Source organism: Caproiciproducens faecalis, from assembly GCF_019448085.1.
GTDB classification, from domain to species: Bacteria; Bacillota; Clostridia; order Oscillospirales; family Acutalibacteraceae; genus Caproiciproducens; species Caproiciproducens faecalis.
The window spans coordinates 57672-115342 of the sequence record NZ_JAGFNZ010000002.1; the positions used below are offsets into that span (position 1 = coordinate 57672).

General features: G+C 49.8%; 56 protein-coding genes and 1 riboswitch (2 of these 57 cut by a window edge). Of the genes, 16 read left to right on the forward strand and 40 right to left on the reverse strand.

The features are described from left to right. Nucleotides 1-645, reverse strand: the 5' portion of a protein-coding gene (locus J5W02_RS04625) for a cytochrome c biogenesis CcdA family protein (RefSeq protein ID WP_219964515.1). It extends 27 nt beyond the left edge of the window; only the first 645 of its 672 coding nucleotides appear in the window; its start codon is at nucleotides 643-645; its stop codon lies beyond the left edge, outside the window. Between the two features lie 302 nt (nucleotides 646-947). Here J5W02_RS04625 and J5W02_RS04630 point away from each other — a divergent pair, with 302 nt between their 5' ends. Continuing rightward, nucleotides 948-1217 (forward strand): hypothetical protein, encoded by a 270-nt coding sequence (locus J5W02_RS04630; RefSeq protein WP_219964516.1) that lies wholly within the window; start codon nucleotides 948-950, stop codon nucleotides 1215-1217. Between the two features lie 89 nt (nucleotides 1218-1306). Here the strand turns inward: J5W02_RS04630 and J5W02_RS04635 are convergent, their stop codons facing one another. The 22 genes from J5W02_RS04635 to J5W02_RS04740 all read right to left on the reverse strand — a co-directional run bounded on the left by J5W02_RS04635 (nucleotide 1307) and on the right by J5W02_RS04740 (nucleotide 21552). Further along, nucleotides 1307-1558, reverse strand: a complete 252-nt coding sequence (locus tag J5W02_RS04635) for a kinase to dihydroxyacetone kinase (protein WP_219964517.1) — start codon at nucleotides 1556-1558, stop codon at nucleotides 1307-1309. A gap of 148 nt (nucleotides 1559-1706) precedes the next feature. Further along, a complete protein-coding gene (locus tag J5W02_RS04640) occupies nucleotides 1707-2528 on the reverse strand; it encodes a metal ABC transporter permease (RefSeq protein ID WP_255575570.1) in 822 nt (273 codons plus the stop codon). Further along, nucleotides 2518-3186 (reverse strand): metal ABC transporter ATP-binding protein, encoded by a 669-nt coding sequence (locus J5W02_RS04645; RefSeq protein ID WP_407928355.1) that lies wholly within the window; start codon nucleotides 3184-3186, stop codon nucleotides 2518-2520. The genes J5W02_RS04640 and J5W02_RS04645 overlap by 11 nt, the downstream gene beginning before the upstream one ends. Before the next feature lie 11 nt (nucleotides 3187-3197). Continuing rightward, nucleotides 3198-4157, reverse strand: a complete 960-nt coding sequence (locus J5W02_RS04650; RefSeq protein WP_456237059.1) for a metal ABC transporter solute-binding protein, Zn/Mn family — start codon at nucleotides 4155-4157, stop codon at nucleotides 3198-3200. A gap of 125 nt (nucleotides 4158-4282) precedes the next feature. Next, nucleotides 4283-4576 carry a YibE/F family protein gene (locus tag J5W02_RS04655; RefSeq protein ID WP_219964519.1) on the reverse strand — a complete coding sequence of 98 codons (294 nt, stop codon included), beginning with the start codon at nucleotides 4574-4576 and terminating at the stop codon, nucleotides 4283-4285. Nucleotides 4577-4604: 28 nt separating this feature from the next. Further along, a complete protein-coding gene (locus J5W02_RS04660; RefSeq protein WP_219964520.1) occupies nucleotides 4605-5498 on the reverse strand; it encodes a YibE/F family protein in 894 nt (297 codons plus the stop codon). 146 nt (nucleotides 5499-5644) lie between these two features. Next, nucleotides 5645-6364, reverse strand: a complete 720-nt coding sequence (locus J5W02_RS04665) for a nitroreductase family protein (protein ID WP_219964521.1) — start codon at nucleotides 6362-6364, stop codon at nucleotides 5645-5647. 87 nt (nucleotides 6365-6451) lie between these two features. Then, nucleotides 6452-7621 carry an MFS transporter gene (locus J5W02_RS04670; RefSeq protein WP_255575571.1) on the reverse strand — a complete coding sequence of 390 codons (1170 nt, stop codon included), beginning with the start codon at nucleotides 7619-7621 and terminating at the stop codon, nucleotides 6452-6454. Between the two features lie 41 nt (nucleotides 7622-7662). After that, on the reverse strand, nucleotides 7663-8679 hold the full coding sequence (locus J5W02_RS04675) for an ROK family transcriptional regulator (protein WP_219964523.1): 1017 nt from the start codon (nucleotides 8677-8679) through the stop codon (nucleotides 7663-7665). Nucleotides 8680-8899: 220 nt separating this feature from the next. Beyond that, nucleotides 8900-9562: a V-type ATP synthase subunit D gene (locus tag J5W02_RS04680; RefSeq protein WP_219964524.1), complete on the reverse strand. Its 663-nt coding sequence runs from the start codon at nucleotides 9560-9562 to the stop codon at nucleotides 8900-8902. Between the two features lie 35 nt (nucleotides 9563-9597). Next, entirely contained in the window at nucleotides 9598-10968 is a 1371-nt protein-coding gene (locus J5W02_RS04685; RefSeq protein ID WP_219964525.1) for a V-type ATP synthase subunit B, read from the reverse strand. After that, on the reverse strand, nucleotides 10968-12737 hold the full coding sequence (locus tag J5W02_RS04690; RefSeq protein ID WP_219964526.1) for a V-type ATP synthase subunit A: 1770 nt from the start codon (nucleotides 12735-12737) through the stop codon (nucleotides 10968-10970). The genes J5W02_RS04685 and J5W02_RS04690 overlap by 1 nt, the downstream gene beginning before the upstream one ends. Nucleotides 12738-12741: 4 nt before the next feature. Beyond that, the gene (locus tag J5W02_RS04695; RefSeq protein ID WP_219964527.1) at nucleotides 12742-13077 is read right to left on the reverse strand and encodes a V-type ATP synthase subunit F; all 336 of its coding nucleotides are present in this window, start codon (nucleotides 13075-13077) and stop codon (nucleotides 12742-12744) included. Beyond that, complete coding sequence (locus tag J5W02_RS04700) at nucleotides 13070-14041, reverse strand: V-type ATPase subunit (protein WP_219964528.1); 972 nt, start codon at nucleotides 14039-14041, stop codon at nucleotides 13070-13072. The genes J5W02_RS04695 and J5W02_RS04700 overlap by 8 nt, the downstream gene beginning before the upstream one ends. A 21-nt stretch (nucleotides 14042-14062) precedes the next feature. Next, nucleotides 14063-14656 carry a V-type ATP synthase subunit E gene (locus tag J5W02_RS04705; RefSeq protein ID WP_219964529.1) on the reverse strand — a complete coding sequence of 198 codons (594 nt, stop codon included), beginning with the start codon at nucleotides 14654-14656 and terminating at the stop codon, nucleotides 14063-14065. A 15-nt stretch (nucleotides 14657-14671) separates the two neighbouring features. Beyond that, a complete protein-coding gene (locus J5W02_RS04710) occupies nucleotides 14672-15154 on the reverse strand; it encodes a V-type ATP synthase subunit K (RefSeq protein WP_219964530.1) in 483 nt (160 codons plus the stop codon). Next, nucleotides 15147-17165: a V-type ATP synthase subunit I gene (locus J5W02_RS04715; RefSeq protein ID WP_219964531.1), complete on the reverse strand. Its 2019-nt coding sequence runs from the start codon at nucleotides 17163-17165 to the stop codon at nucleotides 15147-15149. Before J5W02_RS04715 ends, J5W02_RS04710 begins: the two co-directional genes overlap by 8 nt. Nucleotides 17166-17195: 30 nt before the next feature. Continuing rightward, a complete protein-coding gene (locus tag J5W02_RS04720) occupies nucleotides 17196-17504 on the reverse strand; it encodes a hypothetical protein (RefSeq protein ID WP_219964532.1) in 309 nt (102 codons plus the stop codon). A gap of 310 nt (nucleotides 17505-17814) precedes the next feature. Then, nucleotides 17815-19017 carry a DUF438 domain-containing protein gene (locus J5W02_RS04725; RefSeq protein ID WP_219964533.1) on the reverse strand — a complete coding sequence of 401 codons (1203 nt, stop codon included), beginning with the start codon at nucleotides 19015-19017 and terminating at the stop codon, nucleotides 17815-17817. Next, nucleotides 19014-19253, reverse strand: coding sequence for a DUF1858 domain-containing protein (locus J5W02_RS04730; RefSeq protein WP_219964534.1), 240 nt, complete (start codon nucleotides 19251-19253; stop codon nucleotides 19014-19016). The genes J5W02_RS04725 and J5W02_RS04730 overlap by 4 nt, the downstream gene beginning before the upstream one ends. A gap of 92 nt (nucleotides 19254-19345) precedes the next feature. Further along, a complete protein-coding gene (locus tag J5W02_RS04735; RefSeq protein WP_219964535.1) occupies nucleotides 19346-20533 on the reverse strand; it encodes an anaerobic nitric oxide reductase flavorubredoxin in 1188 nt (395 codons plus the stop codon). A 152-nt stretch (nucleotides 20534-20685) separates the two neighbouring features. Then, on the reverse strand, nucleotides 20686-21552 hold the full coding sequence (locus tag J5W02_RS04740) for a LysR family transcriptional regulator (protein ID WP_219964536.1): 867 nt from the start codon (nucleotides 21550-21552) through the stop codon (nucleotides 20686-20688). A gap of 95 nt (nucleotides 21553-21647) precedes the next feature. On the opposite strand from J5W02_RS04740, the gene J5W02_RS04745 reads away from it, so the two are divergent. From J5W02_RS04745 to J5W02_RS04770, 6 genes are all read left to right on the forward strand, one after another. Next, nucleotides 21648-22640, forward strand: a complete 993-nt coding sequence (locus J5W02_RS04745) for a YeiH family protein (protein WP_219964537.1) — start codon at nucleotides 21648-21650, stop codon at nucleotides 22638-22640. 234 nt (nucleotides 22641-22874) lie between these two features. Further along, nucleotides 22875-24446 (forward strand): permease, encoded by a 1572-nt coding sequence (locus tag J5W02_RS04750; RefSeq protein WP_219964538.1) that lies wholly within the window; start codon nucleotides 22875-22877, stop codon nucleotides 24444-24446. Then, on the forward strand, nucleotides 24443-25261 hold the full coding sequence (locus tag J5W02_RS04755) for a TIGR03943 family putative permease subunit (RefSeq protein ID WP_219964539.1): 819 nt from the start codon (nucleotides 24443-24445) through the stop codon (nucleotides 25259-25261). Before J5W02_RS04750 ends, J5W02_RS04755 begins: the two co-directional genes overlap by 4 nt. Nucleotides 25262-25349: 88 nt before the next feature. Continuing rightward, the gene (locus J5W02_RS04760) at nucleotides 25350-26333 is read left to right on the forward strand and encodes a CobW family GTP-binding protein (protein ID WP_219964540.1); all 984 of its coding nucleotides are present in this window, start codon (nucleotides 25350-25352) and stop codon (nucleotides 26331-26333) included. A gap of 108 nt (nucleotides 26334-26441) precedes the next feature. After that, nucleotides 26442-26918 (forward strand): DUF134 domain-containing protein, encoded by a 477-nt coding sequence (locus J5W02_RS04765; protein ID WP_219965268.1) that lies wholly within the window; start codon nucleotides 26442-26444, stop codon nucleotides 26916-26918. 173 nt (nucleotides 26919-27091) lie between these two features. Beyond that, the gene (locus tag J5W02_RS04770) at nucleotides 27092-27454 is read left to right on the forward strand and encodes a NifB/NifX family molybdenum-iron cluster-binding protein (RefSeq protein ID WP_219964541.1); all 363 of its coding nucleotides are present in this window, start codon (nucleotides 27092-27094) and stop codon (nucleotides 27452-27454) included. 116 nt (nucleotides 27455-27570) lie between these two features. Here J5W02_RS04770 and J5W02_RS04775 read toward each other — a convergent pair whose 3' ends face one another. From J5W02_RS04775 to J5W02_RS04790, 4 genes are all read right to left on the reverse strand, one after another. After that, entirely contained in the window at nucleotides 27571-27798 is a 228-nt protein-coding gene (locus J5W02_RS04775) for an HPr family phosphocarrier protein (RefSeq protein ID WP_219964542.1), read from the reverse strand. An 18-nt stretch (nucleotides 27799-27816) separates the two neighbouring features. Then, the gene (locus J5W02_RS04780) at nucleotides 27817-28302 is read right to left on the reverse strand and encodes a methylglyoxal synthase (RefSeq protein ID WP_219964543.1); all 486 of its coding nucleotides are present in this window, start codon (nucleotides 28300-28302) and stop codon (nucleotides 27817-27819) included. A gap of 193 nt (nucleotides 28303-28495) precedes the next feature. Continuing rightward, entirely contained in the window at nucleotides 28496-31045 is a 2550-nt protein-coding gene (locus J5W02_RS04785; RefSeq protein ID WP_219964544.1) for a PEP/pyruvate-binding domain-containing protein, read from the reverse strand. A gap of 119 nt (nucleotides 31046-31164) precedes the next feature. Continuing rightward, on the reverse strand, nucleotides 31165-32160 hold the full coding sequence (locus tag J5W02_RS04790; RefSeq protein WP_219964545.1) for a LacI family DNA-binding transcriptional regulator: 996 nt from the start codon (nucleotides 32158-32160) through the stop codon (nucleotides 31165-31167). Between the two features lie 428 nt (nucleotides 32161-32588). On the opposite strand from J5W02_RS04790, the gene melA reads away from it, so the two are divergent. From melA to J5W02_RS04810, 4 genes are all read left to right on the forward strand, one after another. After that, on the forward strand, nucleotides 32589-33920 hold the full coding sequence (gene melA / locus J5W02_RS04795) for an alpha-galactosidase (RefSeq protein WP_219964546.1): 1332 nt from the start codon (nucleotides 32589-32591) through the stop codon (nucleotides 33918-33920). Between the two features lie 69 nt (nucleotides 33921-33989). Then, nucleotides 33990-35285, forward strand: coding sequence for an extracellular solute-binding protein (locus J5W02_RS04800; protein ID WP_219964547.1), 1296 nt, complete (start codon nucleotides 33990-33992; stop codon nucleotides 35283-35285). A gap of 70 nt (nucleotides 35286-35355) precedes the next feature. Continuing rightward, the gene (locus J5W02_RS04805; protein ID WP_219964548.1) at nucleotides 35356-36231 is read left to right on the forward strand and encodes a carbohydrate ABC transporter permease; all 876 of its coding nucleotides are present in this window, start codon (nucleotides 35356-35358) and stop codon (nucleotides 36229-36231) included. 1 nt (nucleotide 36232) lies between these two features. After that, the gene (locus J5W02_RS04810) at nucleotides 36233-37066 is read left to right on the forward strand and encodes a carbohydrate ABC transporter permease (RefSeq protein ID WP_219964549.1); all 834 of its coding nucleotides are present in this window, start codon (nucleotides 36233-36235) and stop codon (nucleotides 37064-37066) included. Nucleotides 37067-37172: 106 nt separating this feature from the next. On the opposite strand, the gene J5W02_RS04815 is transcribed toward J5W02_RS04810, so the two are convergent. Further along, nucleotides 37173-39608 (reverse strand): GH36-type glycosyl hydrolase domain-containing protein, encoded by a 2436-nt coding sequence (locus tag J5W02_RS04815; RefSeq protein WP_219964550.1) that lies wholly within the window; start codon nucleotides 39606-39608, stop codon nucleotides 37173-37175. Nucleotides 39609-40052: 444 nt separating this feature from the next. Here J5W02_RS04815 and J5W02_RS04820 point away from each other — a divergent pair, with 444 nt between their 5' ends. The 5 genes from J5W02_RS04820 to J5W02_RS04840 all read left to right on the forward strand — a co-directional run bounded on the left by J5W02_RS04820 (nucleotide 40053) and on the right by J5W02_RS04840 (nucleotide 45909). Beyond that, nucleotides 40053-41066 (forward strand): LacI family DNA-binding transcriptional regulator, encoded by a 1014-nt coding sequence (locus tag J5W02_RS04820; protein WP_219964551.1) that lies wholly within the window; start codon nucleotides 40053-40055, stop codon nucleotides 41064-41066. Between the two features lie 90 nt (nucleotides 41067-41156). Beyond that, nucleotides 41157-42605 carry a carbohydrate ABC transporter substrate-binding protein gene (locus J5W02_RS04825; RefSeq protein ID WP_219964552.1) on the forward strand — a complete coding sequence of 483 codons (1449 nt, stop codon included), beginning with the start codon at nucleotides 41157-41159 and terminating at the stop codon, nucleotides 42603-42605. A 94-nt stretch (nucleotides 42606-42699) separates the two neighbouring features. Then, nucleotides 42700-43653, forward strand: coding sequence for a carbohydrate ABC transporter permease (locus J5W02_RS04830; RefSeq protein WP_219964553.1), 954 nt, complete (start codon nucleotides 42700-42702; stop codon nucleotides 43651-43653). Then, the gene (locus J5W02_RS04835; protein ID WP_219964554.1) at nucleotides 43650-44510 is read left to right on the forward strand and encodes a carbohydrate ABC transporter permease; all 861 of its coding nucleotides are present in this window, start codon (nucleotides 43650-43652) and stop codon (nucleotides 44508-44510) included. The genes J5W02_RS04830 and J5W02_RS04835 overlap by 4 nt, the downstream gene beginning before the upstream one ends. A gap of 43 nt (nucleotides 44511-44553) precedes the next feature. Further along, entirely contained in the window at nucleotides 44554-45909 is a 1356-nt protein-coding gene (locus J5W02_RS04840; RefSeq protein WP_219964555.1) for a GH1 family beta-glucosidase, read from the forward strand. Nucleotides 45910-45929: 20 nt separating this feature from the next. On the opposite strand, the gene J5W02_RS04845 is transcribed toward J5W02_RS04840, so the two are convergent. The 12 genes from J5W02_RS04845 to J5W02_RS04900 all read right to left on the reverse strand — a co-directional run. Then, the gene (locus J5W02_RS04845; RefSeq protein WP_219964556.1) at nucleotides 45930-46580 is read right to left on the reverse strand and encodes an HAD family hydrolase; all 651 of its coding nucleotides are present in this window, start codon (nucleotides 46578-46580) and stop codon (nucleotides 45930-45932) included. Beyond that, on the reverse strand, nucleotides 46577-47212 hold the full coding sequence (gene thiE, locus J5W02_RS04850) for a thiamine phosphate synthase (RefSeq protein ID WP_219964557.1): 636 nt from the start codon (nucleotides 47210-47212) through the stop codon (nucleotides 46577-46579). Before thiE ends, J5W02_RS04845 begins: the two co-directional genes overlap by 4 nt. Then, a complete protein-coding gene (thiM, locus tag J5W02_RS04855; RefSeq protein WP_219964558.1) occupies nucleotides 47202-48020 on the reverse strand; it encodes a hydroxyethylthiazole kinase in 819 nt (272 codons plus the stop codon). Before thiM ends, thiE begins: the two co-directional genes overlap by 11 nt. Before the next feature lie 18 nt (nucleotides 48021-48038). Continuing rightward, nucleotides 48039-49352 carry a phosphomethylpyrimidine synthase ThiC gene (thiC, locus tag J5W02_RS04860; RefSeq protein ID WP_219964559.1) on the reverse strand — a complete coding sequence of 438 codons (1314 nt, stop codon included), beginning with the start codon at nucleotides 49350-49352 and terminating at the stop codon, nucleotides 48039-48041. Further along, the gene (gene thiD, locus J5W02_RS04865; RefSeq protein WP_219965269.1) at nucleotides 49349-50152 is read right to left on the reverse strand and encodes a bifunctional hydroxymethylpyrimidine kinase/phosphomethylpyrimidine kinase; all 804 of its coding nucleotides are present in this window, start codon (nucleotides 50150-50152) and stop codon (nucleotides 49349-49351) included. The genes thiC and thiD overlap by 4 nt, the downstream gene beginning before the upstream one ends. Nucleotides 50153-50344: 192 nt before the next feature. Further along, a riboswitch (TPP riboswitch) is annotated at nucleotides 50345-50442 on the reverse strand. 71 nt (nucleotides 50443-50513) lie between these two features. After that, on the reverse strand, nucleotides 50514-50855 hold the full coding sequence (locus tag J5W02_RS04870) for a P-II family nitrogen regulator (RefSeq protein ID WP_219964560.1): 342 nt from the start codon (nucleotides 50853-50855) through the stop codon (nucleotides 50514-50516). Nucleotides 50856-50874: 19 nt separating this feature from the next. After that, on the reverse strand, nucleotides 50875-52110 hold the full coding sequence (locus tag J5W02_RS04875) for an ammonium transporter (RefSeq protein ID WP_219964561.1): 1236 nt from the start codon (nucleotides 52108-52110) through the stop codon (nucleotides 50875-50877). 241 nt (nucleotides 52111-52351) lie between these two features. Beyond that, nucleotides 52352-53341 carry an ROK family protein gene (locus J5W02_RS04880; protein WP_219964562.1) on the reverse strand — a complete coding sequence of 330 codons (990 nt, stop codon included), beginning with the start codon at nucleotides 53339-53341 and terminating at the stop codon, nucleotides 52352-52354. Nucleotides 53342-53462: 121 nt separating this feature from the next. Continuing rightward, nucleotides 53463-54449: a substrate-binding domain-containing protein gene (locus tag J5W02_RS04885; protein WP_219964563.1), complete on the reverse strand. Its 987-nt coding sequence runs from the start codon at nucleotides 54447-54449 to the stop codon at nucleotides 53463-53465. Nucleotides 54450-54491: 42 nt separating this feature from the next. Beyond that, nucleotides 54492-55526, reverse strand: a complete 1035-nt coding sequence (locus tag J5W02_RS04890; RefSeq protein WP_219964564.1) for an ABC transporter permease — start codon at nucleotides 55524-55526, stop codon at nucleotides 54492-54494. Between the two features lie 27 nt (nucleotides 55527-55553). Further along, nucleotides 55554-57071 (reverse strand): sugar ABC transporter ATP-binding protein, encoded by a 1518-nt coding sequence (locus tag J5W02_RS04895; RefSeq protein ID WP_219964565.1) that lies wholly within the window; start codon nucleotides 57069-57071, stop codon nucleotides 55554-55556. A gap of 162 nt (nucleotides 57072-57233) precedes the next feature. After that, nucleotides 57234-57671, reverse strand: the 3' portion of a protein-coding gene (locus J5W02_RS04900) for an ATP-binding cassette domain-containing protein (RefSeq protein WP_219964566.1). 1044 nt of this gene lie beyond the right edge of the window; only the last 438 of its 1482 coding nucleotides appear in the window; its start codon lies beyond the right edge, outside the window — the gene reads right to left on this strand; the stop codon is at nucleotides 57234-57236.

The window sequence follows — 57671 nt, forward strand, 5'->3', positions numbered from 1 at the left end:
TCCCATCAGCCCCGTCAGCATCATTACGCCGATGATAATCAGCAGGCCGCCAGAAATCAGCCGGATATACCGGTAGTTCCTTTTCATAAAATCAAAGGCCGTACGCAGACGGTCAATTAAAACCGCGCTGGCAATAAATGGAATTCCAAGCCCGAGCGAAAAGCTCAGCAGCATGAAAACTCCTTTCAGGCTTTCCCCGCTGGAGGCCGCCAGCATTAAAGCAGAACCCAGGAAAGCCCCCACACACGGAGTCCAGCCTATGGAAAAAATGATTCCGAACAGCACTGAGGACAAAACCCCGGAATTGGCAACCTTTTTGTTCATTTGATGATTGGAACCCAAAAACGGCAAAGGAACCAGCTCCATGTAGCTCAGTCCGAACAAAATGACAATGACCCCGGAAAACACATTGACCGCCGTCCGGTATTCTTTCAATACTCCGCCCACAGAACCCGCAAACGCACCCATCAGAACGAAAACCACAGTAAACCCAAAGACAAACGCAGCAGCGTTAATCAGGGTAACTCTTTTATTCCTTTCCTTTTGCTGCCCGGCAAAATAAGATACATACACCGGCAGCATGGGCAGCAGACACGGTGATATAAAAGTGATGATTCCTTCCAGAAATGAAATGAGATAGTCCACTGAATATTCACCCCCCTACTCCTAAATAGCTGAACCAACTGAAAATACCCTGACTGAGGGACAAGGATCATTAAGAGATTTCATTAAGGTATCCCCGAAAGATTTGTAAAAGATGCATTCATTATAGCGCATAAAATTGCCGCGTTCGGTGATTTGGTCACAGTCGACTCGTCGCGTTTCCGCATTCCCCCGTTTTTCAGTCTGCCGAGAAATTTGCGGCTGGCAATCAAAAATTCAAACAATCGGCTTCTTTTCCATTGGTGTATAAACCTGTTTTTATTTGAATATAATTTAAACACAATATGGATATTACGAAGAAAAAGGAGCTGATTGTTTTGCCACGCGGAACGCAGAAAACAGATGAACAAAGACTTGAAAAACTGGATGAAAAAATTGCGGAACTGGAGCTGAGAAAATCTAAAATTGATGGAAAAATCAAAGAGGTAAAAGAGCAAAAGCAAGCTATTTTTGACCAGCAGCAGCAGAAAAAACTTGAAGAATTGCAAAATTTTATTTCTAAACTTGGAAAAACTCCCGACGAAATTTTGACCATTTTAAACAGCGCGGGATAGAGATAAAAAGGGAGCGGGTTCAGCCCGTTCCCTTTTTAAGTTGCTTACTCACTCGTGACTGATGAAATGCTAAAAAGTCAATTCTTTGTTTAGCCGTGAAGGCCATCGGACTGAAGTTCCATATTTTCTACCACAATATCATGGATTTCACCTAAGGAAGCGCAATACTCCAGCACTTTCCACGGAATATTGGTGTGAAAATGAATTTTAATCAGTTCTTCATCCCCCACCGCAAGCAGGCAGTCTCCCGGTATGTTTTTCACAATATAATCATGAATCTGATCTTCCGAAAGATTTTTTCCTTCAATTAACAGCTGCGTATCAAATTTATATTCCAGCATTTTTTCTCTCCTTTTTAGGGTTTTCGGATTGAATCTTTATTGCTTATTGATTATTTTACACCAAATCGGAAATGGATGCAAAATATTTCTCTGCAGTAAGTGCATTGCGGAGTTTCTCTCAGAAAACCGCTGTTTTCCACGCTTTTGTTTACTGCCGCAACCGAGGAATTCGCTTTCCCACCGATGAATTTTTGAAGATAAGAATTAAAACCAAAATCAAAACACCGCACAGTACAATGGTCCCTCCCGGTTTTAATCCGACATAATAGGAAATAAATAGGCCGGGCACCGTAAACACGAGCGCAAATCCGATTGCGCAGAGCACAGTTTTCTTGTAGCTTTTGGCGACCTGCATTGCGCAGGCAACCGGAACCACCATCATGGAGGAAACAATCAGCGCGCCAACTGTCCGTGCCGCCACGGAAACGGTGATGGCTGTAAGAACCGTAAAAATGAAATTGACTGTGCGAACCGGCACACCGGCCAGCCTGGCGAGCTGCTCGTCGAAGGAGATGTAAAACAGTTCTCTATAGAGAAAGACAAATGAAAGCAGCACAATCACGCTGATGATAATGACAAGATCCAGTTCGAAATCGCTGATGGCGACAATACTGCCGAAAAGAAAGCTGTTAAAACTCTGTGCGTTCTGGACAAAACCGGACAAAATGCCAGCCAGCCCGATTCCGGCGGACATGATGATTGCAATCGAAATCTCGGAGTATTGGGGGAACTTTTTGCGGATTCCTTCCATAGCGAAAGCCGCAAGTGTACAGGCAGCAACGGCCCCCAGAACCGGATTGAAATTGAAAATCAAACCGAGCGCCACACCTGCCAGCGAAGTGTGGGAAAGCGCGTCCCCCACCATAGAAAGCCGTTTCAGTACAATCACAGTTCCAATACAGGGAACAATCACGGCGAGCAGAATTCCCACCAGAAACGCCCTGCGCATAAATTCATACTCAAATATCATGATCTTCCTCCAGAACACCGCTTGAGTTCAAGTGCAGGATGTGTTTGGCAGAACGGAACGCGCGCTCAACATCATGCGTTACCATCAGGATCGTAATTCCTTGTTCCGCGTTGAGTTGCTCCAAAAGAGCGTATAGGCTTTTCGCAGCCTGTGCATCGATTCCGGTGACCGGTTCGTCCAACAGCAGAATCTGCGGTTGTGCCACCAAAACGCGTGCCAGCATAATCCGCTGCTGCTGACCGCCGGAAAGCTCTCCGATTCTTCGTTTTGCGCAATCCTGCATACCGACTGTTTCCAAAGCCTGCTGAACCAACACTTTATGCTTTTTTGCGGGAAGTCGAAGAAATCCTAGCTGAGAGTACAGGTTGGCTTTTACAACTTCTTCCACAGTTGCGGGGAAGCCCCCGAAAAAGGCCGCACTGTTCTGAGGAATATAGCCGATTTTGCGAAAATCTCTTGGGTCACAGCCATCCTTCCCAAACAGCCGAATGGTTCCGGAGGACGGCTTTAAAACGCCGAGAATCAACTTTAGAAGCGTGGATTTGCCGGCGCCGTTGGAACCGATTATCCCCGCATAATCGCCGTATTCTACCGAAAGGTTTATTTGGGAAAGAACATTTTCTCGATTATAAGAAAAGTACAGATCTTGAATTTCCAAAACATTCATGTTTAATTCAATGCTTCCTTCAGCACCTGCAGATTGTCCCGCATGACTGAAAAATATTCTATCCCCTGAGCCTGTTCTCCGTCGGTAAGCCCTTCCAGCGGGTTGAAGGTGGCTGTTTTAGCTCCAACTGCCTTTGCAATGGTTTCTGAAACCTTGGGGCTGACCAGTTCTTCAAAAAAGATGGTCTTCACCTGATTTTCTTTCGCAAACTTTATGATATCACTCATGCGCGCCGGATCGGGCTCAGAATCCGCGGTAAGCCCTTCTATGGCAACCTGATTTAAGCCGTAAGCCTTGCAGAGATATCCGAACGCTTCATGCGCGACAACAATGTCTTTGCTTTTGAAGGAAGCTGCTGCCGTTTTATACTCACTGTCCAGTGCATCAAACTTTGCAGCGTACTTTTTATAGTTACTTTCATAAACGTCCTGATGCGCTTTGTCAGCCTCTACAAATGCATTTTTAATATTTTCCATTTCCTTTTTTGCGTTTTCAGGAGAAAGCCAGACATGGGGATCGTACTGCTGAGCTTCTTCCCCTTCCTCCGCGTGGCCGGGCATCAGATCAAGGCCTTTGGAAGCTTCCACAGTCACCAGATTTTTATTCTGAAGCGAACCGAGAACCTTTTCCGCCCAGCCCTCCATACTGGCACCATTATAGACAATAACGTCCGCCTTTTCCAGATTGACAAGGTCCGCGGCGGCCGGCTCCCAGTCGTGCGGCTCCGTCCCGGCGGGAACCAGATTGACAACCTCTATCTGATCGCCGCCAACCTTTTTTGCAAAATCGTACATGGCATAAAAGCTGGCGTAGACTTTTAACTTTTTACCTGTTGTCTGTTCGGTGGCTGGACTTTGACCGGACTGTACCGGCGCCTGTGTGTTCTGCGAGCCCGAGCTGCAGGCGGTCAGAGACCCCAGAGCCAAAACGAGCACCATCAATAATGTAAATATCTTTTTCACAATCAAACCTCCTGATTTTTAGTAAATGCTAATTACTTGCATTTACTATTATACTTTTAAAAAAGAAATTGTCAATACAAGTGCAAACAATTTGCATTTGTATTGACAATTTTTGTTAAATCTATTTACTTATCCTCAGGAGCTTCTTTGCTGCCCCGAAATGTTTCCTTCTTGCGCAGATTTTGAGGCAGAGGTTTCCGGGCTGTTTCTTCCGTGCATACCATTGCCGAAATGAACGTTGTAAACGGAATGGTCAAAAGCATTCCCAAACTGCCCACCAGCGACTGCAGAAATTCGACAATGATCTCCTCCTGATTCAGAAGCTGTAAAACCGGATAATTGGAAGCCGCGTAAATAATCAGAGTCACCAGACTGCTTCCTACATAAGCCAGAATCAGCGTGTTCATCATCGTTCCCATGATGTCTCTGCCAATATTCAGACCGGATTTAATCAGAATACTTTGAAATACGCCTGCCCCTATTCGACTTAATTTCAACTAGAGAAGATGCAATAGACATTGCCACGTCCATGGTGGCGCCAAGTGCTCCAATGGTAACCATTGCAAAAACTACCGCCTGTAGGTTGAGCGACTGGTCGGAAAACAACTCCATCAACCTTGAAGACTGGTCATTGTAAAATCCGGTCAGTTTCATGGTGTGATTGAACAGTAAATAAATACCGCCTGAGAAAACGACCCCGCCAATGCATCCCAGCGCAGCCGCCAGACTTTTTCGGTTGATTCCACCCGTCAGCAGAAATGTAACACAGATCACATAAACGCAGACCAGGATAGTGCAGAAGTAAATATTGAAACCCGCCAGAATCAGCGGCAGAAAAACATAAAACACAGACAGGCAGGTCAAAAGCAGGGCAATTACGGTATGAACTCCTTTTCTGCCGCCGAAAATCAAAATCACGGCCGCCAGAATCACGGACAAAATGATGATCTGATCGATTCTCTCATAATTCTCAAAAGCCCACTGTGTTCCCTGATCCTGCGTTAACTTTCCCAGAACCACATTATCTTTTTCGCTCACCGCAGGCGGCATAGTACGATTGTTGGCGTAGGCATACTGGGTGGCCTGTACGACTTGCCCTTTATTTTGCCCGCTGGTGATCTTTGCTGTAAAAGTTACAATGGTTCTGGTTGTATCACTCTGATCCGGTACCGCACCGTCCACACTGACCACCTGAGCAAAAACCTGATCGTCCAGTTCCGAATCTCTGCTTTGTACGAGAATGCTGAGTTTATGCTGCTGAGCAATACGGTTTCCTCCAAAAAGGAACAGAATGGATACTATCAGAATCAAAAGATAAACTGTCCTGTTTTTTCCGTACATACCATCACCTTCGTTAGCTATTTGTATGTTCAGAAGATAACAGTTATGTAACTTTTCTGTCCGATTTTCATAGCAAAAAAGGCCGCTGTGAAGCGACCTTAAAGTTGAACCTTACGCATGAATAATTCTCTCATTTGAGTCTGACGTTATTTATTGAAATTTTTCAGATGCTCCGAAACTGACCGATTCATTTCTAGTGTAAAATCAGACATGTACTTCCTTTTGCAGAAAGCTTCCAGACTCTCTTTGCTTCCCGTTTCGCCGTACATGCTTAGAAGTTCTTCCGGCTGCATTTCCCTGTAGGAGTTCTCGTGAACAATATGTTTTGGATCAAAGCGCCTTGGTTTCACCCGGTCTTTCTGCTGCTGGGTGGGATATCCGTAAACCACCATAACGGCCGGGAGCGTGTATTGCGGCAAGGAGAGAAGTTCCCTGACTTTTTCACAATTTTCAAGAATATCCCCGATATAGCAGGAGCCAAGTCCCAGCGACTGAGCCGCCGTTACCGTATTCTGCGCCGCAATGATGGCGTCGGAGCAGGCAAGCAGCAGGTCGCCCGGCCCGGGCTTACGAGGTGACAACCCCGCGGCATTGAACATTTTATACCATTTGTCATAATCCGCCGTAAAAACAAAGACGAGCGGGGCTTTGGCAATAAACGGCTGATTGTCACAAAGGACGGACAGCCGTTCTTTGATTTTACTGTCCGTCACATCAATAACGGTGTAAAGCATCATATTCCCGGCCGTCGGCGCTTCAAAAGCCGAGGCGAGAATTTCATTTTTCACCTCAGCAGAAACTTCCCGCTTTTCAAAAACGCGTACGGATTTTCTCTCTTTGAGTTGTTTCAAAACTTCATTTTCCAATCTGTTTTCCTCCTGATTACATTTACGCTTATTATAGCACAATGAAAGGGAGTTTCTCTATGAGCAATCTGGAATTTTTTCTGTATTTCAAGAAACCTCTTCCGCCCGCGGAGTCCCCGTTTGAAACGCGGCTGAAAGGCGTAAGGTAAAGAACAGCAGTCCTATCCCGCAGAGTAAAAGCACATAAGGCATCAGGGAAAAAGAAATATGTGAGAAAAGCTGGCCGAACAGCGGCGGCATCAGCGTGGTTCCGGTGTAGGCGCACGCCATCTGCAGCCCCATCGCCGCCTGAGCATTCTCATTTTTAAAATAAACCGGCGTCTGATGAAGCATGGACGGGAAAATCGGCGCAAGTCCCAAACCGACAAGAATCAACGCGCACAGGGTAACCGGATCCGGCAGAGGAAGCAGCATCAGGACACAGCCGAAAATCAGAAGAATGGTTCCATAATGTATTAATTTTTCATTGCTTAATTTCACCGAAACAAATCCGCTCAGCATACGCCCAGCCGTAATTCCCAAAAAGAACAGAGAAATCCAGCCCGCCGCGCTTTCCGGAGGGATTCCCTTCGCCTTTGCCAGGTAGCTGGCGCCCCAGAGGATTACAGAGCTTTCCGCGGATATGTAAAGAAAAAAAGTCAGCATGGCGAAAGCCGCCGTCTTTGTATGAAGCAGTGCAAACGGATTCTTCTTTCCTGCGGCTTCTTTTGCTGCATCCGGGGCATCGGCCGCCGGGTGCTCAAATTTTCGCCACATGGGAAGAGAAAACAGCAGAAGCCCCACCAGCACAAACTGAATCATCGAAATACTCCGGTAGCCGCTGCGCCAGCCGTATCCCGAATGTGCCAGAGCGGAAACCAGAACGGGGCCCAGCATGGCGCCGATTCCCCACGAGCAGTGCAGCCAGTTCATGTGCTTTGCCTCATAATGTTCGGCGACAAATTCGTTGAGCCCCGAATCCACCGCCCCCGCGCCCAGCCCCAGCGGAACCGCCATCACCAGCAGCCACGGAAAGGAGGGGGCTAAAGAGTAACCCAGCAGCGCGACGGCAGTCATTGCCACACTGACCACCGTTACCCTTCCCGTGCCGCACCGGCGGATCAGCCGGTGGGAAAACAGACTGGAAACAATCGTACTGCCCGACATCACCGCGGAAATAAATCCGGCGTTTCCTACCGGTACCCCTAGCGCCGTGTTCATCATCGGCCACGAGGAGCCGAGGAGGGAATCCGGAAGCCCCAAACTGATAAATGCCAAATAGATTAAAGATAAAAAAACCATATGCTCCTCCTGCTTTGTCAAAATTCACACTGCCCGCAGTGTTCATCCGCGCCATTCCGGTAAACCGCTATCGCCTGCGCGGTCAAACCGGAAAGAATGTCGGTTTCCAACGCATCGCTGAAGGACAGAGAGGGAAAAATCTCTTTTTCCGCAAACGCGGGAATAGCCTGCCGAATGGCTTCCCTCAAGCCATCCGTAAAGAAATCACCGTACAGAACAACATACGCCGGGTTCACAATGGCGCAAACCGTACCTACCAATTTCAGAATCGCGGGGCCGATTTCTTTCGGGTTATGGTAATCAACGGAATCCCAGTCAATTCCCAACGGCAAAAGCGCCACTTCACCGGCATACCCGCCGGCTCCCTTCAGAATTTTGCCGTCAATCATAATCCCCGACCCGGGGGCGAAATACCTGGGAAAATAAATTCCCGCCAGGACGCAGGGCTGTCCGGCCCTGTCGCTGTATCCATATACCGCCGCGTTGACATCGTTTTCCACAATCACGGGCATTTGGTATTTGCTGCGGAAATGTTCCAAAAAAGGCACCCCTACCAGCTGTTCGTAATCATTGGTCAAAGCCACGCCGTTGTGCACTACTCCCGGCAGGGAAACCGCGAGCACACGGATAGTCGGATAGTCGCAAAGGCAGGAATCGATGATGTTTTCAAAGCTGGAGAGTTCCATATTTTCACAGGAATATTCGGTTTGCCGAACAATTTCTCCGTACAGGTTCGCAACGCAGGCACAAATCCCGTTTTTTCCGTCCCGGACACGCGCGGAAAGCGCGAGCACATGGGCATGCTCCGCAGAAAAGGAATAGGCCTGCGAGGGCCTTCCGCCGGTAGCGGAAACCAGCTCTCCCGGAACGACTTCTCCCTTTTCCACAAGGTCACTCAGAATATTGCCGACCGTGGCAAAGCTCAGTCCCGTCAGCTGGGACAGTTCCCGGATGGTTGCCGTTTTGCGGGAATACAGTGTCCACAGAACCGTGTGAACGTTTTGCTGTTTGATATCCAGTACATTGACAGCCATAACATCGCCCCTATATTTCAGTACTTATTATAACTATTATAATAAGTACTATTATATGCTGATTGCGCTAAAAAATCAACTCTTTTCAGAGCATGAAATATTACAATCTGAATAAAGCGATTATTTGCACTCAGCGGCGGCATCGCCGGAAAGAAAAACAAAAGCACTCCCGCAAGAGTGCTTTTGAATAAAAGCCCGTTTATAAAAACGGATTATATTTTTACTGCATTTTTTCCTTGTAATGATGTGCCTGTTCCAGCATCATGTCTTTTACTTTCATCAGGCGAATCTGGGTGCTGCGCTCGTTTTCGTCGAGTTTCATTGTAATGTAGCGGATACTGTCCTGCATTTCCGGAATCATCACATGCTCAAGCGCGTTGACCCGGCGCCGGGTCTTTTCAATTTCCGCCGCAAGCAGCTGACAGGCTTTTTCGCACTCCGCCAGCCGGAGCATATCCGGCAGCAGGTCGGACAGGGATTTTACCGCCGAATCAAGGTCACCGGAAGTAAAGGCATACCCGTAGGAATAAATGTCGTTGGCGTCGGACGTCCTTGTTTTGTAGTGATATTTCGGTATTTCCACGCTCATCACATTTTGGGTCTCCATCTCCAGAGTGACCTCCTGCTTGGGTGCCATCAGCGCCACGTTCAGGACTTCATCGGACATAACGGAACGTGCCAGTACAAAATTCCGGTTGGCCGCCGCAATCCCCTGCTCCACTTTTTCCCGAAGCGCTTTATTTTCCCGAACAAGGTCAAGAAAACGGCGCATCAGCTCATCACGCTTGTCTTTTAAAAGCTTATGCCCGCGGATTGCCGTGACCAGCTTCTTTTTCAGACGGGTCAGTTCCATTCGCGTTGGGTTTACATGAACAGTTGCCAAAAGCGAATCCCTCCTTTGCAAGGTTTTTCGTACCGTTACTTCCCGTAGTACTGATCCAGAAATTCATCTTTAATTCTCTTTAACTCACTGCGGGGAAGAATGGAGAGCAGCTTCCAGCCGATGGCAAGCGTTTCTTCAATGTCCCTGTTGGCGTGATACCCCTGGGACACATACTCTTTTTCGAATTCATCGGAGAACTTTGCGTAAAGACGGTCGATATCCGTCAGGGCGGCTTCGCCCAGAATCACCATGAGCTCTTTTGCCTCTTTTCCGCGCGCATAGGCGGCAAACAGCTGGTTCATGGTGTTGGCGTGGTCGGCGCGCGTCTTGCCTTCTCCGATTCCCTTGTCCTTCAGTCGGGAAAGCGACGGCAAAACGTCAATGGGCGGGGTGACACCCTTGCGGTACAGTTCACGGCTGAGAATAATCTGTCCTTCCGTAATGTACCCTGTAAGATCGGGAATAGGATGCGTCTTGTCATCCTCCGGCATGGTCAGGATCGGGATCAGCGTAATGCTGCCGGGTTTGCCCTTCTGCCTGCCCGCGCGCTCGTAAAGAGAGGCAAGGTCGGTATACATGTAACCCGGATATCCGCGCCGGCCGGGAACTTCCTTCCGCGCGGCGGAAACCTCGCGCAGAGCGTCCGCGTAATTGGTAATATCGGTCAGAATAACAAGAACGTGCATATCTTTTTCAAAAGCAAGGTATTCCGCGGCGGTAAGCGCCATTCTGGGAGTCGCGATCCGCTCGACGGCAGGGTCGTTCGCAAGGTTTACAAACAGTACCGCACGGTCGATTGCGCCCGTTTCCCGAAAGCTTTCGATAAAGAAGTTGGACTCTTCAAAAGTAATTCCCATGGCGGCAAACACAACGGCAAACGGCTCCGAAGTACCGCGCACTTTTGCCTGACGGGCGATCTGAGCGGCCAGATTTGCGTGGGGCAGGCCGCTGGCCGAAAAAATCGGCAGCTTTTGTCCGCGCACCAGCGTGTTCAATCCATCAATAGCAGAAACGCCGGTCTGGATAAATTCCTGCGGATAATTCCGCGCGGCAGGATTCATGGGAAGGCCGTTAATGTCCATGCGGCGGTCCGGCAGTATTTCCGGCCCTCCGTCAATCGGGCGGCCCAAGCCGTCGAATACGCGGCTGAGCATATCCTGCGATACACCGAGCTCCATACTGCGGCCGAGGAAACGCACCCGGCTGTTGCTCAGGTTAATGCCGGTCGAGCTTTCAAACAGCTGAACCAGCGCGTTTCCGCCGTCTATCTCCAGCACCTTACAGCGGCGCTTTTCTCCGCTAGCAAGCTCAATTTCGCCCAATTCGTTATAGTTTACGTTCTCCACGCCCTGCACCAGCATCAGAGGGCCCGCCACTTCCTGTATGGTTCTGTATTCCTTTGGCATCAATAATCCTCCTTCTGCTCAAGGCTTTGGATTTCTTTGTGCATCACCTGCAGAATATCTTTGTATTCCTGCTCCATACGGTCGGCGGGAATATACTTAAAGCGGCCGATCCGTTCACGCACCGCCAGAGAGGCCAGTTTGTCGGCAGAAACGCCGCGTGCAAGCGCATCCACGGCCTCCTGATAATAATCAAGTACCAGTTTCATCATCGTGTACTGCTTTTCCAACGGCGTGTAGGTATCCACTTCATGGAAGGCGTCCTGATGTAGAAAGTCCTCGCGGATGGAACGGGCGGCCTCCAGTTTTAAGCGGTCCGGCGCGGAAAGGGCGTCCATACCGACCAGCTTTACAATTTCCTGCAGCTCGGCTTCTTCCTGAAGCAGACGCATGATCCGGCTGCGCTGCTCCATCCAGTCGGGGTGCACATGGGAGTTAAACCACTTTTCCATTGTGTCCACATAAAGGGAATAGCTGGTCAGCCAGTTGACCGCCGGGAAATGCCTGCGGTACGCCAGCGCGGAATCCAGGCTCCAGAACACCTTGACGATACGAAGCGTCGCCTGCGAAACCGGCTCTGAAATATCGCCGCCGGGAGGGGAAACAGCCCCGATGACCGAAAGAGCACCTTCTCTGGGGGTGTGGCCAAGGGAGCGTACACGCCCCGCGCGCTCGTAAAACTGCGCAAGACGGCTGCCTAAATAGGCGGGGTACCCTTCTTCGCCGGGCATTTCTTCCAGTCGGCCGGACATTTCGCGGAGCGCTTCCGCCCAGCGGGAAGTGGAGTCCGCCATGAGTGCCACGGAATATCCCATATCGCGGAAATATTCCGCAATCGTGATCCCTGTATAGATGGAGGCTTCACGGGCGGCAACCGGCATGTCGGAGGTATTGGCAATCAGAACGGTACGCTTCATCAGAGAATACCCGGTTTTCGGATCCTTCAGCTCGGGAAACTCATTTAATACGTCCGTCATTTCGTTGCCGCGTTCCCCGCAGCCAATGTAAACCACAATATCCGCTTCCGCCCACTTTGCCAGCTGATGCTGCACAACGGTTTTTCCGCTGCCGAACGGGCCGGGAACCGCCGCCACGCCGCCTTTTGCAATAGGAAACAGCGTGTCGATCACGCGCTGTCCGGTGACAAGCGGCATTTCAGGGGACAGCTTTTCCAGATACGGCCTGCCTACACGAACCGGCCATTTCTGCATAAGCGGGACTGCATGCTCCTCTCCGTCGGAGGAGCGTACCGTGGCGATATGCTCCGTTACGGTGAAATCGCCTTCCGAAATACCGGAAACCGTTCCGTTTACACCGTTTGGAACCATAATTCTGTGTACTACGATTTCCGTTTCCTGCACGGTGCCCAGAATATCCCCCGCGGTCACCGCGTCCCCTTCGGAAACACAGGGAACAAAGTGCCACTTAATGTCGCGCTTGAGCGCGGGAATTTCCACACCGCGGTGCAGACTGTTGCCGGAAGCCTTCATAATATCATCCAGCGGGCGCTGAATCCCGTCAAAAATACTGCCGATCAGCCCCGGCCCAAGTTCTACGCTCAGCGGGGCGCCGGTAGATTCGACCGGCTCGCCCGGCCCCAGCCCGGAGGTTTCCTCGTAAACCTGAATGGAAGCGCGATCCCCGTGAATTTCTATGATTTCACCGATCAGCCGCTGGTCGCTGACACGCACAACGTCGAACATGTTGGCGTCACGCATTCCTTCCGCAATGACCAGCGGTCCGGCGACTTTCCGGATCGTTCCTTTACTCATATTGTCACCTGCTCTTTTCGTTTTCATCGTTAAAGATAATGTCGGAACCAACGGCCTGTTCCACCGATTTGCGAACATGCGCCATTCCGGCTCCCGTATTTCCCGAAACGCCGGGAATCAGAATAATCGCGGGAACACGCTGTGCGCGGTACCGGTCAACCTCCGGTTCCAGCGCGTCGGCCAGCGCTTCCGTTATATAAATGACCGCGTATCCGCTTTCCGCCAGCCTGCGCAGGGTTTTGGCGGCTTGGGCGGGTTCGGCCGCCGGGTAAACGTCAAGTCCAAGGGCCGCAAAACCGTAAACGCTGTCACGGTCGCCCATCACTGCAATCTTATACATACATTTCCCTCAGCCTTTCGCGCACAGATTGCTCCGGCAGATGATTCCGCTTACCGGACAGAATCATGCGCACCGCACGAATTTCATTCTCCCTTGCAAGGTAGTAAGCCACCAGCGGGCCGATCGTGAGCGGGTTGTATTTCTGCGGACGAATCGCCCGCAGTATCCGGTTGTCACACCAGCGCTCAAACGCGGAAACCGATTCTCTCAGCGCGTCCTGTGCGTCCGCATAGGGAGTGGTATGCAAATACTGGTAGAATTTTTCCTGACCCTGAGCGGCGGCATGTGCCAGTTCCTCAACGGAAAGAGAATCACACGGAGCCAAAGCACGCAGAATGACGGACAGCGGCTTCCCGGTCGCGCAGGCGCGCGCGGCAATTTTGATATCCGCGGCGGCAACCGTCAGTTCCGCGTATTCACGGATCAGATCGTTTTTGGACGCTTCTCCTGCGTTTTTCACAGCCACCAGGGACGCCCGGTCCAAAATAAAATCGCAAAGCTGCCCGTCGCCGGTATGAAGAAGCACATCAAACGCCTCCTGCGCCGGTGCGCGCATCGCTTCCGGCAAAAGCGAATAGTCGCGTTCCCGAACCGCCTGCAGAATTGTTTGCGGTTCCACCGTGCCGCCACTCAGAAAAATTCCCTGCGGGTCCGTATCTGAGTACACCGTTTTAATGGCAGCTTTTAAATTATGGTAATCGTTTCCATAAAAAAATACCGAAAAATCGGACAGGTTATCCAGTAATTCCCGCAACAGAGCCCATGTCTTTTCCCGCTCCGCCTCCAGCATCTTTTCCGGACTGTCGTAACTTTTCGCGTCCCCCCAGCCCCTGCTGTGAAGCAGCGAAAGGCACTCTTCCTCGTCTTTTGCACTAAGAAGCTGCTCCAGCGCCTGTGTGTTCAGCAAAGAAAGTTCCTTTGAACGAATACGCGCCACCGCATAAGCGTACTGCGTGTCGGACATCAGATCACCCTCCTTCTGCTTTCAGCGGAACAGCAGCTCATTGACCCGGTCGGTCAGCCGCTCACGCTCCGCTTCGAATAAGGCGTCGAAGGAACAGTTTTCTTCAACACCGCCATAAATTAATATACAACCGCCGTTTAAATTGCGTGTTTCTTCCGAAATGGTCAAACTCCCGCCTTTTTTTCCGGCCACTTCTGCCAGCCGAGTGGAAAAGTTCGCGGGTACCCGGCTGCGGTCCTCCGGAGAAAGGATCATTTCCCCCTTCTGCGGCAAGGAAGCTTTGGCGGCTACCTTCAGAATTACGTCAAAATAAGATTCCTCCGGCAATTTGGACAACTCCTCGCGGGCTTTGCCGATGAGGTCCCGGATCATTTCCTGCTTGGCCTGCAGTATCTTCTGCCGTTTTTTAAGTTCTGCCGACGACTGTGCCCGTTTCAGGATCTCTCCGGCAGCCTCTTTCGAGGCCCGGAGGATTTCTTCGGCCTGCTGACCAGACGATTTCCGGGCTTCTTCCTCTATGCCCGCCGCTTCCTTTTCAGCGGCGGAGACAGTCTGCCCGGCGGCAGATTCCGCTTCGTCCAGAATTTCCTGAACGATTTTCTCTAATCCTGTCATTGACAAGTTCTCCCATCAAACATTAATTCCACCGATCCCGAATACCGCAAGAATGGAGACCAGCAGCGCAAGAATGGCATATGTCTCTACCATTGCCGGAAAAATCATCGCTTTACCGAACTGGTCCGGGCGTTTGGCAACCAGACCGATGCTGGCAACTGAAGCACGGGCCTGCCGAAGCGCAGACCAGTAACCCACAACCGCAATCGGCATACAGGCTAGAAAATAAAGCAGTCCTTTTGCAAGCGATATATCTGCATTTCCACCCAACACACCGATTTGGGAAAGGGTAATGAACGCCACCAGAAGGCCGTAAATTCCCTGAGTACCGGGCAAAAGCTGAAGAACCAGCACTTTACCGAATTGATTGGGATCCTCCGTCACAACACCGGCGGCCGCCTCTCCCGCCAAACCGACTCCGCGGGCGGAACCGACTCCAGCCATCAAAGCTCCCAAAACCGCACCGAGCAGAGCAAACACAATTCCCATCTTATCCATTTTTATGATCCTCCCTGAATTTGAAATATTGAGTGTTTACCGCAAAGGGTTGAAATTTCCGGCCTCCGCCGGAATAGAATTTTCCAAAGAATTCCACAAACTGCAGACGGTTGGTATGAACATAAGCGCCAAGCAGATTGATCCCGATATTCATGGTATGGCCCAGCAGGAAGATGATGACGAACATCACCGCTCCCACCGCACTTCCGCCCGCCATGCTGCCCATTTGATTAATGACGGTGGCAATTACCCCGGTAGCAAGTCCAAGCGCAAGCAAACGGGAATAAGAGAGCACGTCGCTCAGATAGCCCGTAATATTATACAGGCCGTACAGGCCCTTGAGAATTCGTTTGAACCAGTTTCTGGATTCACGCCCGCCGGTCAGAATAATCCCGACCGCAGAAAGAATCGCGGCGTAAGAAGCAGCACTGCTCAGCAGTGTGGGAATTGCGAGAGAAACACCCGCAATATCGGCAAACATCTTCTGACCCAAAAGCAGAATAATTAAGCTGATAATCAGCACATACCAGAAAACGACGTCGTACAGGGCGTCCTTATATCGTCTAGCACGCGCCAGCTGATAGAAATTCATTGCAAGACCCGTAAACAGATGCACAAGACCAATGACAAAGCAGAACATCAGCATCCGCATCGGCTGATTCAGCGGTGCGAACCAAAGCGCAGGGATCGTCAGATGAGTGCCAAAAAATGTTTTGGAGACCACATCTACCACATCGCCAAAATAGCTGCCAAACAGTACCCCCCAGAAAACGGTGGAAATTCCGCAGAAAAAAAACATTTTCAACGTATTTCGCATACTGTTTTCCATGTTTTTGAAGCGCAGAAGGCAAATTCCGCAAATAACAGTCAAAAGCGCGCCGTAGGCGGCATCCGAAAGCATCATACCAAAAAGAACATAGTAAAAGATGGACATAACCGCCGTGGGATCAACCTCGCCTTTACCGGGCAGGCTGTAGCTTTCCACCACCGACTCCACCGGTGCGGAAAAGCCGTTGTTACTCAGCAGAACCGGTACCTCTTCCTCTTCGGAAGGCGTTGTAAAAGTAACCGCAACAGGGAATTTTGCCGACAGCTCCTCTTCCAGTGCGCCGGTTTCCCGTTTCGGCACATAACCCTTCAGAAAAAAGGTTCTCCGGGATTGATACAGCCGGCTGATTACTTCATACTTTTCAAGCCGCATGGTATAGTAATCCAGCATGAATTTCAAATCATCCCGCGCGTCCGCACGGCTCTTAATTTCCTCCCGGGCTTTTTTGATTTTCTGCGTACATTCTTCAATGATTCCCTGAAGCTTTTTGATCTGCTCCGCGGGCGGTGTGGGAGGTACAACGGCCGGTTTTGCAAAGCCCAGCTCCCGCAGCCGCTCTTCCACCGTATGCGCGTCAGGGCGCAGGCAAAGGACCATCACACAGGTCTGTTCGGGAGAGCTGCTTACGATTCTGACGGAAACGGCATCCGTCCCGGAATCACTGAGCTGTTCCTCCAAAGCTTCCTGCTCCAGCCCGGGCGGCAAAACTCCAATCAAAGCGGCCGTTTTGCCCGTCCCGTAAAAATCCAGCGGAAGATCAAAGCTTTTCCAGGGGACAAGGGATTCCACCTGAATCTTCATTTTTGGAATTTCCGCCTGGTTTTCTTCTATTTCCGCTGCAAGGGAATTCAACCGGTACGCCAGCTGCAGCATGGTTTCCCGCTGTTTCGCGAAAGAATCGTAATGTTCAACTGTCGTAATTTGTCTTCCCTCCAAAGCGGAAAACAATGATTTTGACTCGGGGGAATAACGATTCAGGATGCTTAACGCTTCCCGGGAAGCCGCAATTCCCTTCTCCAATGTCACGCGGGCCGATGAGGTGTCTGTCTTCTGAAAAACATCGTCTTCGTCCGACCCATCGCTGACTTGCACAATTCCACGCCGCTGCAGCATTTCCAGGATTTTTTTACGGTCTTTTTTCAGAGCGCATAATTCTATCCGCTGCATGGGCACTACAGCCATAAGGCAATCCCTCCTTTATCAAACAAAAAATCAGATCAATTCCGACAGAACCGTCTGTACCGCCTGTTCTTCCTTGGCTTTTACCGCCTCGCGCAGTGCGGCGATCTCTTGCCCGGCCTGTTCCAGAGCCTGCTGGATCACGGCCGTTTCCTGCCGGTGAGCCTGCTCCATTTCCTCCGCCGCCCGCTCCCGGGCTCTGGACACCGCTTCTTTGTTGAAAGCCGAAGCCCGTTCCTTTGCGGAGTGAAGAATCTCTTCCGCCCGGAGAGCAGCCTGCTGCTCAAGCTCCTGAGATTTTCGCTCGGCCTGCCGGATAGTTTCCACTGCCTGATTTGCCAATCTACCACCCCCACATTCAGCACTGTATGTTTCTTGATGTTCTCAGTTTTCTAAAGGAAAAAGAGAACATATAAAGATTTCATTAAGATTTATAATATACGAGTTTTGTATATATATCAACAAAAAACTTATTTTTAACGATAAAATTCATAAAGAATAGATAGACAATCATTTCACAAGTCCTAAAACAGACTTATAAAATTCTGATTGTCTTAATAGCACGAGCCGGTAATTCCCGGTTCCGGCGCGAATGACGGCAGGGCTCAGGGACATCTCCATCCCTGAGCCCTGCCGTGTAAAACAAAGAGCTTTATTCTGAAACAAGCCGTTTTTCCCCTTCGATTGCCTGAAGGGGACGGATGTTCTGAGTTACTTCCAGCACGCCCAGATATTCGCCCTTCTCACTGCGAACGGCAAAATAGCGGATCAGGATATACTTTTCACCCATATTGATCCAGAAATCCTCGCTGTCCTTTTGGCCGGTTTTAAAATCTTCCACCAGTTTTTCCACGATGTGCACACTTGCCGGGGGATGACAGTTGGAAACTTTTCGGCCAATCACAGCCTTTGTACGGGGAAAGATACGTTCCGCACCCTGGGAGAAATATTTTACGGTATCGTCCTTGTCCACAAAGGTGATGTCAATGGGCAGCATGTCCAGCATCCGCACAAGCTCCTCTGTCTTGAGAACACCGGTCGGGAAGGTGATTACCCCCGGCGCCGCCTGCTCCCTGCACACGGCCTGCGCCTGTTGTTGGTCGGCAGGCGTCCACTCCGGTACCCTTCCGATCAGACAGTACCCCAAATCCTCGCTTTCGTCCGCAATCGTTTTCCACTCATCCTGCGTCAGGTTTTCCAGCAGCATTGGAAGCATGATATTTTCTTCCTTGAAGATCATTTCCACAATCCGGTGCAGCATTGCCTCAATAGGTTCTTTCAGCTGTGCGGCATCCTCCGTGCGCAGACGCGTATTGATTTCCCTCCACTGTGCGCGGATTTCGTCGTCCACGCCCCACATCACCTTGGGCGGAGCCGTAATTCCGTACTGTTCCATATAGGGGAAAAACAAATTTTCCTTTTTGACATAGTGCCGCTCAATTTCCAGCAATTTTGTAAACGCAGATTTCAGCTTCGTTTCCGCTTCCCTGTCGGGCAGAAGCGCCATCTGATGTTGGATTTCATCCATCAACTTCTCTAAAGCCCTGTTTTCCAGCTTCAGAGTGTTTGCCGGATGCCCCGGGATTTCCGACGGATCGGAAGGACGGTGAATTTCCTCAATGGAACCCTTAAAGACCGCCGCGTGAACATCACACAGACGCTGCACCTCGCTTACCGGCATTCCGTTCGCAATCAGAGCCTGTTCCGCCTGCGCGATCTCTTCGGCGGAAACGTCCCCGAAAACCTTGGCAAACGTACTTTTCACCTCGTCTACACTTTTGCCTTCATGCAGCTGTGCGATCAGATCTTTCAGAACCTGCTGACGATATTCTCTGTTGTTGATTTCCGCGCTCATTCGAATTCCCCCTTAATGATATATCCGTGTTCCGTGAAAATTTTCCGGATCACTTCCGGATGGATTCTCTTCATTGCCGCACCTTTGGGAATCGTCAAAAATCTTCCCGCTGTCGCAAGCATGCCGGGTCGTGTAATCTCCGAAAAGCCCGCTTCGGCCAATACCTGAATGATTCCCTCATCTTCCTCACATAATTCATAAACGCTCTTTTGAAGGTCAAGAATTTTGTCTGCCATTCATCATTCCTCCCGTTTACGGTCATCCGGATTTCTGAGTGCTGTGACAAGGGCCGCAGGGTGAACCGAATCATCCTGTTCCAGCATTGAAATTAAAGCGATTCAGCAAACTGCTTTCCATACTCCCGGCAAGCGGCAAGCTCCGCTTCATCCGGAACCCAAAGTGCCCTGCGGCCTTCGTTTACGACTCGGAATCCGCTGTCGCCCAGCTCTTTGGTCAGCTGTCTGACGGCCTCCCCGCTCCAGCCATAACTGCCGAACGCGGCGGCGGCCTTATTTTTGAATTTTAGCCCTTTTATCATTTCCAGAATGCCGCCGATGGAGTAAAGATACCCGTTGTTGATTGTGGACGAACCTACCAGAAGCGCTTTGGAACGAAAGACCTCTGTGACAATATCGTTTTTATCTTTTTTAGCGGCATTCATTAGCTTAACGGTTACCGCGGCGTCGGCCTCACGGATTCCCGCGGCAATCGCCTCGGCCATTTTGCGCGTTGAGTTCCACATGCTGTCATAGACCAGCGTAATCTGATTTTCCTGATAATCCGCGGCCCATTTCAGATATTCCTCCACGATCTGCACGGGATTGTTCTTCCAGATAACGCCGTGGCTGGGGCAAATCATGTCTACCGGCAGATTCATCCCGAGAATTTCGTGTATTTTTTTCGTTGCAAAAATGCTGAACGGCGTAAGAATATTGGCGTAATACTTGAGCGCCTCCGCCATAAGCTCCGCCTGATCCACCGTGTCGTTGTACAAAGATTCCGTTGCAAAGTGCTGGCCGAAGGCGTCGTTGCTGAACAGAATATTTTCCCCTGTCATATAAGTAAACATGGTGTCAGGCCAATGAAGCATGGGCGCTTCCACAAACACCAGTCTGCTTGTGCCGAGGTCAAGAGAATCCCCTGTTTTGACGGTCACAAAATTCCAGTCCTGATGATAGTGCCCTTTGATGATCTTGGCTCCGTTTGCAGTACAGTAAATCGGTGTGTTCGGAATTTCGCGCATTAATTCCGGAAGTGCTCCGCTGTGATCGATTTCGTTGTGATTCGCAATGATAAAATCAATTTTACTCAGTTCCAGTTCCTGTTTAAGCCGACTTACAAATTCCTTGTCAAAAGGCTGCCATACCGTATCTATCAGGGCGGTTTTCTGATCTCTCACCAGATAAGAATTGTAGGATGAGCCGCAATGAGTAGAATACTCATTGCCGTGAAATTTCTTCAGTTCCCAGTCGATTTTCCCTACCCAGCTTACTTTATCCGTTAGTTTCTTCCCCATCGGAATGACCTCCTGTTTTTTTATTTCATACTTATTTTACCGATTTTTTTGCCTTTAATCAATCATTCAGGAAAAATTTAGTTTATCCAGTACAGGTCTTAAATACGGTCTTTCGAGAGTCATGCCAGCCGTGAGATTCCAATCACAGGCGATTACGCGAAAAAAGACATGAATTCCCGCATCGCTTTTGTAAGGTATTTGTTTTTGTGATAGATCAGTTTGAACCTCCGCTGAAACCGAATCCCACGGACATGTTTTTGACAGAGCAGACCGGTCTCTACCTCATTTTTTACGGCAAGCCCGGAAATGACGGAAACACCCAGCCCCGCCGCCACGGCGTTTTTGATGGTGTCTGCGTTATTGCAGGTCCAGGAGCCTTCCCAAGTAAGACCGTTTTCAGCCATTTTATCTTCGAAGGTTTTGCGCGTTCCGCTTCCCTTTTCCCTGATAATGAAATTCTCTTTCTCCAGTTCTTTCGGCTCAACCTCTTCACAGCCGGCAAACCGGTGAGAAGGGGAACAGACCAGGACCAGCTCGTCCTCCATAAAGGCGCGACTTATCACGTCCGGTGAAACGGTTTCGCCTTCCACCAGACCAAGGTCAATGGTGTCCTTCAAAATCAGAGTCTCTATTTTCGCCGTGTTGTCTTCTATGACTTCTATTTTCACCAGCGGGTTCTGCTCACGGAACCTTGACACAACTCCCGGCAGGACATGACCGCCCACGGTAACGCTTGCGCCCAGCCGGATGGTTCCGTTCTGGTAAAGTGTTTTCATATCGTTTTCGGCTTCGGTATTCATCCGTATCATATGCCGCGCATAGCCCAGCAGTTTCTGCCCCGCCTGAGTGAGGTAAAGCTTCCTGGAAAGCCGCTCAAAAAGCCGGACGCCGTAATGATTTTCCAGTTCGGCAATGGCCTGGCTCACCGCAGACTGGGAAATAAACAGCGCTTCCGCCGCCGAAGTCATATTCATGGTATCGCAGACCGCGACAAAGATTTTAAAATGCCTTAATGTCATATTCTTTCCTTCATTTATAACTAAATAATAATGATAATAATATTTTACTAATTGATAGTCAAGGCGTATGATAAAACGGCAAAGGAGAGAATAGAATGAAAATATTTATAACAAAGCTGCCGGGCATTGCGCTGACAGTCGCAATTGCCATTCCTGCGTGGCTGATTGGGAAAATGGTTCCCGTCGTTGGAAGCCCTGTACTGGGAATTTTGTTCGGAATGCTGCTGGCTTTCTGGAAAAGGCCGGAGCAACTGAACAGCGGAATCAGCTACACTTCCAAAAAACTGCTGCAGTACTCCATCATCCTGCTGGGCTTTGAGATGAATCTGTTCAACGTTTTTAAGGTTGGAAAACAGACGCTCGTATTAATGGCCTTTACCCTGACAGCGGCATTTCTGACCGCCTATTTTGCAGGAAAGCTCTTAAAGCTGGACGGCAACACCAAAACACTGATTGGGGTCGGCTCCGCCATCTGCGGCGGGTCGGCAATTGCCGCGACCGCGCCGGTCATCCACGCGGACGACGACGAAGTCGCGCACTCCATTTCGACTATTTTCCTGTTCAACGTGATCGCAGCTTTTCTGTTTCCTTTTCTGGGACATGTTCTCGGCATGAGCAATCAGAGCTTCGGTCTTTGGGCGGGCACCGCGGTCAACGACACGTCTTCCGTGGTCGCCGCGGGCTACACGTTCAGCAACGTGGCCGGGAATCTGGCGGTCATCGTCAAGCTGACAAGAACCCTGATGATCGTACCCGTTACACTGGTGCTGGCAGTCTACACCGGCAGAAAGAACGCGGCAAACAAAAAGGGCAGCTACCGTTTTACCAAGATATTTCCGTGGTTCGTGCTGGGATTTATCCTCGCTTCGGTCATCAATACTTTCCTTGTCCTTCCCGCCGGTATGGGCAGCTTTTTAGCCCAGACAGGCAAATTCGTCATTGTTATGGCGATGGCGGCAATCGGTCTGAACACCAATCTTGTAAAACTGGTAAAAAGCGGCGGCAAGCCGATTCTTCTGGGTTTTCTCTGCTGGGCGGTGCTTTCGGTCACCTCTCTGGCGGTACAGCATTTTATTCTTGCCGTATAAAGGCGCAATGCGCCTGTTTTCCGCAGAACAGCGGGGATAAACCGGTGAAATACACACTTTGTGCATCTGCGGGGACAGCTTGACAAAACACGATGCCTCTATTACAATAATGTTAAATGCAAATGATAATCATTTGCATTTAGCGTCTTGATCGAACCGCAAATTCATACGGAGGAATCTTATGATAACAGAAGAATGGATGGATTGGTTATCCGCAAGAGGGGCTGAAAAGCCATGACACAGATTGAAATTATCTGCGGTTTTCTGGAAAGCGGAAAAACCACGCTGATTCAAAACATACTGGAACAGGAATACATGCAGCAATACCGCCGGATTGTGATTATCCAGTGTGAAGAAGGGCTGACGGAATTCCGCGCCGCTTCAATGGCAAGCAAAGATGTGGTGCTTGCACAGATTGAACATCCGGAAAAAATCCGCAAAGGGCTCTTTACCAAGATGAAAGAAGAGCTTGACCCAGATCTGATCTTGATTGAATACAACGGGACGTGGCCGATTGAGCAGCTGCTTCGCGTACGTCTGCCTTCCGACTACAGGATTGACCGCATCTTATTCTGTGCGGAAGCGTCCACCTTCCCGATGTATATAAAAAATACGGGAAATATGATGCTGAATCAGCTCGGCAACGCGGATGCAGTCTTTTTGAACCGATGTTCCGCAGATACCGACACGCTGAAAGCGACGGTCAGAAGCTGCAACCGCACAGCCAAGATCTGTTTTACAGATGAATCCGTTGAGCACTGCACCGCTTCGATTTTAAAGCCGGAGGAAATACAAAGAGCGGCCGGTACTCTCAAAAGAAACAGAATCGGCATTGCCAGGGGACTGATTACCCTTTACTTAATCTCCATCCATTTTTTTCTGAATGCTCCGCCCATTGTAAAAAGCATTAACATGAGTTTTATCGGCATTCTGATGCAAGCCGTGCCGTTTTTACTAATTGGGGCATTGGTTTCCGGACTTTTACAGGTTTTTGTTTCCGATGAAACACTGGTGCGCATGTATACCGGCCATAAATGGCTGGGATACCCGCTGGCCGCAGTATCCGGCTTGTTCTTTCCCATCTGTGACTGCGGTATCATCCCGATCACTTCACGGCTGACCCAAAAAGGGGTGCCGCTTTCAAAAGCAATGGTTTTCATGCTGGCAGCCCCTTCTGTGAACCCCGTCACAATTATCTCAACACTCTATGCTTTCCCGGGACAGCCCCAATACGCGCTGTACCGAGTCCTTCTGGGATCGGTAATTGCATTGCTTGCCGGTTTTATTTTGAATGTTTCACACATTCGTTCCGAAGATGTTTTTTTGACATTTTCCGCAGCCTGCTCCTGTTCTGCGGTAACGGCCAATGTGCAGGGAAGCGGCAAGGCGGCAAAATTTGAATCAGTGATTCTGATTGCCGGTCAGGAATTCTTCAGCATGGGCAAATATATTGTGATTGGCGCTTTCGTCTGCTCCGTACTGCAGCAGACGATTCCCGTCTCCTCTTTCAGAAGCACGGGGTCCCGGATCATTCTCCCGCTGATTCTGATGCTTCTGGCCGCCTTTTTTATGTCGGTCTGCTCCACGTCCAATGCGTTTATCGGCAGAAGCTTTCTGAATATTTTCCCTATTACGGCAGTCATGGGCTTTATTGTGATGGGTCCGATGCTGGATTTGTCCAATTTACTGATGCTGAGCAGCAATTTTAAAAAGATCTTTATCGTAAGATTGGCTTGCACTTTGCTGACGATCGCATTCCCGGTCTTTTTGCTGTTTTCCGTTTTTTCGGCAGGGGGGAAATTATGAAGAGAAAAGGTAATTCAGAACTGATTTTTCAGGCGCTGATTTGCTTCATGCTGTCTGTTGTGTTTGCCTATACTTTGATTTCAGGCAAAGCTTCCAATTATATTCATCCCCGTCTGTTTGGATTCCTCTGGTTTGCCGCGGGCTTTCTTTTTGTGATTGGCGTCGTTACGCTGCGCTATTCGTCCATTCCAAAACACAACGCAAAGCCACTGAAAAGTATACTCCTGGTGATTCCCGTCCTTACCGCTTTGCTGATTCCAACCGGAGCGGTACAAAGCCAGGCAATTTCCTTCGGAATTTCTACCGGAAACACACGGGACAGCCTGACTTCCCAAAGTTCTGCGTCTTCACAGGACAAGGGAACGGTGATTCCGGACACCGCAACCAGCAAAGACGATATTGGAATTGAGGTTTCCTCGCCTTCCTCCAACGTGCCCGGAGAGGATGAAAACGGAGTCATTACCGTCACCGACGAACAGTTCGCAAGCTGGTATCAGGACATCAATGAAAATATGAAAAAGTACGAGGGAAAAACCCTAAAGATGAAAGGGCAGGTTTTCCGCATGAGCACGTTCGGAGCCAGCGAATTTGTCCCGGCGCGTTACGCCATGGTCTGCTGTGCCGCCGATTTGCAGCCCTGCGGGGTTCTGTGCCGCAGCAGCGCGGCTTCCCAGTATCAGGACGGCGAATGGCTCTGGGTAACCGGGGAAATCAAGATTGAAAACTACCAGGGGCAGACGATGCCGGTCTGCTATGTGACCAAAATTGAAAAATCGGAAAAAGCGAAGCAGGAGTATATTTATTTCACCTACTGACGCAGCGGCCGTTGGCATTCCCGACGGGCGGCTGCACCGGCTTCGGGACGTCGGCCAGAATTCCATGACAGGAAAGTGAGGAAATGGAATGAGCACAAAAATCGATATTATTTCGGGCTTTCTGGGTTCCGGAAAAACCACTCTGATTAAAAAGCTTTTGAGTGAAATGCTTTCTTCTGAAAAAGTTGTGATTATTGAAAATGAATTCGGTGAGATCGGAATTGACGGAGGAATCCTGAAAGACTCCGGTATTCAGATTCGGGAAATAAACGCAGGCTGTATCTGCTGTACTCTTTTAGGCAATTTTGACGCTGCTTTAAAGGATGTATTGAAAAAATACCACCCGGACAGAGTCATCATTGAGCCCTCCGGCGTCGGCAAGCTTTCCGACATTACAGCCGCCTGTCAAAAGGTCATCGCTCAGTCGGACAGTGAAATCAATATACAAGCAGTAATTGTCGATCCAATAAAATACAAAATGTATATCAAAAACTTTTCGGAGTTTTACAGTAACCAGATTGAGTGCGCAAAAACAATTATTTTGAGCAGGACCCAGAAGATCGATCAGGCCAAATTGTCCGAAGTGGTCAATGACATCAGAAAGTGCAACCCTTCCGCAAAAATCATGACTACACCCTGGGAGGAACTGTCTGCTCAAACCATTCTGGCGGCAGCGGAAGAAACAGGTTCCACCCCGCTGATTCAACAGGAAGAAGCTTTTGAATCTGTGCATCACCACGGTCACTGCACCGAACACGGACATGGCCACTGCAACTGTGAAGGGCACCATCATGCCGACGATGTATTTGAAAACTGGGGTATGGAAACACCGCATCTCTTCTCTGAAGAACAAATCAAAAATATGCTAAAAAAACTCTCTGAGTCTGAAAAATACGGAACGGTGCTGCGCGCCAAAGGGATTCTTCCTGTGAGTGAAAAAAACTGGGTACAGTTTGACTTTGTCCCGGAAGAATTCGAACTTCACCCCATTGCGCCCGACTATACCGGCCGCTTGTGCGTAATCGGGGTAAACCTTAACCGCCCGGCATTGGCAGAGCTTTTCGGGGTTTAACGCTCCGCCTGCCGGATCTGGTTCGGCAGGATATTGACAACCGGCCTCCATGCCTGTAAACTGATGGATAAGACGCGCGTGAACCGCCGGGAACTGGAGCTGATTGTTTTGGCAAGACCAACCAAGTGGAGAAAAATTGAAAACATCCCAACAGTCCCCTATTTTGTTCCTTCCGAAACAGAGGTTGCTGAGGTACCGGAGAATGTTCTGAAGCTGGAAGAGCTGGAAGCAGTCCGGTTGAAAGACCTGGAGGGTTTGGAGCAAGGGGAATGTGCCGAAAAAATGGAGGTATCCCGTCCGACTTTTCAGCGCATCCTGCTTTCTGCACGAGAGAAAATCGCGGACAGCCTGATTAACGGAAAAACCATTCATGTGGAGGGTGGAAACTTCACACGAAATATTTGCCCGGTAAGCTGTCTGGAATGCGGAAAAGAATGGATGGAAAGCTTTGAAAACCTTGCGTCCATCCGCAGCGGGGAATACGCCTGCCCGTCCTGCGGGTCAAAACAAGTGACCTGCAAAAGGAATTGCAAAGGCAAATTCTGCCACAGAAACTGCTGCCGATTCGGCGAGATTAACAAATAAAACGGCAATCCCTATATAGCAAAAGGCCGAAAGGAAATTCCTTTCGGCCTTTTGCTATAAAATACTTTATACGATATTGACATATGCCCATAATTATACTACAATATTTTTCGAGCATAAGACCATAACATACGATAGAGCAAAACCCATTTTAAAACAGGAGGAGACAAAAAATGAAAATTGCAGTTGCAAGCGAAGACAGAGGCCGACTGGTTACCGAGCATTTCGGCCATTGTGAAGGATTTGCCATCTTTGAAACAGAAAACGGGCAGATTACGGACAGTGTGTTTGTTCCGAATCCGGGGCACAAGCCCGGTTTTCTTCCGAATTTTCTGAACGACCGCGGAGTAAAGGTCATCATTTCCGGCAGCATGGGCGCAGGAGCCAGTGATATTTTTAATGAAAAAGGCATTGAAGTGATTACCGGAGCAACCGGAGAAGCGAAAAACGCCGTAAACAGCTATTTACAGGGAACTTTAAAATCCACCGGTTCGGTTTGCCATGAGCACCAGCATGCCGACAAATGCGGAGAATAAGCGCGGCTTAACAAAAAAAGTACCCGACGAGGCGATTCAGCCTTGTCGGGTACTGCTTATTTCCGGATGATTTCTCTGTGGTTCAAAGATGTCCGTATTTAGGGGATTCCTGCATATTACTCAATGATAAAGTCTTTTATTTTGTCCAGAATTCTCCTGTCGTCGGAATGAATGTTCAGCTGGAGGGGTTTTGACAAATCGATACTGAAAATTCCCATAATGGATTTTGCATCCACAATATGCATTCCCTCTATAATTTCAAAATCCACTTCCTCATTGTTGATGCTGGAAGTAAAATTCTTTACTTTTTCAACGCTGTCTAAAAGTATTTTAACCGTAATCATTTCCGCATTGATGCTCCCTTACTGAATGGATTGGCTCTTGACATTTGCCCTGTCAATAACCTTTTGTTTGAAATTAATAACCTGATGCTCGTATTCCTGATTCATGTAGCTGGAATTAATCAGAAAATCAGCGGTCGCCTTATTGTTTGCGATCGGAATATCGTACACCTGAGCGATTCTCAGCAGCGCCTTTACGTCAGGGTCGTGCGGCTGTGCTTCCAGCGGGTCGGAAAAGAAAATCACAAAATCGATATTTCCTTCCACAATCTTTGCGCCGATTTGCTGGTCGCCGCCGAGAGGGCCGCTGTTGTAACCCTTGACGGGCAGGCCTGTCCGGTCGGTCACCATTCTGGCCGTTGTGCCGGTACCGCACAGGAAATGATTTTTCAGAACATCCTGATTTTTTTCGCACCAGTCAATCAATTCCTGCTTTTTTCCGTCATGGGCAATTAAAGCGATTTTTTTCTGTTTTCCGATGGTAAAGGTAATAAATTCATTATCCATAGTAATCCTTCTCTCTTATTGTTTCCATCAGTTCTTAGCATATCCCATTACAATTCTTTCACTGTTTCTAAATGCCTTTTAATTTGTCCGAATAATAAATAAACGGTCTACCATATTATAGCAGATGCCCCGCGGGAGTTCAAGCGACCATGGGCTTTGGGAAAACATCTCCGTTGTACATTGTCAGCTTATATTATCTGCACAAAAGGCGCTGTGTGACGATGTCTGAAAAAATTTCCATGCCGTCGGTGCGGACTATTCGGATAACGTCGCTGAAGCGCCCGTTCTGCGGCAAAACAGCAGAAAACAGATTGTCTTTTTCCAGAATCCGTTCCGGATGAAAAATCACATTTTTCTGGCCGTTGAAAATCGCCGCATAAAAGATATCCGTTTCCACCAGATCCTGAAAAAAATGGCTTCCGTAAGACAGTTCCGGCAGGAACCCCTCCTGTTGGGATGCCACTTCACAGATCACAGACATATTGCAAAGCTCCGAAAAATGCACGGGAACCCCCAGAGACGGCGTGGTCGTCCCCCATCTTCCCGGGCCGATCAGCATTGCATTTTTTCCTTTGAGCGAGGCGTTGATCGTCCCAATCTGTCTGGCAACCATATATTTGTCCTGCTCGGAAAGGTTCAGATACGCCTTCGGCTGCACATACACCACATAATCAATGGGAAGATGCACGTTTCCCCCCATAAAATTTCCCTCCGTAGCAAAAAAGCAGTCCTGTTCATCCGCCAGTATCGGAAATTCCACAGACTGGCCCAGACCTTTTGTCTGCAGCGGCCGGCACTGCAGAAGATTGACCCTGAAATGCCGGTCGTCCCTGAAATTCGCCGTAAATTCAATATCCACAGGATACTCGTACACGTCTGACAGCAGCGCCAAAATTTCTTTCATAACGCGCGGAAAATCAGTCGATTTCAGCAGCTTTTCAAAGTGAAGGACATGCGGCGCTTTTCTATCCGTATAACCGAGTTCGCGCAGCCGCGCGGCCGCCCGGTAGTCCGGCCCCGCAAACAGCTCCTTATCCGTATGAATATCATTGGACAGGATTTCTTCCAGACTGCGGCTGGTCAAAGTATTCTCCTCAAGAGAAAGAACATCTACAAAATGCTGCGAAAATTTTTCCAAATCTTCATAATCCGCCGGCGGATTGCGCATGGGATCGTCCAAACAGACGATTTTAACGTAATCACCGACGGTGCGGTCGACCGCCCGGGTACCGAGCCCGAACACCAGACGCAGCATACCGGCTTCCATATCCACGCTTTTGTCCCAGACATAAAGGTTGGAGGAATTTCCTACGCCCGCGATATGCGGAAAATAGTTTTCCCTGTGATAATCCCCGGAAACACGCTGAACCAAAATCGCCATCTGCTCGTCTTTTTCGGAAAGGCCCCTGCTGATCCGGTACGAAAGCGCGTCTTCATTCATAGTGCTGGCGTAGACAGTGCGGATAGCCTGCTCAAAGGCTTCATAGCGCGCTTCCGGTGTTCCCTGATTCACACAGAAAATGCTGTCGTACTTTCCCGCAAAGGCATTTCCGAAATTGTCCTCCAGCAAGGAGCTGGAACGCACAATGATCGGCGACTGGCCGAAATGTTCCAGCATTTGCAGGAACTGTTCCTGAATGGTTTCCGAAAACCTGCCGTGCAGAAGCCTTTCTTTCAGCTCCGGGGCATATTGAAAGTACCCGCTCTCCGTTTTCTGCTTCATGCGAAGCTTCCACAGCCCGTTTTGGACAAGGTAGGTATAAAACAGATCGGAACCGAGGTAATAGGAATCGTGGGATTCCAGAAACGGAGCAAACCTGTTTTCGCCGTCCTGTTCCAGTATCTTTCTGGCAAGCAGCATGCCGACGCTTTTCCCGCCAATGAACCCTGTGCCGACTTCTCTGGAATAAATCGTTAGAATATCATTCAGCGTAAAATAACGGTCACAAAGGTCAAACATTCTTGATTTTCCGCCGATCAGCATGGTCATCAGACTCTTTTTGATTTCTTCCTGCTGCTCCGTGGCAAGGTGGACAGCTTCTTTTGCCCGGTTAAAAATGACGTCCCAGTAATCAAGCCGCTCTTCCCCCCTGCTGATTCCGGAAAAGAGCTCCGCGGCTTCCGCGCTCGACGTGATGGAAACGGCTTCCTCATTTTCAATCAGATGCGGAAAGAACATCGTTGGAGAATACCGTTTCAGCACTTTGAGCGGATGAATATAAAACTTACCGCCTACCCGGTACAGGTCAAGCAGAAGCTGCGTGGTCTCACGGATACCGGCGATGGTGCTGTAGGTGTGGATATTTCTCTTAATGGCAAAATAGGCGACCGTGTCCAGTTCGTACAAAAACGGGCAGATCACTTTAAAGAAGTTTTCAATCATCAGATCGGAATGCCAGTATTCCAACAAATCGGTCAGGCAGTCAAAGACATAAAAGGCTTTTCTGCCCTCTTTCTTTACCAGGCTGTAGACTTCCGCCACAAAGCCTTCAAACCCTTTGTCCGCTCCTACCCGGTAAACAGTGATCTCTGGGTCATCCCTGAGAATCGGCTCATGTGCGGCAAAACGGAAATAGATCAGTTTTCTGCGGTCCTGCTTTGCCTGCCTGACAAACAGCTCCGCCATTTTTTGATAATCGGCCACGGCGTCCACCTGCCAAACCACGTTATCCCCCAGCCTCAGGCTGTCGATTACCCGGTCAAAGCCGCCCAGCCCGGTACTTACCCGCTCGTGTATATTCATCGCGCACCTCCGTTTCTCTGATTTTTCCTAAACTTTGCCTCTGTCTGCATTGTAAGGTTATTATAACACAAACGATGCTGCAAAAATGCAGCATCGTTTCTTTCATTCATTTATGAAATTCAGGTGGAGGAACGGACAATCAGTTCCGTAGGAAACACAATGTTCCGAACCATGCCGGAATCCCCGCACATACGGCTGTACAAAACATCCGCGGTGGTCTTCCCCATTTCTTGAACGGGCACGGAAATCGTTGTCAGTCCCGGAAAAGTATAGGAGGAAATCGAGTCATTATTAAAGCCGATCACCGCAACATCATCCGGAACGGTAAATTCCATTTCCTTTATTAAAGGAAGTACGGCGGAAGCCAGCGTGTCATTTCCTACAAAGATCGCGTCGGGGCGTTCTTCCTTTGGCGCGGACAAGAGCTCGCGGACGTAGTTCAGGCATACTCCGATATCCCATTTACAGTCCATCATCCATTGCGGACGATATTCCAGCCCGGCAAGGTCCAACGTGGAGCGGATGGCAATCTGCCGTTTGTCGCTGCGGAAATCCTTTAGGTTGGCACCGCCGACATAAGCGATTTTCCGGTAACCCCGGTCAATCAGGTGATTCACGGCCTGCACGGAGGCGTTGAATAAATCAAAACCGATATTGTCCAGATTGCTGTACGCCGTGTCGCAGCCAACCACATATTTGACGCGGCTGCAGACGTAGCGGAAAGCGTCCTCCGGCAGGTCATCCATAATGACCAGTCCGTCCAGATCCCGCCCAAAGGTAAGGTCCAGCTTCTGCGGATTGCTCAGTTCACTGTAGTTGCGCACCGTCGTTATGATGCAGTTGTGTTCCAGCAGCCTGCTTTCCAGCGCCGATAAAATAGATGAAAAATATGGATCGGCGTATTTTTCGGCGGTCATGGACAAGATACAGGAGATATTTTTAGCCTGCACCTTCGGCAGTCTTCTTTTATAAGAATAATGAAGAGCGGCGGCGGCGTCCTTTACCCTGTTCCGCGTCTTCTCGGTCGCCTTATAATTTTCATCCTCTGACAAAATTCGCGATACGGTGGCAATGGAAACATCCGCATACTTTGCCACATCCCTGATTGTCGACATTACGTTCCTCCTATCAATGCGCACTTGTTTGCTAAACAAATTATAAACATTCGCCAATAAAATGTCAATCTAAACTAAATGATGGACATAAGAAAAAAATTAGGATTATATTTTCGAAATTTTAATTAAAAAAGATTGAATTTTTGGAATTATTCTTACCTTTTTAAGATAGCAGAAAGTAAAATGCAATGTTTTGTATTTTGTTTACTAAAATATTATTATAATTTTCATAAACATCGTTGTAATGTTGCACATAATCTAAATATAATTATTAAAATTAATTACAAAAATATGATCTATAGCGATATTTTTATTAAATGTGATTTACAAACCAATTTTTCAAGGCTATAATGATTTCAGGTTGTTAAGAAAACAAATTGTTGTTTCACTAATTGATTCATTTACAACCGCGAATAGGAGTATGTGATATGTCAAAAAAGTTTGCTTTCATCGGCTCGGGATCCTTGGAATTTACAAGAGACCTAGTTCGTGATATCCTTACCTTTGACGCGTTCCGTGACTGTGAAATCGCGTTGATGGATATCGATTCCAAAAGGCTTTCCTATTCCAAGAGGGCAGTGGAAAAAATAATTGAAAAAGGCAACTACCCCGCGAAAGTGTCGGCCACTCTGGACCGCCGCGAGGCCTTGAAGGGCGCGGACGGCGTCCTGATTACCATTTTGCAGGGCGGGGTCGACGTATGGCGCCACGATATTGAGATTCCTAAAAAATACGGCATTGATATCTGTGTCGGCGATACAAGAGGGCCGTCCGGTATCTTCCGGTTTTTAAGAACCGCGCCCGTTATGCTGGACATCATCCGTGATGTGGAAGTCCTTTGCCCGGACGCCATTGTTCTGAATTACACAAACCCCATGGCTCTTCTGTGCGGATACCTGCAGCGCCAAACCAAAGTAAACGTGACCGGCCTGTGCCACAGCGTACAGGGAACCGCGGAAATGCTTGCCGGTTTTATCGGCGCGAAACCGCAAGAACTGACCTACACCTGTGCCGGCATCAATCATCAGGCTTTTTATCTGAAGATGGACTGGAACGGTCAGGACGCGCTGCCGCTGCTGAAAAAAGCAGTGCTGGAAAAGCCGGAAGTCGCGGCGGAAGAACCGGTCAGATCCGAAATGTTCCTCAATCTGGGCTATTACCCCACCGAATCCTCCGGGCATAATTCCGAGTACAACGCGTGGTTCCGCAAACGCCCGGATTTGATTGAAAAATACTGCACCCACGGCACCGGCTGGAACCCGGGTGTTCACGCCTACATATTAGATGAGTATCTGAAAAGAGAGAGCTCCTGGGAAAGCGAATTCCAGAAGATGCTGGATGAAGAGGAGATCGACCTCAAGAGGGGCGACGAATACGCATCCAATATCTTTAACGCCGTGTTCGGAGACCATACCCCGTTTGAGTTTAACGGAAATCTCCGCAACTTCGGCCTTGTAGACAACCTGCCGAACGGCGCCTGCGTAGAAGTACCCGTTCTGGCGTCCCGCGCGGGAATTCGCCCGTTCCACGTCGGTAATCTGCCGGATAACCTTGCGATTCTGGTCAACACCTCTTCCCGCTGCGAAGAACTGGCGATTGACGGCGCAATCGAAGGAGACCCGTGGAAGGTCTTCCAGGCGGTTCTGTTTGACCCGCTAACCTCCGCCGTGCTTTCCATGGCGGAAACCAAACAGATGGTTCAGGAAATGCTGAACAAAAACAAGGAATTCCTGACCTATTTCAAAGAGCTGTCCATTTAATCCGGTTACTTTGGTTCATCCTGCTCCTGCAGGTAAGATACAACAAAATTCAAACAATGGAGGACTGAAATGAAAAAGTTTACATCTTGTGTACTTGCCGTTGCTCTGACAGCTTCTTTGCTGACCGGCTGCGGCGCACCCGCTGCAAACTCCGATTCCTCGGCCGCAGACAAGTCGGGCGCCACTACCACGATTACCCTGTGGTCCCATATCGACGAAAACTGGAATCCAGCTCAGGATAAAATGATCGCGGATTTTGAAGCGGCAAACCCCGACATTAAAGTTGTACGCGAATCTTTTCCCTATGACGAGTTTGAATCAAAAACGCAGACCTCTCTGCTGAGCAAGGAAGGCGGAGCAGACGTCTATCAGCTGTGGGGCGGCTGGGCCATTGATTACGCCAAGACCGGAGCTTTTTCCGCAGTACCGGATACATACATGGAGAAAGTTAAGGCGGACAGCTACGAGCCAGTCCTCGGTTCCTTCGGCTACAACGGAAAATACTACGGCGTTCCGCTCGAATTCAACATTGAATACGGCGGGCTGCTGGTCAACACTCCGAAATTCAAGGAACTGGGCATCCAGTACCCCACCACATGGGACGACATGATTAACATTGCCAAGAAAAATTCATCCTCCGACGGCGCGGTTTACAACCTGCGCGGACTTGACTTTGTGGGATGGGATACCCTGCCCTACACCTGGCTGTCCATGATCCTCTCCTCCGGCGGCAAATACATGGAAGGCGACAAATTCAACTTCAACAATCCGGTTGGCGTGGAAACCATGCAGAAGCTGGTGAACTATGTAACAGTTGACAAAATCACCAATCTGGACGGTCTGACCAACGCGAGCGAAACAGAACCCTACCAGAAGCTTTTCACCAGCGACGAGGAGCTGATGGTTCCCCGCGGGCCGTGGACGGTTTCCGAAGGAATTCATGTTGACGGCTTGGAATACGGTAAGGATTTTGAGTACGTCGCCATGCCGTTCTATGGCGACAAAAAGCTGTTCGCAGCAGAAACCGGCTGGGGACTGGCGGTAAACGCCTCCTCCAAAAAACAGGAAGCCGCCTGGAAATTCGTGGAGTTCTGGACCGACCCGCAGAGAGTGCTTGACTACAACATCGCCTGCGGAATGGTGCCCGCTTCCAAAACCGCGGCCCACAATCCGGAGCTGCTGAAGGCAATGCCTTATCTGAAACCGCTGGTAGACATTCTGGACGGCGGTAAGTTTATTGGTTATTTCAACACGGATAAACTGAAGGAAAACGTGAAAAACACCTTTATTGACATTGTCAACAACAAGACTCCTGTTGCTGAAGCACTTGATAAACTTGACAGCACAATGAACGCGGAAAAATAATTGCGCATAAAAATACGGCGGGCTTTTGAACGGAAAGAGAGCCCGCCGTCTCTCTAAGGAGGATCAACCCGTGAAAAACAACCGTTTTGTCTATTTTGTGCTGCTACCAATCTTTCTTTTACTGGCAGTCTTTTTCGTACTGCCCATTGTAGGCGGCTTTGCAATTTCCTTTTTTGACTACAATCCACTCAGAACCATCAACCATTTTATTGGATTTGAAAATTTCGGTAAGCTGATGTCGGATAAAATTTTTCTAAAATCCACCACAAACACCCTTGTATTCGTCGGCATTACCGTTACGCTGAATATAATCATTACCCTTGTGCTTGCACAGCTAATCAGTATGCTGCCGTGGCCGAAGCTCAGAAGCTTTTTTCGTGTAATATTCTTCATGCCCTGCGTGGCGCCGCTGATTGCGTCCAGTGTGGTGTGGGGCGGTCTTTACGCAACAAAATACGGCCTAATCAACAATTTCCTGAAAACCTTTTTCGGATTCTCCCCGGTAAACTGGCTGGGAACCGCCAGTTATGTGATGCCCGCCATCATTATTTTCACTCTCTGGGCGGATATTGGATATAACATCATCCTGTTTTCCGCGGGTATGGACGGAATTCCCTCTGACTTTTATGAAGCGGCCGAAATTGACGGCGCGGGCATGGTGAAAAAATTCTTCTACATCACCCTTCCTCTTCTGGGAAGAACCGTCAGTTTTGTCGTCGCCATGACGATTATCTCCCACTTCCAGATGTTCGCACAGTTTCAGGTACTCGCAAAGCTGGGCGGCCCGGAAAATTCGGGAAACGTGCTCACCTATTACATCTATAAAACCGCTTTCCAGACGAAAGACATGGGCTACGCGTCCGCAATCGCGGTTATACTTTTCATTCTAATTATGATCGTCACAGTGATTCAGCAGCGGCTCAACCGCGTGGAATGGGGGTATTAAGATGGCAAGCAACGCTAAAAAATATTACAAATTGTATGTTATCATTGCTGTTATACTTATGGTATTCTCCTTACTCATCATCGCGCCCTATATTTGGATGATGCTTACCTCCTTTAAGAGTACCCGTGAAGTTTTGTACAATCCGGGAAAAGTAATGCCGATCAAGTGGACGCTTTCGGGTTACATGACCGTACTGACAAAGTCCCCGTTCTTCAGCTGGTTTAAAAACAGCGTGATCGTCTCCGTCACCGTTACGGCGGCTGTCATTTTTACCAGCACGATCACCGGCTATGTATTTTCAAAATACAAGTTTAAAGGAAAAAATCTTCTGTTCTGGCTGGTGCTCAGCACCATGATGGTTCCAAGCCAGATCACCATGATTCCCCGCTTTTTAATCATCAACCAGATCGGACTTTACAACAGCCTGCAGGCACTGATTATCCCGGCAATCGTGTCCGGGTTCGGCATTTACCTTTGCCGGCAGTTCTGCGACGAAATTCCGGACAGTCTTTGTGAAGCAGCCAAGCTGGACGGGGCGGGAGATTTCCGTATTTACGCCAGTATTATTCTGCCACAGCTAAGGCCCTGTATTGCAGCTCTGGCAATCTTCACCTTCCTCGATATCTGGAACGATTACCTGAATCCGTTAATCATGCTGTCCGCATTGAAGAGCATGACGCTTCCACTGGCACTGACCTATTTCTCAGACGCGCATTCCACCGATATCAGCGCCGTTATGGCGGCTTCCGCGTTGATTATGCTGCCGGTAACCATTCTTCTGCTCTGCTTCCAGAAGCAGTTTATCAAGGGCGTTACCATTTCAGGCATGAAATAAAAATCAATACGCAAAAATAAGCACAGGCAGCCAACCCGTTCCGGGCGCTGCCTGTGCTTTTCTTATATCGCCGCAAAGATAAAACAGAAGTTTTTTAAAAATCCGATTAACCCATGGTTACACGGACAATGTACTTTTGTCCGTCGCCGCACACCGGCAGCAGATTGCCCGCAACCGGTTTGCCGTCCAGCGTCATGCTCCTGACGCCTTTGCACTTCTTTGCCGAATTGTCAATTTCAATCCGATAAGTTGCTCCGCGGAATTTGCGCTCCACGGTAAAATTACCAAAATCAGCCGGGATACACGGGTCAATTTCAAGCCCGTCGAACTGTGGACGAATGCCAAGGATAAACTGGGAGACATCGTAGAAGCTCCACGCCGCCGTACCGGTCAGCCATGAATTTTTCGCTTCTCCGTGTCTTGGCGCGTCGCGCCCGGCAATCATCTGCGCATAAACATACGGTTCGGTGCGGTGGATTTCGCTGATCTCCTCCGTGTAAGCGGGGCAGGTTTTTTTGTAGACGGAAAACGCCTTGTCACCGCGTCCCAGTACGGTTTCCGCAATAGAAATCCAGGGGTTGTTATGGCAGAAAATTCCGCCGTTTTCCTTATACCCCGGGGGGTAGGAAGAAATTTCGCCCAAATTTAGACGGTACGAGGTATAGGAAGGCCAATTCAGCACAATCCCGTACTCCGTGTCCAGATGCTCATGCACCGAATCCAGCGCGCGCTGCGCCATCCCTTCCTTTACACCGACACCGGCCATTACGCAGAAGCCCTGCGGTTCAATAAACAGCTTGCCTTCGTCGCAATCCCGGCTGCCGACTTTATCCCCGAAAGCGTCATAGGCACGCAGGAACCATTCCCCGTCCCAGCCGTCCTTCAGAATGGCGTCGGTCATGTTTTGGACTTCGCAAAGCGCGTGTTCCGCTTCCTGTTTCAAGCCCGATCTGCGTAATATATCCGCATAGTCCGGCCCGACCGCCACAAACAGACCCGCGATAAACACCGACTCCGCAATCCCGCTTTCAAAATTGGCGCAGGTCTGGAAGGATTCGCCCGGTGTTTTAGAAAAACAGTTCAGGTTCAGGCAGTCGTTCCAGTCGGCGCGGCCGATCAACGGCAGTTTGTGCGGCCCAAGGTTGTTCAGCACATGGTCAAACGAACGCTTCAGATGCTCCAGCAAAGTGTCCGCTGAAGCATCCACATTATTAAAGGGAACCTGCTCCTGTAAAATCGACCAGTCCCCCGTTTCCTTAATATAAGCGGATACCCCGAAAATCAGCCATAAGGAATCGTCGTTGAAGCCGCTTCCGACTTCATGGTTGCCGCGTTTAGTCAGGGGCTGGTACTGATGGTAGGCGCTTCCATCCTCCATCTGCGTGGCGGCAATGTCCAGAATACGGGTTCTGGCGCGGGAGGGAATCAGGTGAACAAATCCCAGGAGGTCCTGCGCGGAGTCACGGAAACCCATCCCTCTGCCGATTCCGGATTCAAAATAGGAAGCGGAGCGCGACATATTAAACGTCACCATGCACTGGTACTGGTTCCAGATATTGACCATACGGTTCAGTTTTTCGTCCGCACTGTCAAGCTGGTAGTTGGAAAGCAGGCCGTTCCAGTACTCTTTCAGACGTTCCAAAGCGGAATCCACCTGTGCGTCCGTGGTAAAAGCACTCAGCAGCTTCTGTGCGGGCGCCTTATTGACAACATTCGGTGATTCCCATTTGTCATCCTCCGGATTTTCGCAGTAGCCCAAAACATAGATCAGGCTTTTTTCTTCCCCGGGAGCAAGGGTCACGCGGACACAGTGGGAACCGATGGGCGCCCAGCCGCTTGCGACTGAGTTGCGGGATTTTCCCTCCAGTACCGCGTCCGGCTTATCAAAGCCGTTGTAAAGTCCCAGAAAAGATTCGCGGTCCGTGTCAAAGCCGTCGATCGGCGCGTTTACGCCGAAAACCGCGTAGTGATTGCGCCTTTCCCGGTACTCCGTTTTGTGATAGATCGCTTTCCCGGCTACTTCCACTTCTCCAATATTAAAATTGCGCTGGAAGTTCGTCATGTCGTCATAAGCATTCCAAAGGCAAAATTCAACAAAAGAGAACACCTGAAAGCTTTTTGGCTCTGCCGAGGTGTTCTTCATGGTCAGGCGGTTTACTTCACAGTCCGCACCGATCGGTACAAACGCGGTCTGCGTTACCCGCAGCCCGTTTTTGCTGGAGTCAAACACACTGTACCCCATTCCGTGACGGCACTCATAAGAGTCCAGCGGCGTCTTCAACGGCGCCCAGCCCGGATTCCACACAGTTCCTCCGTCATTTATGTAAAAGTATCGTCCGCCTGCGTCCGTGGGAACATTGTTGTACCGGTACCGCGTAAGGCGAAGCATGCGCGCGTCCTTGTAAAAGCAATACCCCCCCGACGTGTTGGAAATCAACGAGAAAAAGTTTTCGCTTCCAAGATAATTGATCCATGGATAGGGGGTGTCCGGCCGGGTAATCACATATTCCTTCCGCCCGTCGTCAAAATATCCGAATTTCATAGACAAGTTCCTCCCAATGCTTTGTTTAGCCGCAAATTACGAAAACGTTTTAGTAATTTCTCAAAACATTAACCCCATTTTCTTTATAGTAATAGGTATGATGAGTAAAATCAAGCGCTTTTTAATTTTTGGCACATTACACTAATCAAGCAGGGTTTATTGAACGTTTTTAAACGGAATATACTGATTTCCATCTAAAACATATTTTCATTTACTATTTTACACATTTTTGTAGAAATGTCTATAGTTTACGAAAATGTTTTCGTTTATAATACTATTTACAGAATAATACAAGCACTTTATCTTTGTAAAATATGCCTTAAAATAAAAAATATTTAAAAATTACATATTATTATTGAATTTGCACTTGAAAAACTATCTATATTGGATTATACTAACTGTACGAAAACGATTTAGAAAATTTTTTAGACAGGGGAACGTCCTATGGCAAATATAAAAGATATCGCGCTGAAGTGTGGATTGTCCGTCTCAACCGTCAGTAAGGCGCTGAACAGTTACAGCGACATCAGCAAAGAAACCCGCCAGCGTGTTCTGGAGGCCGCGGAGCAATTCGGCTACTTCCCCAACTCCAACGCAAGGGCCCTGAAAACAAACCGTACCCATAATTTAGGAGTGCTGTTTGTGGACGAAGCCCAGAGCGGACTGACGCACGATTATTTTTCTGCCGTTTTGGACAGCTTTAAAGTGGAAGCAGAAAAGCACGGCTACGACATCACCTTTATCAATCACAATATCAATATTGGAAACCGGCCGATGACTTTTCTGGAGCACTGCAGATATCGCAATTTTGACGGCGTGTGCATCGCCTGCATCGATTTTCAGCAGCCGGAAGTCGTCGAACTAATAAGCAGCGATATTCCCGTCGTAACCATTGACCATGTGTTTAACAATCACACCAGCATCAATTCGGCAAACGTACAGGGAATGCACGAACTTGTACAGTACATATATGACATGGGCCACCGGAAAATCGCCTATGTCCACGGAGAAAGAACAGCGGTCACCGAGCAGCGGCTAACCAGCTTCTGCAAATCGCTGATGGATCTGGGGATTGAAACGCCCCAGGAATATCTTGTCCACGCGGCTTATCACGACCCCTCCGCCACCCGGCACAGTGTCAGAGAGCTTTTGAATCTGCCGGACCGGCCGACCTGTATCATTATGCCCGACGATTACGCCGCACTCGGCGGCATTGAGGCGATTGAGGCCGCCGGGCTGAGGATTCCGGAGGACATTTCCATTGCGGGGTACGACGGAATTGCACTTTCCCAGGTAATCAAGCCCCGGCTGACCACGCTGAAGCAGGACACGAAGATGCTGGGCCGTGAGGCCGCGTGCAGACTGATCGGCCAGATAGAAAACCCCCTCACCACCATAACGGAAAGTGTTACGGTGATGGGACAACTGATCGAAGGTCAGTCCGTAGGAAGGGTTTGATGTTTTCCTTTTGTAAGTTTTGGCAGAGTGACTGCCATGCTGATAAATTTTAGCGGATTGTCCGCCATATTAAAGGAGGATTTCGTAAACATGAAAAAGGCAAGAAAAATCACCGCAATGCTTCTGGCTCTCGCGATGATGACAGGCGTCATGGCAACTGTTTCCGGCTGCCAGAGCGGAACAGCCGCGTCCACGGCAGCTCCCGCTGAAAGTCAGGCTGCCCCAAGCAGCGAAGCTCCCGCAGCAGAAGGCAAAACGCTCAACATCTGGTGCTGGAACGATGAGTTCCAAAGCAGGTTCAACGATTACTATCCGGAAGTAAAAGAAGTAGCCAAGGACAAATCCACCACCACGTTAAACGACGGTACCGTTGTAAAGTGGACCATCAATCCGAACGACAACAACAACTATCAGAACAAGCTGGATCAGGCACTCCTTTCTCAGGAAAGCGCCGCTGCCGACGACAAGATCGACATTTTCCTTGTGGAAGCGGATTACGCGCTGAAGTATGTAGACAGTGAGTATACTTTGGATGTAAAGAAAGACATAGGACTGGAAGACAGCGACCTGTCCAACCAATACCAGTACACACAGGATATTGTCACCGACAAAAACGGCGCCCTGAAGGGTACCACATGGCAGGCGACTCCGGGTCTGTTCGCTTACCGCCGTTCCATAGCCAAAGCGGTTTTGGGTACGGACGACCCCACAAAGGTACAGGAAGCTCTTTCTGACTGGGATAAATTCAACAGCGTAGCGGCACAAGCCAGTACCAAGGGCTATAAGATGCTTTCCGGCTATGACGACAGCTACCGCACCTTCTCCAACAACGTATCCGCTCCGTGGGTAACGGACACGACGGCCACGGTTGACCCCAACCTGATGAACTGGGTCAAACAGACAAAAGAATACACCGACAAAGGCTACAACAACAAGACCTCTCTGTGGGACGACAAATGGCAGGCCGACCAGGGTCCAAGCGGAAAAGTATTCGGATTCTTCTACTCCACATGGGGCATTAACTTTACCCTGCTGGGCAACTCTCTGAAAACACCGGTCGCGGAAGGCGGCAAGGAAGAAGTGGGCAACGGCGTTTACGGCGACTATGCTGTCTGTCAGGGCCCGCAAAGCTACTACTGGGGCGGCACATGGATCTGCGGGGCCAAGGGGAGCGACAACCTCGGAACCATTAAAAATGTCATGAAGTCCCTCACCAGCGACAGCACGATCATGAAGAAGATCACAACCGACACACAGGATTATACCAACAATAAAGCGGCCATGGAAGAAATCGCGAACAGCGACTTCAAATCCGCGTTCCTCGGCGGCCAGAACCACATTAAGCTCTTTGCTGAAGTGGCTCCGAAGATCGACATGAGCAACGCCGGCCCCTATGACCAGGGTATGAATGAAAGCCTGCAGAAATCGTTTAAAGACTACTTTAACGGCAGTGTAGACCTTGAAAAAGCAAAAGCGAACTTTGAAAAGACCGTAAAAGAAAAATACCCCGAAATCACAGAAATAAAATGGCCATCATAAAAACCGGGTTCTAAGCGAACCGCACGGCCGCGGGTCGGGAAATATTCCCGGGCTGTGGCCGTGCAGTTTTATGGGGAGAGGAGTACGATCAAATATGAACGCTGAGAATTCGCCAAAAAGAAGAAAAAATATTAGCTACGCAAAATGGGGGTACTTGTTTATTGCGCCGTTTTTCATTAGCTTTATTATTTTTTCTCTGTTTCCGCTGCTTTCTACAATCTACTACAGTTTCTTCAAATATTACCGTCAGGGACTAAAGATTATCGGGCCGACTTTTATCGGCTTTGAAAATTTCTCCAACCTGTTTCGAACGGATTTGCTAAACTACCTTGGAAACACTTTGATTATGTGGATTATCGGTTTTATCCCGCAGATTACCGTTGCGCTTCTTTTGGCGGCATGGTTTACCAATCAGCGGCTGCACCTGCGCGGGCAGGGGTTCTTTAAAACCGTAATTTATATGCCGAACCTTATCATGGCTTCTGCTTTTGCCATGCTCTTCTTCGCGCTGTTTTCCGACAACGGGCCGGTCAACGGTTCTTTGCAGGCCCTTGGAATTCTCAGCCAGCCGTTTCGCTTTCTCGCCAGTGTAACAGGCACCCGAGGACTCATCTGTTTCATGAACTTTCTGATGTGGTTCGGAAATACCACCATTCTGCTCATGGCTGCAATCATGGGTGTTGACCCCGGTCTTTATGAGGCAGCGGAAATTGACGGCGCAACTTCCAATCAGATGTTCTGGCGCATCACCATCCCCCTGATTCGCCCAATCATGGCATACGTTTTGATTACCTCTCTGATCGGCGGACTGCAGATGTTTGATGTGCCGCAGATTCTGACCAACGGCGCCGGCAACCCTGACCGAAGCGCAACCACCATGATTATGTATTTGAACAACCATATGTACAGCAAGAATTACGGAATGGCGGGCGCCGTTTCCACCGTACTGTTCCTGATCTGCGCAATTCTTTGTTTCCTTGTTTATTTTATTATGTCGGGAAGCAATGATTCTGTAAAAAAAGAGCGAAAAGGAGGCGTACATAAATGACAAAACACGCAAAATCCGGCAAGGGAAAACTTGTTACAGCACGGGCAGTCAGCTATTTTGTTTTAGCGATTCTTTGCTTTTTGTGCCTGTTTTTCTTCTACATGCTTCTTATTAACTCGTCCCGAAATAATTTTCAGATTCAGCAGGGTTTTTCTTTCCTTCCGGGAAAATCCTTTGCAGTCAATTTTAACAACATGCTGAAGGACGCAAACTTACCTGTTGTAAGCGGAATTAGAAACAGTTTTATTGTCTCTGCGCTCAGTGCGATTTTGGCCACTTATTTTTCCGCAATGACCGCTTACGGTATTTTTGCCTATAACTTCAAATTCAAAAGAGCCGCCTTTATCATTATTCTGCTGATAATGACGATGCCGACACAAGTTTCAGCGGTTGGATTTGTAAACCAGATGCAGGCAATGGGGCTGCGCAACTCACTGATTCCCCTGTTTCTTCCCACGATCTCTTCTCCCGTTGTATTTTTCTTTATGAAGCAATACCTTGACAGCAACATGCCTATGGAAATTGTGGAGGCTGCGCGGATCGACGGCAGCAGTGAACTACACACCTTTAATTTTATCGTACTGCCGATTATGAAACCAGCCATTGCCGTACAGGCAATTTTCACTTTCGTAACAGCGTGGAATAACTTCTTTATTCCCGCCCTGCTGCTTGACAAAGCCGACAAAAAGACCCTGCCTATCCTGATCGCGCAGCTGCGCAGCGCGGACTTCCTGAAATTTGACATGGGTCAGGTTTATATGCTGATTACCATTGCTATTATACCGATTATTATTGTCTACCTCATCCTGTCCAAATACATTGTGCGCGGGGTCGCGCTGGGCGGTGTAAAGGGATAGCCTGAATACCGACTAATGAGATTCTTTACTGAGGATGAATAAAATGGATTTTTCCAATCATTTTGTCTGGGGCGCCGCCGCTTCCTCCTATCAGATTGAAGGCGGTTCAAGGGAAGGGGGCAAAGGCGACTCCGTCTGGGACGAATTCTGCAGGATACCCGGTGCGGTCTTTGAAGGGCAGACAGGCGACATTGCCTGCGATCATTACCATCGCTTTCGGGACGACATCGCCATGATGAAGCAACTCGGCATCCGTGCTTACCGCTTTTCATTTTCGTGGCCCCGCATTTTCCCAAACGGTACGGGAGAAATCAACGAAGACGGAATGCGCTTTTACGAGGATGTTGTAGAGGAGCTTCTGAAAAATGAGATTATACCGTATGCTACTCTTTTTCATTGGGATTATCCGGCCGTCCTGCAAAAGCAGGGCGGCTGGCTGAACCCACAGAGTCCGTTGTGGTTTGAACAGTACGCCGAAGCAATCGCAAAGCGGTTTCAAGGCAAAATCCATCACTATTTTACAATCAATGAGCCGCAGTGCTTTATCGGGCTGGGTTACGGCCGCGGCCAGCATGCACCGGGGCTGAAACTCTCCGCCGCAGATAATTTTCTGGCGGTACACCACGTTCTTTTGGCACACGGCAGAGCGGTGCGCGCGCTCAGAAAATACGGCGGCCCTGTCAGTGTGGGACTGGCGCAATGCGGAAGAATCTATTCCCCGCAGAGCAATCTGGCTGAAGATACCGAAGCCGCCCGGCGTGCCACCTTTGAGGTACCGGACAATTTTCTTGATGCGCTTTTCAGCGTTTCCCTTTGGAGCGACCCAATCTTTAAAGGGGAGTATCCGCAGGACTTCCGGCAGAAATTTTCCGGTTTGCTGCCAAAAATCAGTGCGGAAGATATGGAAATCATCAGTCAGCCGATTGATTTTTACGCCCAGAATATTTACCATTCCACCCGCGTAAAAGCGACAAAGGAAGGATGGGAAGAGGTTCCTTTTCCACCGGGTATGACGAAGACCGCAATGAACTGGCCCGTTACTCCGGAATGCCTGTACTGGTGTCCAAAATTCCTATATGAAAAGTACCATAAAAAGATTATCATCAGTGAAAACGGGATGTCCGCGCATGACACGATTTCGCTGGACGGGCGGGTTCACGACCCGAACCGAATCGATTATCTGCGCCGCTACCTGAGTTATTTACGGAAAGCAGCGAGGGAAGATATTGATATTGGGGGCTACTTTATCTGGTCATTGATGGATAATTTTGAATGGGATTCCGGCTATCACGAACGCTTCGGCATCATTTATATTGATTACGAAACACAGCAGCGAATTCCAAAGGACAGCGCTTACTGGTACCAAAAAGTGGTGGAATGCAACGGAGAGAAGCTTTAAAAAGCCTCTCTCCGTTTTTTTCAGTCCGGCTCGAGCAGTTCCGCAAAGGAGTTAATGTACTCGTCCGCTTCCCGCAAAATGATTTCTTTTTCATAATCGGAGTACACATCGTAAACGCCACAGGTCCAAAATCCGCCCGCCTTTGCTCCACGGATTCCCGCCGAAATGTCCTCAAACACCACGCAGTCCTGTGCGGAAAGACCGAGCCGCTGCGCCGCCAGAAAATAGATATCCGGAAAACCTTTTCCCCGCTCCACTTCACCCAAATGGGCAAAAGCGTCGAACAAGTCGAATACGCCGTTGTTTTTCAGCGCAGGCTCGTACAGTTCCGGGGTTTGCGCGGTGGCAACCGCCAGCTTGACACCCCGGCTTTTTAGTTTTCGTAAAAATTCTCCGGCCCGGGGCTTCAGTGCGATTTCAAAGCGATAAGCCTGTTCGGACATTTCCACCCAGTCGCGAATGACCTCCTCCGCCGTTTCCGTCAGAGAAAATCGCGCGATGGTATATGCCGCCGCGTCCCGGTAGTTCATGGGCGTAACCTTTTCCACATAGTCGTCGGGCAGGGAAATCCCTCTTTTTGCAAGAAACCACCGATCGATCTGCGCCCAGATTCCCATGGACTCCAGTAAAGTACCGTCCAGGTCAAAAATCGCGCCTTTCAATTCCTTCATGGCTTCCCTCCCTGAAAAATCTGTAAAAGCCCGCGGGCGGCTTCGCGGATGTCGGGCTGGGCAATCACCGCGGAAACCACCGACAGACCATCAATCCCAATATTGCAGAACGCCGGAGCGGTTTTCAGGTTAATTCCGCCAATGACGACAATCGGGATTTTCACTGCTTCACGAATGGCACATAATTTCTGCATAGAGACAATCACGGCATCCGTTTTCGTACCTGTAGCGTACATGGCGCCCACGCCGAGATAATCCGCACCGTCTTTTTCGGCCTGAACGGCTTCTTCCAGCGTGGACGCGGACACCCCGATGATTTTTTCTTCGCCCAAGATACGGCGCAGGACTGTACAGGGCAAATCACTCTGCCCCACATGCACGCCGTCCGCGCCGACCGCAAGGGCAATATCCAGACGGTCATTGATAATCAGCGGAACATGATAATGCTCCGTTACCTTTTTTACTGCGAGGGCAGTTTCATAAAATTCACGGGAAGAAATGTCCTTTTCTCTCAGCTGAATCAGCGTGCAGCCGCCAAGAATTGCCTGCTCCACTGATTCTTCCACCGTCGCGGCGGTCATCAGTTCTCTGTCCGTACAAAGGTACAGAGAATAATCGACTTCAGGCTTCATCCAGCTTCGCCCTCTTTTCCATCAGTTCGGAATCCAGCCGGCCTAGCGCGTTGATCACGGCAATGTGAAAACTGCCCGTACCGGTCTGCCCCGCCGCTTCATACGCAAGTTCTCCCGCAATACCCATGGAGACTACACCGGCGACCGACGCGGTCAATCCGTCCCGCAGCGCGCCCGCGTAAGCGCCGACTAGCGCGGAGGTCATGCAGCCTGTGCCGGTCACCTTGCTGAGCATGGGGTGGCCGTTATGTATTTTGATTACTCTTTTTCCGTCGGAAATCACGTCAACCGCGCCGGTAATGGCAGCCGTGCAGCCCAGCTGTTCCGCAACGGCTTTGGCGATGGCAACCGCGTCGTTGCCGCCGTCGGCCTCGGAGGCATCCACGCCCTTGGTGGAAACGTTCAGCCCCGCCACAAAGGAAACTTCGGAAATATTGCCGCGCAGCACCGTAATTTTCACCTGCTTCAAAATCTCTCTGGTCGCGTCGTTGCGCAGTTTGGAAGCGCCCGCGCCGACCGGGTCAAACACAACGGGAATCCCGAGTTCGTTCGCTTTTTTTCCCGCCGCAAGCATAGAAGCGATGGTGCGCTGGTTCAGCGTGCCGATGTTCAGCACGAGCGCGGAAGAGATCGCGGAAATATCCGCCGCTTCCGCAATGTCGTCCGCCATAATTGGTGACGCGCCGATGGCAAGCAGTGCGTTCGCACAGTCGTTAACCGTAACGTAATTGGTAATGTTATGTACCAGGGGGACAGTTTCTCTCAGGATACGGACAGCGTTTGATACTTCGTTGGTAATTTGATTCATTGTTTTATCCTCCGTATTTTATTTCTCAGAGCAGAACTCTACTTTTTTACCTTCCAGAATCAGGTTGGTCGTGCGGACAGCGCACATTTTTCCGCACATGGAGCAGGTGTGGCGGTCGGCGGGAGGAGTACTCTCAAAGTAGGCTTTTGCTTTTTCCCCGTCAATGGCTACCCGGAACATTTCATCCCAGTCCATTTTTTGGCGCGCGTGTGCCATCTGATTGTCCAGATCACGGGCGTGCGGGACGCCCTTCGCAATATCCGCCGCATGCGCGGCTATTTTACTGGCGATAATCCCTTCCTTAACGTCGCTTATATCCGGCAGCCGAAGATGCTCGGCGGGCGTGACATAGCACAGGAAATCCGCGCCGCTGGCCGCTGCAATGGCACCGCCGATGGCGGAAGTAATGTGGTCGTAGCCGGGCGCGATATCGGTGACCAGAGGCCCCAGCACATAGAACGGCGCGTTGTGGCAAAGCCGCTTCTGCAGCGCCATATTGGCGGCAATCTCATTCATTGCCATATGGCCCGGGCCTTCCACCATCACCTGTACGTCTTTTTCCCACGCGCGTTTTGTCAGGCTGCCGAGCTCAATCAGTTCCCCGATCTGGCCCGCGTCGGTGCTGTCGTCCAGACAGCCCGGACGGAGCGCGTCGCCAAGGCTGATAGTTACGTCGTATTCGCGTAAAATCTCCAAAACCTCATCGTAATACTCATAAAACGGATTTTCATTGCCCGTCATTTCCATCCACGCAAAAAGCAGGGAACCCCCGCGGGAGACAATGTTCATGACGCGGCCTTCCCTGCGGAAGCCCTCCACGGCGCGGCGATTGATGCCCGCATGAATCGTCATGAAGTCCACGCCTTCCTTCGCGTGTGCCTCCACCACCTTCAGAAAATCCTTCGCGGAGATTTCCAGCAGATCCTTTTCCAGGTAACCGATCGCGTCGTACATCGGCACCGTGCCAATCATGGCGGGGGATTTCGCGATCAGCTCCTGCCGGAAGGTATTGGTTTTGCCGTAATTGCTCAGGTCCATAATTGCTTCCGCGCCGAACCGGAGCGCCATGTCCACCTTTTGCATTTCCACATCGTAATTTTTGCAGTCGCCGGAAATGCCCAGATTAACATTGATTTTTGTTTTTAAACCCGTACCGATTCCTTCCGGGGACAGAGAAGTATGATTGATGTTGGCCGGAATGGCGACCTGTCCGCACGCGACGAGTTCCCGCAGCTTTTCCGGTTCCATGGATTCCTTTTTTGCCACCGCTGCGATTTCTTTCGTGATAATCCCTTTTTTGGCTGCTTCCATCTGTGTATGATATGTTCTCATTGTAGTATTCCTCCGCTTTTATACAAATTGTAAAAATGATTGGTGGGGCCATGCCCCTTTCCGATCGGCAGCGCGTGCCGAATGGCTGTGGTAACGTATTCTTTTGCGGCGCTGACGGCCTCGGGAACTTCCGCTCCGTTCGCAAGGTTTGCCGCGATGGCCGACGAAAGGGTGCAGCCCGTGCCGTGGGTGTTTTTCGTGGGGATACGTTCCGTCGTGAAGGAACGGTAATCTTTCCCGTCGTACAGAATATCCACCGCGTCGCCGGTCAGATGCCCGCCCTTAACCAGCACATACCGGGGGCCCATACTTCTTAGGATAACCGCGGCCTTTTCCATATCCTTAACGGTATGGATTTCCATGCCGGTGATCGCTTCCGCCTCCGGGATATTGGGCGTGAGCAGAAAAGCCTGTGGCAGCATTTCGGCTTTCAGCGTTTCCAGCGCCTCCGGGTGCATTAGGGCGCGTCCGCCCTTTGCAACCATGACCGGGTCGAGCACCACGCCGCTGGGACGGTAAAAGCGCAGTTTTTCCGAAACCGTTCTCATCTGATCCGCACCGGAAAGCATGCCGATTTTTATCCCGTCCACCGCAATATCTTCAAACACGGCGTCGATCTGGTCGGCGACTATCTGCGACGGGATGTCATGAATGGAAATCACGCGGCTGGTGTTTTCCGCCACTACCGATACGATCACGCTCATGCCAAAGGTTCCGTGTGCGGCAAAGGTTTTCAGATCGGCCTGAATCCCGGCTCCACCGCTGCAGTCGGAACCGGCAATGGTCAATAAATTTTTAATAGCTGTCTCTCCTCCTTCTAAAATAAAAAATGCCCACCGTCAAGGTGAGCATAACATCATTAGAATTTCAATTTGCTCCCTACGACAGCGTTAACTGACAGGTTCAAAGGGTCAGGTTCTACCTTCTCAACTCGGATGAGTCCCCCCGCGTTATTCAATTAAAAAAGCGTCCACCCAAACAGGTGAACGCAAATCAACTTTTGACAACGTTCCCTACTCCGGTATTAGCCGACAGGTTCAAAGGGTCAGGTTCTACCTTCTCAACTCAATGAGTTCCCCCAGTTGTTATTCATTATATACTGCATTTAAAAAGCTGTCAATCCATTTCTTTGCCAGCTGTCTAAACTAAGAAGGGCGCCGTTTATCTTACAGCCTTTCTTCCCCGCTCGCCTGTTCGGATACGGACGGCATCGCCAATATCGGAAATAAAAATTTTACCGTCCCCGAATTCTCCGGTGTAAGCTTTGCTCACAATGCTATCTACAACCGAATCCGCCTGTTCGTCCAGAACAATCATTTCCATTTTTATTTTCGGCAGAAATTGATAGTCAATTTCCGCCCCTCTTACAAATTCCTTCCAGCCCTTCTGATTTCCGCAGCCCATAACCTGCATAATACTTAAACCGCTGAGCTGAAGGGTGTCAAGGATCTCTTTCATATCCTCCAGTTGCTCCGGACGGATAAACGCTTCAATTTTTTTCATCTCAACTCAACCTCATTCCTTAATCCATCCCGTTAAATGCCGGGTATGCGGATTCGCCGTGCTGTGTGGCATCCAGACCAATATCTTCCTCTTTGGGTGACACTTTGATCCCCTGTGTTACCGCCGAGGTGATCTTTCCGGCAATCAGGGTACCGGCAACCGCGATGGCAATTGTAAGGGCGATTGCGGCAATCTGGCGCAGGAACAGATTGATATCGCCGAAAATCAGCCCGTTCCACGCCACGGCGGGATTAATGGACTTTTGCGCAAAAATACCGGTCGCAATTCCGCCCCAGATTCCGCCGACGCCATGGCACCCAAAAACGTCCAATGCATCGTCATAACCGAATTTCTTTTTGACAACGGTAATAAAGAAATAGCAAATCGGGCTAACCAAAGCGCCAATGACCACAGCAGCCCAGACCGGGACAAATCCCGCTCCCGGGGTAATGGAGACCAGTCCGATAACCAGTCCGGTAGAAGCGCCTACAATGGTGGGTTTCCCTTCCGTCAGCACTTCAATCAGCAGCCAGGAAAGCATTGCGGACGCAGCCGCGGTATTGGTGGTCAGAAAAGCGTGAATTGCAAGCTCGTTCGCTCCCAGCGCGCTGCCGGCGTTAAACCCGAACCAGCCGAACCATAAAAGCGCCGCGCCCAGAAAAATAAAGGGAGCATTGTGCGGGCGGTAAGCCGTTCTCCCGTAATTTTTACGCTTGCCGAGAAAGATGGCCAGTACAAGCGCGCTGACGCCGGAACTGATATGTACCACATTGCCGCCCGCGAAATCCACGGAACCGATATCAAACAGGATGCCTCCGCCCCAAACCATATGTGCAAGGGGATAATAGACAATAATGGACCAAATCGCCGTGAAAACAACCAAAGAAGAAAACTTCATTCGCTCCGCCACAGCGCCGGTCATCAGCGCAGGCGTAATAATGGCAAACATCATCTGAAACACGGCAAAAGCCAATGTGTTTGGGTAAGGAAGCGTAGTGTCCGTCATTCCGTCAAAATTCATTCCCGCCCACTTCAGATTTCCAATGATGCCGGCAACATCTCCGCTGAAGGACAGGGAAAATCCAATCAGTACCCACAGCACGGATGCTACGCCCATCAGAATAACCGACGACATCAACGTATTGATAATATTTTTCCGCTTAACAAAACCGCCGTAAAAAAAAGCCAGACCCGGTGTCATAAGAAGTACCATTGCTGAGGATGTCAGCATCCACGCCACATCTCCATGATCCATGTTCAAACCTCTATTCCTCTGTTTATTGCAGAAAATAAAAAAGGTCAATAAAGTTGTACATGTGTACAGCTTTATTGACCTCATTGCCAACAAGACGCGTCTTTCAGCAGGCAGCTTTCTGCTTCTTCCTGCCTTTATTACTAAAATAGCTTAACCTATTTTAGTGCAACTGTCAAGAGATAAAAATTGAAAGCAACCGTTGAATATTTTTATGCCTTTTATCTGCCCGTGCAGAAACCCATTAAAGGAGCGCGGCGCCAATAATCCCCGCGTCGTTTCCGAGCGCCGCCCGGATTACCCTGGGCGCTTCTACCAGTTCCCCGCCAAAGCAGTAATGGCAGACATACGCGTTGATGGGATCCAGCAGGCGCGCCCCCTCGTTGCAGATTCCGCCGCCGAGGATCACACACTCCGGACGGAAAATATTGACAAAATCCACAACCCCTTCGCTAAGATAGGACAGATAGGCGTCTACCACCTGCCGCCCTGTTTCGTCGCCCTGCCTTTCCGCTTCAAACGGAGTCCGGCCGCTGATCCGTTCCGGATCACCGCCGCACAGTTTCCAGATCAGCGACTCCGGGTGCTGCTGAGCGGCGCGCTTCGTCTGCCGGATCAGCCCGGTGGCCGACGCATACGCTTCCAGACAGCCGTGCCGCCCGCAGGTACAGAGCTCTCCGTCCTTAACAATCACCGTATGACCCAGTTCCGCACCCGCGGAATGACAGCCGGAAAATATTTTTCCGTCCAGAACTACACCGCCGCCTACGCCGGTACCCAAAGTAATCAGGACGGCATTTTTACACCCCTTTGCCGCACCCGCCGCCACCTCGCCCAACGCCGCACAGTTCGCATCATTACTGAGCCTGCAGGGCAGGTTGATCCATTTTTGCAGGTCGGCCGTCAGGGGTACATCCTTCCAGCCCAGATTGTTCGAGTACACCACGGTTCCCGTTTCGGAGTCGCAAATTCCCGGGCTGCCGATTCCCACGGAGCAGCACTCCCCGGGGGAAACTCCGGCAATCTGAAGCGCCGTTTTAACGGCTTTCTTCATATCCTCCACAATTTCCTGATAAGGACGCTGCGCCCCCGTGGGAATGGAATGTTTAGCGGCGATATGGTAGTTTTCATCCACCACTCCTACCGCAATATTAGTGCCCCCAAGGTCGATTCCGACCCGGTACGCAGGTGAATGGGAAACGCTGCAGGCCGGTTTTGGCTGCGTCCCTTCCATTTTTCATTTCTCCTTTCAGAAACACAGCCCGGCTTGTTTTACCGTCAAACGCTCGGGCAGTGGTCCATACAGAAACAGGGTCACTGCGTGAACAGTGACCCTATCATGCATTTCTGAGATATTATTTAACCGTATCCTTGTTCAGTACAGAAACGCCCGTGTCAACTGATGTCTTTTCAATGGTTTCGCCCTTGACCGCTTTCACGGCAGCCTTCATGCCCTCATAGCCCATGACGTCCGGATTCTGAGCCATTGCGCAGAGCAAAGAACCGTCTTTAATCAGGGAGAAGATAGAGTCGGACTTATCAAAGCCGACGCCGACGATATCTTTCTTGCCGGAACCTTTGATTGCATTGCCAACGCCGACTGTGCTGCCTTCGTTCGCACCGAAGATACCAACGGCACCTTCTGTTATGTAGTTGTCTGCAATATCCTGTGATTTTGTTGCATCGCCTTCACCGTACTGAGTCTGGAGGAGGGTGTAGGCCTTGCCGTCAAACGCTGCGCGGAAGCCTTTTTCACGGGCTACTGTGGAAGCTGTGGCGGAGTTAACATTGACAATACCGATTTTGCCGTCTTTCTTTCCGGCTGCTTCCAGTGCTTTGAGCATTTCTTCGCCCGCTGTCTTGCCGGCTGCTTCGTTGTCTGTTGCAAAGGTGGCAACGCCTTCGGTCTTTGCCGGGGAGTCTACATAGATGATTTTGATTCCCTTTGCTTTTGCGTCTTCCAGAGAAGCGGAGATCGCGTCGGGACCGTTTGCAGCAATCATGATCGCATCCGCGCCGTCGGCGATGGCGTTGTTTACACGCTCAATCTGCTGTGCGTCGTCTTTCTTGTCCGGAGCCATCCATTTGTACTCAATGTTGCCGAGTTCTGCAACTGCCTTCTGCGCACCCTTGTCAACAGAAACCCAGTGCTGATCCAGACTGTCCATGGTAATCAAAATAACTTTGATCTTTTTGTCGGAAGCCGGAGCCGCCGCTGAGCCTGCGTCCGCCTTAGATGCGTTGTCTGCCGCGGATGCCGGGTTAGCTGCCTGGCCACAGCCAGCAAATGTGGTTACTGCCAAAGCTGCGCAAAGTAAAATAGCCAAGATCTTCTTTTTCATTACATTAAGCCTCCCTAATTTTTATACATTAAAGCGTTCGCTTTAACTTTCTTTTTGTGCAGGAACCAGTTTCGTATTGTTCTTTGCCTTCTTCGGTTTTCCGGTGCGGATGACCACATCCAGCAGGACGGAGATGACGACGATGGTGCCGATGACGATATTACGCATGGCAACCGGTGCGCCGGCAAACTGAAGACCGTTCTGCAGTACGCCCCAAATCGCCGCGCCGACCACCGTGCCAACCAGAAGTCCCTGGCCGCCCAGAGTGGAAACACCGCCGATGACCGAAGCCGCTACCGCGTACATTTCATACATGTTTCCGGCATCCATGGTACCCATACCGGCGGTGGCGCTTGTAATCAGTCCGACCACTCCGGCGCAGAATGCGCTCACGATGTAGACTTTAATGGTCGTGCTGTCCGTGTTGATACCGGACAGTTTGGATGCTTCTATATTGCTGCCCACCGCGTAGATGTGACGCCCCGTGCGTGTTTTACTGAGCAGGAAGTTAAAGCCCAGAAAAAGCACAAGAGCAATCCAGATTGTGTTGTAAAGGCCGAATGTGCTGCCGTAGTAAAACAGATTCCGGTAGCCCTGCGCCGCATCGCCGATGGCATCTGTGTTATAGTTGTTGTTCACAATCTGAGCAACGCCTCTGGCGACTGTCATGGTGCCCAAAGTAGCGATGAAAGGCGGCAGCTTGCACTGCGCAACCAGTAATCCGTTCAGGACGCCCACACCGACGCAGATGACAAGGGTAAGCAGCATAGCCACCCACGGGTTTACTCCCTTCGTCATCAGGGTAGCGGAAACCATGCAGCTCATACCGACAACGGAACCGATCGACAAGTCGATGTTTCCCGTAATCAGAACATAGGACTGACCAATGCCGATAATCAGAATCGGAGCAACCTGCCGCAGAAGATTTCCGACGTTTCTGCCTGAATAGAAGGATGGATTTAAAACTGCGAAGACAATGCAGAGGACAATCAGGCCGGCCGTAACGGTAACAACCTGACCCATGCCCCGGATAGCCATCATTTTTTTCCACGCATTTTGTTTTTCTCGATTTTCCATTTCGAACGCTCCCGACTTTATTTATTGCTAAATAGCTTCTTTTTGCTCATATTTGGAGTCAAACTTTGTTGCGTACTGCAGAATAAGATCCTGAGTTGCTTCGTTGGTTTCAAGCTCACCGGTGATCTTTCCGTCGCACATAACCACAATTCGATCGCTGATTCCCATGACCTCCGGCATTTCGGAGGAGACGAAAAGCACACCGATTCCCTGCTCTTTCAGCTCGTTCATCAAATTGTAGATTTCGACCTTCGCGGCTACGTCAATTCCCCTGGTCGGCTCGTCAAACATGACTACACGGGAATGGCGCGCCAGCCACTTGGCAACCACCAGCTTCTGCTGATTGCCGCCGGAGAGGGTCGCGGCGTCCACGTCCGCGTTTACCAGCTTGATGCTCAGGCTTTTGACCGCTTCATCGGTCATTTCTTTTTCTTTCTTTCTGTCCACTACGCCGAACTGGTTGCAGAGCAAATCCAGATTGGGCAGAGCAATGTTATCCCCCACGCTGAGTTTGACGCACAGACCGTCTTTTTTTCGGTCTTCCGGTGCCAGAACAATTCCGCCCCGTATGGCATCAATCGGCTTGTGAATGACAACTTCCCTGCCGTCCACAAATATCTGGCCGGATTCCTTGGGGTCCGCGCCGAAAATTGCCCGTGTGGTCTCCGTGCGTCCGGCTCCCATCAGCCCGGCGATACCGACAATCTCCCCTTCGTACAACTCCAAATTAATATTGCGAACCAGTTTGCCGGCGTTCAAATTTTTCACTTCAAAAATCTTCTTTCCCCGTTCACAGGTGACACGCGGGAATTTTTCCTTGATTTCACGTCCGACCATGTAAGAAATAATTTCAGACATCGTCGTATCCTTGAAATCCATGGAAGTGATATACTTTCCGTCGCGCATGATAATCACGCGGTCAACAATGTTCTGCAGCTCTTCCAGGCGGTGCGATATGTACACGATTCCGCAGCCTTCCGATTTCAGCTTGCGGATGATTTTGAACAGATCGTCAATCTCGTTGGAAGTCAGCGCCGAGGTCGGTTCGTCCATAATCAGTATCTTTGCGTTGGTGGACAGCGCCTTTGCAATTTCCACCATCTGCTGCTTGGACACAGCCAGATCCCCGACGATCGTGGTAGGATCCAGATCAATGTTCAGGCGAGCCAGAAGCGCCGCCGCGTCCTTGTTCATCTCCCGGTTGGAAAGGATACCGGAATGTATTTTTTCCCGCGCCAGAAAAATATTTTCCGCCACTGAAAGGTGCGCGCACATGTTCAGTTCCTGATGGATAATCGCTATCCCCAGTTCCTGCGCCTTTTTGGGCGTTAAATCCTCGACTGCCTGATCGAAGATCCTGATTTCGCCTTCATCCTTTGTGTAAACGCCGCTCAGCACCTTTACAAGCGTTGATTTTCCGGCGCCGTTCTCCCCAAGCAAAGCCAAAACCTCTCCGGATTTCAGATTAAACGACACATCGTCCAATGCCTTGACTCCGGGGAAACTTTTGTGGATGTGATTCAGTTCAGCTATGTATTCCCCCATTTAAACTCACCCGTCCTTATCTGTGAAACTCATTTCCATGTGACCAGTATAGCATTGACTTTCCGTTTCCATAAGGGGGATAGATTTCGAATAAGGGGGTATTTCTTTTGTATTTTTATATTAATTAAATATATTTTTAAAACTCATATAATGTTTTATATACTATTTAAACAATTCCTCTAAAGTGATTGCTTCCGATTGGAAGACATGGAATTCCGAGCGCAGATACTCGCTGCTGAACCGTCCCTTTTCCAGCAGGATCAGCTTATCCGCTACCACAAGAGAGTCCGCAATATTAACCGAAAGAAAAATAACCGTGATCCCTTTTTGCTTCAGCCTGTTGATGAGTTCGATCAGATGACGGCGCAGGTACATATCGGCGCCCGCAAAAGGCTGCACACAAAATACGATTTTGGGGTGAAACAATTGTATCCGATAGTAAATCAGATCGTACAACGACTGTATTTTTAAATTTGTGATGTCGGTCTCATAAATTTCAGGGCCGATGAGGGGTTCGTACTCACGGGCAATGCTTCTGACAATTCTTTTGCTCAGCCGCACCCCGTTTCGCTTCTGGTCCAGAAGAAAGCACAGGTTTTC

Excerpts from the sequence above, each read along its gene's own strand:
- J5W02_RS04630 (WP_219964516.1), top strand. The coding sequence starts at position 948 with ATGGATATTACGAAGAAAAAGGAGCTGATTGTTTTGCCACGCGGAACG.
- J5W02_RS04635 (WP_219964517.1), bottom strand. The coding sequence starts at position 1,558 with ATGCTGGAATATAAATTTGATACGCAGCTGTTAATTGAAGGAAAAAAT.
- J5W02_RS04640 (WP_255575570.1), bottom strand. The coding sequence starts at position 2,528 with ATGATATTTGAGTATGAATTTATGCGCAGGGCGTTTCTGGTGGGAATT.
- J5W02_RS04655 (WP_219964519.1), bottom strand. The coding sequence starts at position 4,576 with ATGGGAACGATGATGAACACGCTGATTCTGGCTTATGTAGGAAGCAGT.
- J5W02_RS04660 (WP_219964520.1), bottom strand. The coding sequence starts at position 5,498 with ATGTACGGAAAAAACAGGACAGTTTATCTTTTGATTCTGATAGTATCC.
- J5W02_RS04675 (WP_219964523.1), bottom strand. The coding sequence starts at position 8,679 with ATGGCTGTCAATGTACTGGATATCAAACAGCAAAACGTTCACACGGTT.
- J5W02_RS04685 (WP_219964525.1), bottom strand. The coding sequence starts at position 10,968 with ATGCCAAAGGAATACAGAACCATACAGGAAGTGGCGGGCCCTCTGATG.
- J5W02_RS04690 (WP_219964526.1), bottom strand. The coding sequence starts at position 12,737 with ATGAGTAAAGGAACGATCCGGAAAGTCGCCGGACCGCTGGTCATTGCG.
- J5W02_RS04695 (WP_219964527.1), bottom strand. The coding sequence starts at position 13,077 with ATGTATAAGATTGCAGTGATGGGCGACCGTGACAGCGTTTACGGTTTT.
- J5W02_RS04700 (WP_219964528.1), bottom strand. The coding sequence starts at position 14,041 with ATGTCCGACACGCAGTACGCTTATGCGGTGGCGCGTATTCGTTCAAAG.
- J5W02_RS04705 (WP_219964529.1), bottom strand. The coding sequence starts at position 14,656 with ATGACAGGATTAGAGAAAATCGTTCAGGAAATTCTGGACGAAGCGGAA.
- J5W02_RS04710 (WP_219964530.1), bottom strand. The coding sequence starts at position 15,154 with ATGGATAAGATGGGAATTGTGTTTGCTCTGCTCGGTGCGGTTTTGGGA.
- J5W02_RS04715 (WP_219964531.1), bottom strand. The coding sequence starts at position 17,165 with ATGGCTGTAGTGCCCATGCAGCGGATAGAATTATGCGCTCTGAAAAAA.
- J5W02_RS04725 (WP_219964533.1), bottom strand. The coding sequence starts at position 19,017 with ATGAGCGCGGAAATCAACAACAGAGAATATCGTCAGCAGGTTCTGAAA.
- J5W02_RS04730 (WP_219964534.1), bottom strand. The coding sequence starts at position 19,253 with ATGGCAGACAAAATTCTTGACCTTCAAAAGAGCGTTTATGAATTATGT.
- J5W02_RS04735 (WP_219964535.1), bottom strand. The coding sequence starts at position 20,533 with ATGGGGAAGAAACTAACGGATAAAGTAAGCTGGGTAGGGAAAATCGAC.
- J5W02_RS04740 (WP_219964536.1), bottom strand. The coding sequence starts at position 21,552 with ATGACATTAAGGCATTTTAAAATCTTTGTCGCGGTCTGCGATACCATG.
- J5W02_RS04745 (WP_219964537.1), top strand. The coding sequence starts at position 21,648 with ATGAAAATATTTATAACAAAGCTGCCGGGCATTGCGCTGACAGTCGCA.
- J5W02_RS04750 (WP_219964538.1), top strand. The coding sequence starts at position 22,875 with ATGACACAGATTGAAATTATCTGCGGTTTTCTGGAAAGCGGAAAAACC.
- J5W02_RS04755 (WP_219964539.1), top strand. The coding sequence starts at position 24,443 with ATGAAGAGAAAAGGTAATTCAGAACTGATTTTTCAGGCGCTGATTTGC.
- J5W02_RS04760 (WP_219964540.1), top strand. The coding sequence starts at position 25,350 with ATGAGCACAAAAATCGATATTATTTCGGGCTTTCTGGGTTCCGGAAAA.
- J5W02_RS04770 (WP_219964541.1), top strand. The coding sequence starts at position 27,092 with ATGAAAATTGCAGTTGCAAGCGAAGACAGAGGCCGACTGGTTACCGAG.
- J5W02_RS04775 (WP_219964542.1), bottom strand. The coding sequence starts at position 27,798 with ATGATTACGGTTAAAATACTTTTAGACAGCGTTGAAAAAGTAAAGAAT.
- J5W02_RS04780 (WP_219964543.1), bottom strand. The coding sequence starts at position 28,302 with ATGGATAATGAATTTATTACCTTTACCATCGGAAAACAGAAAAAAATC.
- J5W02_RS04785 (WP_219964544.1), bottom strand. The coding sequence starts at position 31,045 with ATGAATATACACGAGCGGGTAAGTACCGGGCTGGGCGGCTTTGACCGG.
- J5W02_RS04790 (WP_219964545.1), bottom strand. The coding sequence starts at position 32,160 with ATGTCGACAATCAGGGATGTGGCAAAGTATGCGGATGTTTCCATTGCC.
- melA (WP_219964546.1), top strand. The coding sequence starts at position 32,589 with ATGTCAAAAAAGTTTGCTTTCATCGGCTCGGGATCCTTGGAATTTACA.
- J5W02_RS04800 (WP_219964547.1), top strand. The coding sequence starts at position 33,990 with ATGAAAAAGTTTACATCTTGTGTACTTGCCGTTGCTCTGACAGCTTCT.
- J5W02_RS04810 (WP_219964549.1), top strand. The coding sequence starts at position 36,233 with ATGGCAAGCAACGCTAAAAAATATTACAAATTGTATGTTATCATTGCT.
- J5W02_RS04815 (WP_219964550.1), bottom strand. The coding sequence starts at position 39,608 with ATGAAATTCGGATATTTTGACGACGGGCGGAAGGAATATGTGATTACC.
- J5W02_RS04820 (WP_219964551.1), top strand. The coding sequence starts at position 40,053 with ATGGCAAATATAAAAGATATCGCGCTGAAGTGTGGATTGTCCGTCTCA.
- J5W02_RS04825 (WP_219964552.1), top strand. The coding sequence starts at position 41,157 with ATGAAAAAGGCAAGAAAAATCACCGCAATGCTTCTGGCTCTCGCGATG.
- J5W02_RS04830 (WP_219964553.1), top strand. The coding sequence starts at position 42,700 with ATGAACGCTGAGAATTCGCCAAAAAGAAGAAAAAATATTAGCTACGCA.
- J5W02_RS04835 (WP_219964554.1), top strand. The coding sequence starts at position 43,650 with ATGACAAAACACGCAAAATCCGGCAAGGGAAAACTTGTTACAGCACGG.
- J5W02_RS04840 (WP_219964555.1), top strand. The coding sequence starts at position 44,554 with ATGGATTTTTCCAATCATTTTGTCTGGGGCGCCGCCGCTTCCTCCTAT.
- J5W02_RS04845 (WP_219964556.1), bottom strand. The coding sequence starts at position 46,580 with ATGAAGGAATTGAAAGGCGCGATTTTTGACCTGGACGGTACTTTACTG.
- thiE (WP_219964557.1), bottom strand. The coding sequence starts at position 47,212 with ATGAAGCCTGAAGTCGATTATTCTCTGTACCTTTGTACGGACAGAGAA.
- thiM (WP_219964558.1), bottom strand. The coding sequence starts at position 48,020 with ATGAATCAAATTACCAACGAAGTATCAAACGCTGTCCGTATCCTGAGA.
- thiC (WP_219964559.1), bottom strand. The coding sequence starts at position 49,352 with ATGAGAACATATCATACACAGATGGAAGCAGCCAAAAAAGGGATTATC.
- J5W02_RS04870 (WP_219964560.1), bottom strand. The coding sequence starts at position 50,855 with ATGAAAAAAATTGAAGCGTTTATCCGTCCGGAGCAACTGGAGGATATG.
- J5W02_RS04875 (WP_219964561.1), bottom strand. The coding sequence starts at position 52,110 with ATGGATCATGGAGATGTGGCGTGGATGCTGACATCCTCAGCAATGGTA.
- J5W02_RS04880 (WP_219964562.1), bottom strand. The coding sequence starts at position 53,341 with ATGGAAGGGACGCAGCCAAAACCGGCCTGCAGCGTTTCCCATTCACCT.
- J5W02_RS04885 (WP_219964563.1), bottom strand. The coding sequence starts at position 54,449 with ATGAAAAAGAAGATCTTGGCTATTTTACTTTGCGCAGCTTTGGCAGTA.
- J5W02_RS04890 (WP_219964564.1), bottom strand. The coding sequence starts at position 55,526 with ATGGAAAATCGAGAAAAACAAAATGCGTGGAAAAAAATGATGGCTATC.
- J5W02_RS04895 (WP_219964565.1), bottom strand. The coding sequence starts at position 57,071 with ATGGGGGAATACATAGCTGAACTGAATCACATCCACAAAAGTTTCCCC.